The 45,691-nt window shown below is 57.0% G+C and carries 57 protein-coding genes (1 of these 57 running past the window's edge); 34 read left to right on the forward strand and 23 right to left on the reverse strand.

What is annotated here, in order from left to right; translation table 11 throughout:
- Both cbiB and AC2FFF_RS14670 read right to left on the reverse strand, forming a co-directional pair.
- A protein-coding gene (gene cbiB, locus AC2FFF_RS14665) for an adenosylcobinamide-phosphate synthase CbiB (RefSeq protein WP_281973512.1) crosses the window boundary here: on the reverse strand, window positions 1-793 show its 5' portion. The gene continues 128 nt to the left of window position 1, outside the view; 793 of the gene's 921 nt are visible here — the first part of the coding sequence; its start codon is at window positions 791-793; its stop codon lies off the left edge, out of view.
- Window positions 790-1,755 carry a threonine-phosphate decarboxylase gene (locus AC2FFF_RS14670; protein WP_281973511.1) on the reverse strand — a complete coding sequence of 322 codons (966 nt, stop codon included), beginning with the start codon at window positions 1,753-1,755 and terminating at the stop codon, window positions 790-792. Before AC2FFF_RS14670 ends, cbiB begins: the two co-directional genes overlap by 4 nt.
- 183 nt (window positions 1,756-1,938) lie before the next feature.
- On the opposite strand from AC2FFF_RS14670, the gene AC2FFF_RS14675 reads away from it, so the two are divergent.
- The gene (locus AC2FFF_RS14675) at window positions 1,939-2,301 is read left to right on the forward strand and encodes a response regulator transcription factor (protein ID WP_142639202.1); all 363 of its coding nucleotides are present in this window, start codon (window positions 1,939-1,941) and stop codon (window positions 2,299-2,301) included.
- Here the strand turns inward: AC2FFF_RS14675 and AC2FFF_RS14680 are convergent.
- Complete coding sequence (locus tag AC2FFF_RS14680) at window positions 2,283-3,272, reverse strand: glutathione S-transferase family protein (protein ID WP_281973510.1); 990 nt, start codon at window positions 3,270-3,272, stop codon at window positions 2,283-2,285. The genes AC2FFF_RS14675 and AC2FFF_RS14680 overlap by 19 nt on opposite strands.
- Window positions 3,273-3,484: 212 nt before the next feature.
- On the opposite strand from AC2FFF_RS14680, the gene AC2FFF_RS14685 reads away from it, so the two are divergent.
- On the forward strand, window positions 3,485-3,838 hold the full coding sequence (locus AC2FFF_RS14685; RefSeq protein ID WP_142639206.1) for a hypothetical protein: 354 nt from the start codon (window positions 3,485-3,487) through the stop codon (window positions 3,836-3,838).
- Window positions 3,839-3,873: 35 nt separating this feature from the next.
- Here the strand turns inward: AC2FFF_RS14685 and AC2FFF_RS14690 are convergent, their stop codons facing one another.
- A complete protein-coding gene (locus AC2FFF_RS14690) occupies window positions 3,874-5,046 on the reverse strand; it encodes a MalY/PatB family protein (RefSeq protein WP_281973509.1) in 1,173 nt (390 codons plus the stop codon).
- A gap of 94 nt (window positions 5,047-5,140) precedes the next feature.
- On the opposite strand from AC2FFF_RS14690, the gene def (AC2FFF_RS14695) reads away from it, so the two are divergent.
- Genes def (AC2FFF_RS14695) through AC2FFF_RS14715 form a run of 5 tightly spaced genes read left to right on the forward strand, consistent with a single transcriptional unit; the run spans window position 5,141 to window position 7,548 of the window.
- Complete coding sequence (gene def, locus AC2FFF_RS14695) at window positions 5,141-5,659, forward strand: peptide deformylase (protein WP_271951383.1); 519 nt, start codon at window positions 5,141-5,143, stop codon at window positions 5,657-5,659.
- On the forward strand, window positions 5,656-6,150 hold the full coding sequence (gene def, locus AC2FFF_RS14700; RefSeq protein WP_281973508.1) for a peptide deformylase: 495 nt from the start codon (window positions 5,656-5,658) through the stop codon (window positions 6,148-6,150). The genes def (AC2FFF_RS14695) and def (AC2FFF_RS14700) overlap by 4 nt, the downstream gene beginning before the upstream one ends.
- A gap of 2 nt (window positions 6,151-6,152) precedes the next feature.
- Window positions 6,153-7,067, forward strand: a complete 915-nt coding sequence (gene fmt / locus AC2FFF_RS14705; protein ID WP_281973507.1) for a methionyl-tRNA formyltransferase — start codon at window positions 6,153-6,155, stop codon at window positions 7,065-7,067.
- A gap of 6 nt (window positions 7,068-7,073) precedes the next feature.
- Entirely contained in the window at window positions 7,074-7,310 is a 237-nt protein-coding gene (locus AC2FFF_RS14710; RefSeq protein WP_271951377.1) for a hypothetical protein, read from the forward strand.
- Window position 7,311: 1 nt separating this feature from the next.
- The gene (locus AC2FFF_RS14715; RefSeq protein WP_271951375.1) at window positions 7,312-7,548 is read left to right on the forward strand and encodes a GlsB/YeaQ/YmgE family stress response membrane protein; all 237 of its coding nucleotides are present in this window, start codon (window positions 7,312-7,314) and stop codon (window positions 7,546-7,548) included.
- Window positions 7,549-7,555: 7 nt separating this feature from the next.
- Here AC2FFF_RS14715 and AC2FFF_RS14720 read toward each other — a convergent pair whose 3' ends face one another.
- The 6 genes from AC2FFF_RS14720 to AC2FFF_RS14745 form a co-directional block, all read right to left on the reverse strand.
- On the reverse strand, window positions 7,556-8,185 hold the full coding sequence (locus tag AC2FFF_RS14720; RefSeq protein ID WP_281973506.1) for a trimeric intracellular cation channel family protein: 630 nt from the start codon (window positions 8,183-8,185) through the stop codon (window positions 7,556-7,558).
- Window positions 8,182-8,649: a ribonuclease HI gene (gene rnhA, locus AC2FFF_RS14725; RefSeq protein WP_281973505.1), complete on the reverse strand. Its 468-nt coding sequence runs from the start codon at window positions 8,647-8,649 to the stop codon at window positions 8,182-8,184. The genes AC2FFF_RS14720 and rnhA overlap by 4 nt, the downstream gene beginning before the upstream one ends.
- On the reverse strand, window positions 8,642-9,226 hold the full coding sequence (locus AC2FFF_RS14730; RefSeq protein ID WP_281973504.1) for a class I SAM-dependent DNA methyltransferase: 585 nt from the start codon (window positions 9,224-9,226) through the stop codon (window positions 8,642-8,644). Before AC2FFF_RS14730 ends, rnhA begins: the two co-directional genes overlap by 8 nt.
- Window positions 9,223-9,675 (reverse strand): DUF3429 domain-containing protein, encoded by a 453-nt coding sequence (locus tag AC2FFF_RS14735; RefSeq protein ID WP_281973503.1) that lies wholly within the window; start codon window positions 9,673-9,675, stop codon window positions 9,223-9,225. Before AC2FFF_RS14735 ends, AC2FFF_RS14730 begins: the two co-directional genes overlap by 4 nt.
- Window positions 9,672-10,622 carry a 4-hydroxy-3-methylbut-2-enyl diphosphate reductase gene (gene ispH, locus AC2FFF_RS14740; protein ID WP_271951367.1) on the reverse strand — a complete coding sequence of 317 codons (951 nt, stop codon included), beginning with the start codon at window positions 10,620-10,622 and terminating at the stop codon, window positions 9,672-9,674. The genes AC2FFF_RS14735 and ispH overlap by 4 nt, the downstream gene beginning before the upstream one ends.
- Before the next feature lie 190 nt (window positions 10,623-10,812).
- Window positions 10,813-11,382 carry a LabA-like NYN domain-containing protein gene (locus AC2FFF_RS14745; protein WP_496882984.1) on the reverse strand — a complete coding sequence of 190 codons (570 nt, stop codon included), beginning with the start codon at window positions 11,380-11,382 and terminating at the stop codon, window positions 10,813-10,815.
- Window positions 11,383-11,522: 140 nt separating this feature from the next.
- Here AC2FFF_RS14745 and folK point away from each other — a divergent pair, with 140 nt between their 5' ends.
- The 14 genes from folK (at window position 11,523) to recO (ending at window position 22,047) form a co-directional block, all read left to right on the forward strand.
- Window positions 11,523-12,092 (forward strand): 2-amino-4-hydroxy-6-hydroxymethyldihydropteridine diphosphokinase, encoded by a 570-nt coding sequence (gene folK / locus AC2FFF_RS14750; RefSeq protein WP_281973502.1) that lies wholly within the window; start codon window positions 11,523-11,525, stop codon window positions 12,090-12,092.
- A gap of 94 nt (window positions 12,093-12,186) precedes the next feature.
- Window positions 12,187-12,540: a DNA-directed RNA polymerase subunit omega gene (gene rpoZ / locus AC2FFF_RS14755; RefSeq protein WP_142639234.1), complete on the forward strand. Its 354-nt coding sequence runs from the start codon at window positions 12,187-12,189 to the stop codon at window positions 12,538-12,540.
- 26 nt (window positions 12,541-12,566) lie between these two features.
- Complete coding sequence (locus AC2FFF_RS14760; protein ID WP_142639236.1) at window positions 12,567-14,699, forward strand: RelA/SpoT family protein; 2,133 nt, start codon at window positions 12,567-12,569, stop codon at window positions 14,697-14,699.
- A gap of 16 nt (window positions 14,700-14,715) precedes the next feature.
- Entirely contained in the window at window positions 14,716-15,414 is a 699-nt protein-coding gene (locus tag AC2FFF_RS14765) for a DUF2062 domain-containing protein (RefSeq protein WP_142639238.1), read from the forward strand.
- Window positions 15,407-16,153: a pyridoxine 5'-phosphate synthase gene (locus tag AC2FFF_RS14770; RefSeq protein ID WP_142639241.1), complete on the forward strand. Its 747-nt coding sequence runs from the start codon at window positions 15,407-15,409 to the stop codon at window positions 16,151-16,153. The genes AC2FFF_RS14765 and AC2FFF_RS14770 overlap by 8 nt, the downstream gene beginning before the upstream one ends.
- Complete coding sequence (locus tag AC2FFF_RS14775; protein WP_271951355.1) at window positions 16,150-16,773, forward strand: LysE family translocator; 624 nt, start codon at window positions 16,150-16,152, stop codon at window positions 16,771-16,773. Before AC2FFF_RS14770 ends, AC2FFF_RS14775 begins: the two co-directional genes overlap by 4 nt.
- Before the next feature lie 81 nt (window positions 16,774-16,854).
- Window positions 16,855-17,319 (forward strand): ABZJ_00895 family protein, encoded by a 465-nt coding sequence (locus AC2FFF_RS14780; RefSeq protein ID WP_281973501.1) that lies wholly within the window; start codon window positions 16,855-16,857, stop codon window positions 17,317-17,319.
- A gap of 3 nt (window positions 17,320-17,322) precedes the next feature.
- On the forward strand, window positions 17,323-17,742 hold the full coding sequence (acpS, locus tag AC2FFF_RS14785) for a holo-ACP synthase (RefSeq protein WP_271951349.1): 420 nt from the start codon (window positions 17,323-17,325) through the stop codon (window positions 17,740-17,742).
- A gap of 57 nt (window positions 17,743-17,799) precedes the next feature.
- Window positions 17,800-18,639, forward strand: coding sequence for a signal peptidase I (gene lepB, locus AC2FFF_RS14790; protein ID WP_271951346.1), 840 nt, complete (start codon window positions 17,800-17,802; stop codon window positions 18,637-18,639).
- Window positions 18,636-19,316 carry a ribonuclease III gene (gene rnc, locus AC2FFF_RS14795; protein WP_271951343.1) on the forward strand — a complete coding sequence of 227 codons (681 nt, stop codon included), beginning with the start codon at window positions 18,636-18,638 and terminating at the stop codon, window positions 19,314-19,316. Before lepB ends, rnc begins: the two co-directional genes overlap by 4 nt.
- 202 nt (window positions 19,317-19,518) lie before the next feature.
- Window positions 19,519-20,427 (forward strand): GTPase Era, encoded by a 909-nt coding sequence (gene era / locus AC2FFF_RS14800; protein WP_142639251.1) that lies wholly within the window; start codon window positions 19,519-19,521, stop codon window positions 20,425-20,427.
- Window positions 20,424-20,753, forward strand: a complete 330-nt coding sequence (locus AC2FFF_RS14805; RefSeq protein ID WP_142639253.1) for a DUF1491 family protein — start codon at window positions 20,424-20,426, stop codon at window positions 20,751-20,753. Before era ends, AC2FFF_RS14805 begins: the two co-directional genes overlap by 4 nt.
- A gap of 148 nt (window positions 20,754-20,901) precedes the next feature.
- The gene (locus AC2FFF_RS14810) at window positions 20,902-21,225 is read left to right on the forward strand and encodes a SemiSWEET transporter (protein ID WP_281973500.1); all 324 of its coding nucleotides are present in this window, start codon (window positions 20,902-20,904) and stop codon (window positions 21,223-21,225) included.
- A gap of 96 nt (window positions 21,226-21,321) precedes the next feature.
- The gene (recO, locus tag AC2FFF_RS14815) at window positions 21,322-22,047 is read left to right on the forward strand and encodes a DNA repair protein RecO (protein ID WP_281973499.1); all 726 of its coding nucleotides are present in this window, start codon (window positions 21,322-21,324) and stop codon (window positions 22,045-22,047) included.
- Here recO and AC2FFF_RS14820 read toward each other — a convergent pair.
- A complete protein-coding gene (locus AC2FFF_RS14820; protein WP_281973498.1) occupies window positions 22,031-22,423 on the reverse strand; it encodes an META domain-containing protein in 393 nt (130 codons plus the stop codon). The two genes, recO and AC2FFF_RS14820, sit on opposite strands and share 17 nt — an antisense overlap.
- A 326-nt stretch (window positions 22,424-22,749) precedes the next feature.
- On the opposite strand from AC2FFF_RS14820, the gene AC2FFF_RS14825 reads away from it, so the two are divergent.
- Window positions 22,750-23,886 (forward strand): SGNH/GDSL hydrolase family protein, encoded by a 1,137-nt coding sequence (locus AC2FFF_RS14825; RefSeq protein ID WP_281973497.1) that lies wholly within the window; start codon window positions 22,750-22,752, stop codon window positions 23,884-23,886.
- Window positions 23,887-23,888: 2 nt separating this feature from the next.
- On the opposite strand, the gene AC2FFF_RS14830 is transcribed toward AC2FFF_RS14825, so the two are convergent.
- Window positions 23,889-24,446, reverse strand: a complete 558-nt coding sequence (locus AC2FFF_RS14830) for a hypothetical protein (RefSeq protein ID WP_281973496.1) — start codon at window positions 24,444-24,446, stop codon at window positions 23,889-23,891.
- A gap of 216 nt (window positions 24,447-24,662) precedes the next feature.
- A complete protein-coding gene (locus AC2FFF_RS14835) occupies window positions 24,663-26,354 on the reverse strand; it encodes an acyl-CoA dehydrogenase family protein (RefSeq protein ID WP_281995880.1) in 1,692 nt (563 codons plus the stop codon).
- A gap of 144 nt (window positions 26,355-26,498) precedes the next feature.
- Between AC2FFF_RS14835 and AC2FFF_RS14840 the strand changes: the two genes are divergently transcribed.
- Window positions 26,499-27,263: a sulfite exporter TauE/SafE family protein gene (locus tag AC2FFF_RS14840; protein ID WP_281973494.1), complete on the forward strand. Its 765-nt coding sequence runs from the start codon at window positions 26,499-26,501 to the stop codon at window positions 27,261-27,263.
- Here AC2FFF_RS14840 and AC2FFF_RS14845 read toward each other — a convergent pair.
- The 3 genes from AC2FFF_RS14845 to AC2FFF_RS14855 form a co-directional block, all read right to left on the reverse strand.
- The gene (locus AC2FFF_RS14845) at window positions 27,260-27,802 is read right to left on the reverse strand and encodes a hypothetical protein (protein ID WP_496882985.1); all 543 of its coding nucleotides are present in this window, start codon (window positions 27,800-27,802) and stop codon (window positions 27,260-27,262) included. The two genes, AC2FFF_RS14840 and AC2FFF_RS14845, sit on opposite strands and share 4 nt — an antisense overlap.
- Window positions 27,803-27,838: 36 nt before the next feature.
- Window positions 27,839-28,129: a hypothetical protein gene (locus AC2FFF_RS14850; protein ID WP_142639308.1), complete on the reverse strand. Its 291-nt coding sequence runs from the start codon at window positions 28,127-28,129 to the stop codon at window positions 27,839-27,841.
- Between the two features lie 361 nt (window positions 28,130-28,490).
- Window positions 28,491-30,089, reverse strand: coding sequence for a phosphoenolpyruvate carboxykinase (locus AC2FFF_RS14855; protein WP_281973492.1), 1,599 nt, complete (start codon window positions 30,087-30,089; stop codon window positions 28,491-28,493).
- Between the two features lie 347 nt (window positions 30,090-30,436).
- Between AC2FFF_RS14855 and AC2FFF_RS14860 the strand changes: the two genes are divergently transcribed.
- Genes AC2FFF_RS14860 through AC2FFF_RS14890 form a run of 7 tightly spaced genes read left to right on the forward strand, consistent with a single transcriptional unit; the run spans window position 30,437 to window position 35,860 of the window.
- Complete coding sequence (locus AC2FFF_RS14860; RefSeq protein ID WP_281973491.1) at window positions 30,437-31,141, forward strand: response regulator transcription factor; 705 nt, start codon at window positions 30,437-30,439, stop codon at window positions 31,139-31,141.
- Window positions 31,142-31,173: 32 nt separating this feature from the next.
- Entirely contained in the window at window positions 31,174-32,892 is a 1,719-nt protein-coding gene (locus tag AC2FFF_RS14865) for a sensor histidine kinase (protein ID WP_496882986.1), read from the forward strand.
- A 4-nt stretch (window positions 32,893-32,896) separates the two neighbouring features.
- Window positions 32,897-33,367 carry an HPr kinase/phosphorylase gene (locus tag AC2FFF_RS14870; RefSeq protein ID WP_142639273.1) on the forward strand — a complete coding sequence of 157 codons (471 nt, stop codon included), beginning with the start codon at window positions 32,897-32,899 and terminating at the stop codon, window positions 33,365-33,367.
- Window positions 33,364-34,245, forward strand: a complete 882-nt coding sequence (gene rapZ, locus AC2FFF_RS14875; protein WP_142639310.1) for an RNase adapter RapZ — start codon at window positions 33,364-33,366, stop codon at window positions 34,243-34,245. The genes AC2FFF_RS14870 and rapZ overlap by 4 nt, the downstream gene beginning before the upstream one ends.
- The gene (locus tag AC2FFF_RS14880; RefSeq protein ID WP_142639275.1) at window positions 34,242-34,655 is read left to right on the forward strand and encodes a PTS sugar transporter subunit IIA; all 414 of its coding nucleotides are present in this window, start codon (window positions 34,242-34,244) and stop codon (window positions 34,653-34,655) included. Before rapZ ends, AC2FFF_RS14880 begins: the two co-directional genes overlap by 4 nt.
- Entirely contained in the window at window positions 34,652-34,921 is a 270-nt protein-coding gene (locus AC2FFF_RS14885) for an HPr family phosphocarrier protein (RefSeq protein ID WP_142639277.1), read from the forward strand. The genes AC2FFF_RS14880 and AC2FFF_RS14885 overlap by 4 nt, the downstream gene beginning before the upstream one ends.
- A 39-nt stretch (window positions 34,922-34,960) precedes the next feature.
- The gene (locus AC2FFF_RS14890) at window positions 34,961-35,860 is read left to right on the forward strand and encodes a lysophospholipid acyltransferase family protein (RefSeq protein ID WP_281973488.1); all 900 of its coding nucleotides are present in this window, start codon (window positions 34,961-34,963) and stop codon (window positions 35,858-35,860) included.
- Between the two features lie 65 nt (window positions 35,861-35,925).
- Here AC2FFF_RS14890 and AC2FFF_RS14895 read toward each other — a convergent pair whose 3' ends face one another.
- Entirely contained in the window at window positions 35,926-36,801 is an 876-nt protein-coding gene (locus AC2FFF_RS14895) for a 3-hydroxybutyryl-CoA dehydrogenase (RefSeq protein WP_142639281.1), read from the reverse strand.
- Between the two features lie 162 nt (window positions 36,802-36,963).
- On the opposite strand from AC2FFF_RS14895, the gene AC2FFF_RS14900 reads away from it, so the two are divergent.
- The gene (locus AC2FFF_RS14900; RefSeq protein ID WP_281973487.1) at window positions 36,964-37,785 is read left to right on the forward strand and encodes a DUF6473 family protein; all 822 of its coding nucleotides are present in this window, start codon (window positions 36,964-36,966) and stop codon (window positions 37,783-37,785) included.
- A gap of 61 nt (window positions 37,786-37,846) precedes the next feature.
- Here AC2FFF_RS14900 and AC2FFF_RS14905 read toward each other — a convergent pair whose 3' ends face one another.
- The 6 genes from AC2FFF_RS14905 to AC2FFF_RS14930 all read right to left on the reverse strand — a co-directional run bounded on the left by AC2FFF_RS14905 (window position 37,847) and on the right by AC2FFF_RS14930 (window position 42,154).
- Window positions 37,847-38,776, reverse strand: coding sequence for an electron transfer flavoprotein subunit alpha/FixB family protein (locus AC2FFF_RS14905; protein ID WP_142639283.1), 930 nt, complete (start codon window positions 38,774-38,776; stop codon window positions 37,847-37,849).
- Window positions 38,776-39,534 carry an electron transfer flavoprotein subunit beta/FixA family protein gene (locus AC2FFF_RS14910; RefSeq protein WP_142639285.1) on the reverse strand — a complete coding sequence of 253 codons (759 nt, stop codon included), beginning with the start codon at window positions 39,532-39,534 and terminating at the stop codon, window positions 38,776-38,778. Before AC2FFF_RS14910 ends, AC2FFF_RS14905 begins: the two co-directional genes overlap by 1 nt.
- Before the next feature lie 264 nt (window positions 39,535-39,798).
- Complete coding sequence (locus AC2FFF_RS14915; protein ID WP_142639287.1) at window positions 39,799-40,371, reverse strand: cob(I)yrinic acid a,c-diamide adenosyltransferase; 573 nt, start codon at window positions 40,369-40,371, stop codon at window positions 39,799-39,801.
- Window positions 40,372-40,575, reverse strand: a complete 204-nt coding sequence (locus AC2FFF_RS14920; protein WP_142639289.1) for a twin transmembrane helix small protein — start codon at window positions 40,573-40,575, stop codon at window positions 40,372-40,374.
- 80 nt (window positions 40,576-40,655) lie between these two features.
- Window positions 40,656-41,483 carry an SDR family NAD(P)-dependent oxidoreductase gene (locus AC2FFF_RS14925; protein ID WP_142639291.1) on the reverse strand — a complete coding sequence of 276 codons (828 nt, stop codon included), beginning with the start codon at window positions 41,481-41,483 and terminating at the stop codon, window positions 40,656-40,658.
- A 68-nt stretch (window positions 41,484-41,551) separates the two neighbouring features.
- Complete coding sequence (locus AC2FFF_RS14930; protein WP_246097307.1) at window positions 41,552-42,154, reverse strand: SH3 domain-containing protein; 603 nt, start codon at window positions 42,152-42,154, stop codon at window positions 41,552-41,554.
- Between the two features lie 201 nt (window positions 42,155-42,355).
- Here AC2FFF_RS14930 and AC2FFF_RS14935 point away from each other — a divergent pair, with 201 nt between their 5' ends.
- From AC2FFF_RS14935 to AC2FFF_RS14945, 3 genes are all read left to right on the forward strand, one after another.
- Entirely contained in the window at window positions 42,356-44,704 is a 2,349-nt protein-coding gene (locus AC2FFF_RS14935) for a DNA topoisomerase IV subunit A (RefSeq protein WP_142639294.1), read from the forward strand.
- 95 nt (window positions 44,705-44,799) lie between these two features.
- Complete coding sequence (locus AC2FFF_RS14940; protein WP_142639296.1) at window positions 44,800-45,390, forward strand: hypothetical protein; 591 nt, start codon at window positions 44,800-44,802, stop codon at window positions 45,388-45,390.
- A gap of 116 nt (window positions 45,391-45,506) precedes the next feature.
- Window positions 45,507-45,691: GTP-binding protein (locus tag AC2FFF_RS14945; protein WP_353332348.1), on the forward strand; the 185-nt coding region annotated here is incomplete at its 3' end.

A 45,691-nucleotide genomic window follows, 5' to 3' on the forward strand; every position in this document is an offset into this window, starting at 1 on the left:
CCCAGGCCAGATCACGGAGCTTTCCGTCATAACTGCGCGGCCCGGCAAGGGCCACGCTCAGCGCGCGTGCCATTGCCGCCTCGGGCCAGCCAGCGTTGGGAGAGATATGGCGGCGCGCATCGCCCACCATCTGCTCCCATTTCGCCCATTGGTTTGACAAGATGACGATCAACAGAAAGGTCAGTCGTGCCGGGATCAGGTTCAGGACATCGTCCAACCGCGCAGCTGCCCATCCGAAATCACGGTATTTATCCGTGCGATAGCCGACCATGCTGTCGGCGGTATTGATCGCCTTGTAGACCAGAAGCCCTGGCAGGCCACCCACCAGAAACCAGAAGGCCGGCGCGATGACTCCGTCGCTGAGGTTTTCAGCCGCGCTCTCGATCGCGGATCGGGCGACCTGTGCTTCAGTCATGTCCTTGGTGTCACGTGACACGATCATGGCGACCTTCGCGCGCCCATCGACCAGCGAGGTCTGCAAACCCTCGCCAACAGCGCGGACATGTTCCACCAGCGATTTTTGTGCCAACAGCACAGCGCAGATGATGGTGCCGATGATCGGGCCAAGCAAAGACAGAAGCCCCCCAAGCCCAGCGGCACCTGCGACCAGCAGCGCGGCAACAGCTATGCCCTTGAGGCGACGGTACGAGCCATGGTTCAGGCGGTCGTCAAGCCACCCGATGAGTTTACCAATCATAACGGCGGGGTGCCGGACGCGCGACCACAGCCAATCCGGCTCGCCCAGTGCAGCATCCAGACACATGGCGCAGACTAAGATAAAGGCGGTGCTCACAGGGCCGCCTCAAGCCGCGCCCAGCCATCTGCCGGTGGCAGGCCAAGGCGTAGATAGGTTTGCGAATAGGGGAATACACGACTCCAGATATGTGCGCGGGCCAGACGGTCTTGCCAGGCGCTGGCGTCGTCGACCTGATAGAGCCGGAACAGGCTGGTGCCGCCGATCAGCTGCGCGCCTTTCTGCGTTACCATCCGATCCATCCGGGCGGCATCGGCCGCCAAAAGCAGGCGGGTCTCGTCAGCCCAGGCCGTGTCGCGCAACGCTTGCTCTCCGATCCGCAAGGCGGGACCTGAGACCGCCCAAGGCCCGGTCAGATCGTTCAAACGTGCGATCAGATCGGGGCGTGCGATGGCAAATCCCAGTCGTACCCCCGCCAGCCCCCAGAACTTGCCAAAGCTTTTTAGCACGATAACACCGGGCCGGTGGGCAAGATGGATCAGCGAGGCATCGGGCGTGACGTCGCAAAAGCTCTCGTCGATAATCGTCAGGGGGGCATCCACATCGCCCACGCTCCAGATGCGCCCATCTGGGTTGTTGGGGTGCACGATCACGCGCGCCTCAACTGGGCCGGAGTTCTGTAGCGTCCAACCCTGCGCGGCAAAGGCGGCGGCATGTTCGTTATAGGTCGGAGTGGTAATCTGAACCCGGCCGGTTGCAGCCAGCGCAGGAATGCGGGCGATCAGAGCAGATGCGCCGGGTGCAGGCAGGATCTCTGCACCTTCGGGAACAGACCAGAAACTGCGGGCCGCATCGGTCAGCCGTTCAAATGCGCCATGGTCTGGCAGTTCCGTCCAATCCGATGGGGTGAGCCCGGCAACCTCGTAGGGAACCGGGTTGATTCCGGTGGACAGGTCGATCCAATCGTTGCGCTTGCCGCCATAGACAGACATGGCCCCATCCAGCCCACCGCCATGGTCCCGGGCGGCCCGCGGATTCAAATCTCTGTTTTCGCGCGCCATCGGGCCCCTCGCCGGAATCACCAAAATTTGCTTGTTTCAAGCGGATTTCTGCCGGTTTTACAAGCAAATCCGCGTGATCAGAGGTGTGCTCAGGCCTGGTTAACACTTTGTTAATGAATTCGCGTGAACACAAACCTTAGGGGTCGGCACCACTCACCAATATAAGTGCCGAGGTTGTTGATGATGAATGTACTGATTGTTGAGAGTAACCCTGATTTAGGTCGGGTCTGGAAAAGGCATCTTGAGCGACAGGGTGCCGAGGTCACGCTTGTGACCGGGCAAGAGGATGCGATCCTTGCCCTTTATGGTGCCGAATTTGAGATCATCGTGATGGATCTGGTGCTGGAAACCGGTAGCGCCTTGGCCGTGGCTGACTTTGCCAGCTATCGCAGGCCCGAGGCCCGGGTGATCTTCGTGACCAACACCACTTTCTTTTCGGATGGCTCGATCTTTGCCCATAGCCCGAATGCCTGCGCTTATGTGCAAAGCGGCACGCCGCCAGAGGATCTGGCGGCGATGGTTGAGCATTACGCGGCGGGGCGCTGATCGCGCCCATGGGGCTCCAGATAGTTCAGGATCGGGTTCGTCGGGATGATCCGGTGCGGGTTAATGCTCTCATGGCTGTAGTGATAGTGGCGCACGATATGGTTTAAGTTCACGGTCCGCGCGACACCCGGCCACTGGTACAGCTCGCGGGTATAGGCCCACAGGTTGGGATAGTCGATCAGACGCCGCCGGTTGCATTTGAAATGCAGATGGTAGACCGGATCAAACCGGATCAGCGTGGTGAACAACCGCCAGTCGGCCTCGGTGATGCGGTCGCCCATCAGATAGCGGCTGGTGGACAGCCGGTCTTCGAGCCAGTCCAGCGTGTCAAAGAGCGGGCCAACGGCTGCGTCATATGCCGCCTGGCTGGTGGCAAAGCCGGATTTGTAGACCCCGTTATTGATGTCGGAATAGACGCGGGCATTGACCTGTTCGATTTCGTCACGCATCGCCTCGGGCCAGTAATCATCGGTGTTCCCGGTGATCCCGTCAAAGGCCGAGTTGAACATCCGGATGATTTCCGAACTTTCGTTTGAGACGATGGTTTCCTGTTCCTTGTCCCACAGGATCGGAACGGTTACGCGCCCCGAATAGGTCGGGTCAGCCTTGGTATAGATTTGGTGGGCATAGTCCATTCCGTACAGTACGTCGCCCGCCGCCCCGTGTTCGTCGGTTGCAAATGTCCATCCCTTGGTCAGCATGTCTGGGTGTACGACCGAAACCGGGATCAGATCGGACAGCTCTTTCAGTTCGCGGAATATCAGTGTCCTGTGGGCCCAGGGGCAGGCATGGCTGACATAAAGATGGTACCGGTCAGGTTCGGCTTTGAAGCCGCCCGTGCCGGAGGGTCCGGCACTGCCATCAGCGGTCAACCAGTTGCGAAATTGCGCCGCGCTACGCTTGAAGGCGCCGCCTGTGGATTTGGTATCATACCATGTGTCGTGCCATTTGCCGTCGACCAATAGGCCCATGCTTGGATCCTCCGTAATGCGGTTTCCCGGAACATACGCTTTGAAGGGAACCGATCCTATGCGAGCCGCCGCGCATTGTGCCTGCGTTTTCGCACAGGTTGGAATGGGATTTCCGTGCAACAGGTTTGGATTCGACCGCGTTGAGTGATCGGCTTCACTGGATTTTTACAGTCTACGTTCCAAAATAGAGTCCGCTGCGGGGGAGTTTTGATATGAGTACCTATGTTTCCAAAGAAATCAGCGCCGAATTGGATGCTGCGCGAATCGCGAGTCTGAAGAAAACCAGCCGACTTCGTGTCGAATTGGGTGACAATACCTACAAAATTCTCCGATTGTGGAAGGATGGCTTCACCGTAGAGGCCGCGACCACGCCTCGATTGCGCGGTTTGGTCGATATCTACGATGGCGCGCGTCACTTATATCAATGCCTGATCATTGCCGATGAATGTGAGGCAGGCGAAATGCGCTATGAATTCAAGCGCAGCACGGCTGCCTCCGACAAGGCCCCATTGGATTTCTATCGATCTCCGGACGCGCCCATCGCGCTGCTTGGAAACAAGGACTAGGCATTTGCCCATCGGGTCTGCCGATGGGCATCCCGCTATTGCAGATCGGAAAACGCGTGTTTCAGCCGTTTGCTGGCCTCTTCAACACGCCCGCGTTGCGTCGCAAGATTGAACCGCTCGAATGTCTCTCCGCCCGCACCAAAGCCGGGGCCGGGCGAGGTGGCGATTTTTGCATCCTCGCGCAGACGCCGGGTAAATTCTGCGTGGTCCATTCCGGTGCCCGAGAAATCAATCCAAGCCAGATAGGTTGCCTGTAAGGGCATTGACCACAGGCCAGGGATTTCTGCGATTGCAGCGTCAAAGATTTTTCGGTTGCTATCAAGATGGGCGATCTGTTCATCCACCCAAGCGGCCCCTTCAGGCGAATAAGCAGCGGTGATCATTGCGACTCCCAATGCGCTGGGGTCATAGTCCAGTGTCTGGATTCGGTGACGCATCGCAGCGCGCAGGTCCGGGTCGGGGATGATCATATTCCCCGTCCGTTGACCGGCGATGTTGAAAGTCTTGGACGCTGCCGTCAGTGTCACGGTCCAGGGCCGCGCATCCGGCGCGGCGACATCCATCGGAACAAAGGTCGTGCCGGGATAGACCAGATCGTGGTGAATCTCGTCCGAAACCAGAATAAGGTCGTTCCGTTCCGCAAATGCCGCGACTGCGCGCAATTCCTCTGGCGTCCAGACCCGGCCCGAGGGGTTCTGAGGCGAGCACCACAAAAGCATCTTCTCGGTTCCGTCCAGCCGCGACTGCGCGTCTTCCAGATCAAGGCCATAGCCGTCGCCGTCGCGCATCAGGGGGCATTCCACCACGCGCCGACCTGACTTGTTCACCTTATGTGCAAACTCATGGTAGACGGGTGTAAAGATGACCACTCCGTCGCCCGGACTGGTCCAGACATCGAGGCAGAGCGCAATCGCATTTCCCAGACCCTGCGACGTCAGAATCCAATCAGAATCGATCTCCCACCCGTGGCGGTTCTTCATCCACCATTGGACGGAATTCAGGTAGTCCGGGTGCATCCAGGAATATCCGAAAACACCGTGATCCGCCGCGTTACGCACAGCGTCGATCACACAAGGCGCCGTAGAATAGTCGGAATCGGCCGTCCACATTGCCAGACCGTCATCCGGCGAAAGGCCATACAGCTTTTCAAGCTTGTCCCATTTCGAACTGTTGGTGCCGCGGCGGTCGATCAGGTCGTTGAATGTCATATCTGCTCCATCTGTCCGGATGAAAGCTAGCCGCATATTCGGCAGGTGCAAGGGGGGCGTTGCGGCTTAGGGCGTGATGGCCTAAATCAACCTCATGAAACGCAATATACTGATCCATCCCGACCCCCGCCTGAAAAAGATCTGCTCTCCCGTAGTGGATCTGACGGACGAATTGCGCCAGCTGGCTGATGACATGCTTGAGACGATGTATGATGCGCCTGGTATCGGGCTGGCAGCGCCTCAGATTGGGATGCTGGACCGGCTGATCGTTATGGACTGTGTCAAGGAAGAGGGCGAGGCTCCACGCCCGCTGATTATGTTCAATCCCGAAGTGGTCGCGTCGTCTGACGAGACGAATGTCTATGAAGAAGGTTGTCTTTCGATCCCTGAACAATTCGCCGAAGTCACGCGCCCAAAGGTCGTGGACGTGGCTTGGATCGATCGTGATGGTAACGCGCAGCGGGAAACATTCGATGGCCTTTGGGCAACCTGTGTCCAGCATGAGATTGACCACCTGAACGGGAAGCTGTTCATCGACTACCTCAAGCCTATGAAACGCCAGATGATCACCCGAAAAATGCAAAAGCTGAAACGCGAGCAGGCGCGCGAATGACCGTTCGTACCTGCCTGCCATGGCCTGATAGGCGTCTGCGGACCAAAGCCGAAGATATCACCGAAATTACTGACGAGGTTCGTGCCATCTGGGATGACATGATCGACACGATGGAGGCGATGCCCGGCGTCGGTCTTGCAGCACCGCAGATCGGCGTGATGCTGCGGCTGGCGGTGGTCGATGGCTCGACCGAGCGGGGGCGGGCTGTGCTGCTGGCAAACCCTGAGATCCTGCACAGATCGGTCGAATTGCGCGAGCATGAAGAAGCCAGCCCAAACTTGCTTGGCGTGTCGGCTAAGGTGAAACGTCCCCGGGCTGTGACGGTAAAGTTTCTCAACGAAAAAGGCATCATCGACCGCCGTGACTTTGTCGGGATCGAAGCCACCAGCGTGCAGCACCAGATCGACCATCTTAACGGGCGGATGTATTTCGACAGGCTCAGCAAGGTCAAACGCGACATTCTGCTGCGCAAAGCTAAAAAGCTGGGGTAGGCATGCGGCTGATCTTTATGGGGACACCCGATTTCTCGGTTCCGGTGCTGGACGCGCTGATTGATGCGGGGCATGAGGTTGCCGCCGTCTACTGCCAGCCTCCGCGCCCAGCGGGCAGAGGCAAAAAGGATCGTCCAACCCCCGTTCATGCTCGGGCCGAGGCATTGGGACTGACCGTTCGGCATCCGGTCTCATTGAAATTGGCGGAAGAACAGGACGCCTTTGCCGCGTTGAATGCGGATGTGGCTGTCGTCGTGGCCTATGGCCTGTTGTTGCCACAACCGATTCTGGATGCGCCATCGCAGGGATGCCTGAATATTCACGCGAGCCTGCTGCCGCGCTGGCGCGGGGCCGCGCCGATCCATCGGGCGATCATGGCGGGTGATGCGCAGACTGGTATTTGCATCATGCAGATGGAGGCTGGTCTGGATACCGGGCCAGTCCTGTTGCGGCGGGCCGCCGACATTGGTGCGCAGGAGACCACAGGGCAGTTGCATGACCGGCTGTCCGAAATGGGCGCTTCTCTGATCGTCGAGGCACTGTCCAAACTGCCGAACCTGACGCCCGAGCCTCAAACCGACGACGGCGTGACCTATGCCGCCAAGATCGACAAGGCTGAGGCGCGTGTTGATTGGGCCAGACCCGCGGTCGAAATTGACCGTCAGATCCGTGGCCTGTCCCCCTTTCCCGGCGCCTGGACCGAGATGAATGGCGAGCGGATCAAGCTGCTTGGTTCCAAATTAGCTGAGGGGCAGGGTGTTGCAGGAGAGGTTCTTGACGACCAACTGAAGGTTGCCTGTGACGATGACGCGATCGAGCTGCTGCGCTTGCAACGGGCGGGTAAAGGGGCGCAGGATAGGGAAACTTTTCTGCGGGGGTGGCCGATTGCCGTTGGTACCCGCCTGTCATCGGAGTAGGCCGCCATGTTCATGATCCTGATGGGGACTGTCGTTATTGCTGGGATTGTCGGCTATCTGTCCGAGAAATCCGGCTTTACCCATAATGGCATTCTGCAGTCGATCATCATCTGCGTAGGTGGTGCATTCCTGTTCTATTTCGTGCGCATCATGTTCGGGGTCAGCTTTGGCCCGCCCGGTCTGGATGCAGTGCTGTCCTCTGTCGGGGCGCTGATCATCGTTCCGACCCATTGGAGGAAGTGACATGCCCCTCATCGCCCTGATCGTCATCGGTGCCGCTGCGGGTTTTCTGGCCACCCGCCTGATGCGGATTGAGGCAGATATTCCCACCACCATGCTGATCGGTATCATTGGTGCCTTGGTAGGTGGGTTTCTCCTGCGGGCATTGGTCACGATGATGGGCTGGCTGTCCGGGTTCATCGGCGCTGTGCTGGGCGCGCTTCTGGTGATCTGGATCTGGCAGACCTATATGCGCCGCTAAGCCTTGATCAAGGGCGACTGCGTGGCGGGCGGCTTTTGTAGACGGGCAGTTTCCAGCCGAACAGCAGCGATCCTGCCCGCAATGCCCAGCAGATCAGGGCGCAGGCGGCAAGCACGGTCAGCTCCTCGAACCCCATCCGGTTGGCAATAACGGCCGCTACCGAGCCTGCAAGGGCGCAGGACACATAAAGCTCACCCTGTTTCAGCACCAGCGGAACCTCGTTGCAGACCACGTCCCGCATCAGGCCGCCAAAGCATCCGGTGGTGACACCCATCAACACCACGATCGTGCCGGATTGGTCCAAGGATAATGCGACGCCCGTGCCGGCAGCGACCGCGATGGACAGGGCGAAACTGTCCAACCAAACCAGCCAGTTATATCGGCTTTCGACCAGATGGGCTGTAAAGAACACAAGCACCGCCGCACTGCAGGCCATCAGGACATAGCTGGGCTGGCCAACCCAGAACACCGGATTCCGATCCAACAGCAGGTCACGCACCGTGCCGCCGCCAACGGCGGTCAGGCAGGCGATAAAGGCAAACCCTACAAGATCGAGCTGCGCGCGACTGGCGACCAATGCGCCGGTCAGCGCAAAAACCAGAACCGAGGCATAATCGAGCAGGTCCAAACCGCTCATGTCTGTGCCTTCGTTGGTTTGAACGGGGCCATGCCTGCACGGGCCAGTTCGTCGGCTTTTTCGTTTTCCGGGTGACCCGCGTGGCCCTTGACCCATTCCCAGGTCACATCATGACGCACCTGCGCCTCATCCAGCCGTTGCCACAGGTCGACATTCTTGACCGGTTTTTTGTTCGAGGTTTTCCAGCCGTTCTTTTTCCAACCGAATATCCAGCCGGTGACGCCGTTTTTCACATAGGCGCTGTCAGTGATTACGGTGATTTTAGAGGCACGTTCAAGCGTTTCAAGCGCGCTGATCGCGGCCAGAAGTTCCATTCGGTTGTTGGTGGTTTCAGCTTCGCCGCCGCTCAGTTCACGCTGTTTCAGGACGGTGTCGCCGTCCATTGCACGCAGCAACACACCCCAGCCACCCGGGCCTGGATTACCGGAACAAGCACCGTCAGTATAGGCAAACAGCTCAGGCATGGGCCAGCACCAGAATGAAGCCATCGTAAGAACCCGCCAGACCTTTGCCGATCCCGGTCCTAATCCCGTCGATGGTAAAGCCGGCATCTGCCAGGGCCTCCTCGATCTCGTTCTGCGAGAAGTAGCTATAATAGCGATCCAGATGATCGCGATGTTCGCCCGTGCCCAGTTTGAGGCCCAGGAAAAAAACGCCCTGCGGTTTCAGCGCCCGGTGGATGGCCGCCAAATGGCGTGGGAAATCCTTGCGAGGCGCGTGCAGCAGCGAGAAGCTGGCGTAGATGCCGTCATATGCGGCCACTTCGGTCACGTCGTCGAAAGTACCCAGGTGCGCGTCCACGCCATTGGCGCGCGCATAGTCAACAAAAGCGGGCGTCGCATCCAGCGCATGCACGCTCAGGCCCTGGCGTAGAAAGAACGCGCTGTCTGACCCGGGGCCCGAGCCCAGATCCAACACATGCCCCTTACCGACGGCATCGACAAATTCCTGACGCGATGTCAGCTGCTCCGGTGGTAGAGGAACCTTGAGGTATTCGGCCACGTTGTTGGTATAGGCGTTGATGGTTTTGGGATCGCTCACAGATAGACTCCGACGGTAAGGCAGGCCAATACGACTGCGGTCAGCAAAATGCGCAACCGCATCCACCAGACCGGTGTTAGCCGCCAATACGAAAAGATGGCATCTAACACCAGTAGCCCGCCAAACCCCCACATCAGATTTGTGCCAGTGCTGACAGGCCCGCTGCCGGTTTTCAGAAAGGCCCACAGGGCGGGTAATGTGGACAGCGCATAACAGGTCGCGGCCTTGCTGCCAGAGGTTTTACTGGAAAACCCCCACAGCACGCCGGACATAAAGCTGAGGATGATCGCCCCATAATACAACTGGATATACGGACCGACAAAACGTGCGCCCAGTGCCTGTCGGCCCCAGTCGTTCAGATCGTCGTTCAGATAGGTCAGAGCGCCCCAGATGAAGGGGATCAGCCCGGCCAACCCCAGAAACAGCGGAGCCCTTGGTATGCCGCTCATGCGGGTTGGCGCAGGACGCGCGGGACTTTGAATTCGACATTCTCGGTCGCTGTTTCGACCATCTCGACCGTCACATCATAATGCTGGCGGAACGCATCGATAACTTCGTTGATCAGAACCTCGGGGGCAGAAGCGCCTGCTGTCAGAGCGATCGAAGAGATACCTTCGAGGGCGCGCCAATCGATATCGGTCGCGCGCTGCACCAGTTGGGCATAGCTGCATCCTGCGCGTGCCGCGACCTCGACCAAACGGCGCGAGTTAGATGAATTCGGCGCCCCCACAACCAGCAGGGCATCTGACTTCCGGGCCACAACCTTGACTGCTTCTTGCCGGTTGGTTGTGGCGTAACAGATATCTTCTTTGTGAGGGCCGACGATAGATGGAAATCGGGTCTGAAGCGCTGCAATGATATCCTTTGTATCGTCAACCGACAGGGTCGTCTGAGTGACAAAGGCCAGTTTGTCAGGGTCGCGGACCTGGACGTCTGCAACGTCTGCAACCGTTTCGACCAGCAAAACCTCTCCTTCCGGTAGCTGTCCCATCGTTCCGATAGTTTCGGGATGGCCCTTATGTCCGATCATGATCATCTGCAGCCCGGCTTCGGCGTGGCGCTGTGCTTCGACATGGACTTTGGAGACCAGCGGGCAGGTGGCGTCGACATAGACCATCTGGCGCTGCGCCGCCGTCGCGGGTACCGATTTGGGAACCCCGTGCGCCGAGAATATCACTGGGCGATCGTCGGGGCAGTCTTCCAGTTCATCGACAAAGATCGCACCTTTGGCACGCAGTCCATCGACCACGAATTTGTTATGGACAATCTCGTGCCGAACATAGACCGGGGCACCCCATTTCTGCAGCGCCATCTCGACAATCTTTATGGCCCTGTCGACACCAGCACAGAACCCGCGCGGGGCGGCGAGATAGAGGGTCAGGGGGGGCTTGGTCATGTCGCGTTCTCCTTACCGACACAGGTAAGTCTTTTCACGGCCATGGTCCAGTCAGGACAATGTCATTGATCCGACATGGTTCAATGCTAGCCAATGGGTGTTTTCAGCACCTGATCTTTGTTTAAAAAGCGCGGCCAGGGTTTCCCCTGACCGCGCTAATTTTCAACCGAGTTTGCTTTGGGGCCAGTTACTACCCGCCTGCGGCAACGGTGCGCGGTTCCATCGGCATTTCGCGCGGCGGGCGACCGATCACGTCGCGGAGATCTTCCAGCTCGATGAAGTTGTCGGCCTGGCGGCGCAATTCGTCCGAGATCATGGGTGGCTGGCTGCGGATGGTCGACACTACAGAAACGCGTACCCCCTGACGTTGCAGGCTTGCGATCAGCGGGCGGAAATCTCCGTCGCCGGAAAACAGCACGATATGGTCTACACGTGGTGCAAGCTCCATGGCATCGACGGTCAGTTCGATATCCATGTTACCTTTGACTTTCCGACGCCCCATGCTGTCGGTGTATTCTTTTGCCGGTTTCGTAACCATGGTGAAGCCATTGTATTGCAGCCAATCAACCAGTGGACGGATGGGCGAATACTCGTCATTTTCAAGTAGCGCTGTGTAATAGAAAGCTCTGAGCATCTTACCGCGGCGCATGAATTCCTGGCGCAGCAGTTTATAGTCAATGTCAAACCCCAGTGCTTTTGCGGCTGCATAAAGATTCGAGCCGTCGATGAACAGCGCTAGCCGTTCGTCTTTATAAAACATAAATAGGTCCTTCCGGTACAAATCAGCGCGCTGCGTGTTACGTGAGTGAGTCTTGGGAAAATACAGCGCATTGATATCTCCATAATTAGGGGTTTTATGGTGTATCGCAAGTATGCAATTCGCCGAATATAGGGAGTAGGATGCGCAAAACCACCTCAAAAGCAGTGCTTGCCCTCGGTGCAAATCTCAAAGTGAGAGGTTTTGAGCCCCATCTGACGCTACGGCATGCCATTGACGCAATTTTGCGCCAGGGGCTGTTGATTCGGGCTGAAAGCCGCTTTTATGCGACCCCTTGTTTTCCTGCGGGCGCGGGCCCGGACTATGTGAATGCGGCCGTGTTGATCGAGACTGAAAGGTCACCCTTTGAGTTGCTGCAGATATTGCATGGAATTGAACATGATTACGGGCGTGAGAGGATTCAGCGCTGGGGAATGCGGACGTTGGATCTGGACCTGGTCTGTTACGATGATCTGGTTCTGCCCGACCGCGAGGTTTTTCAAAGCTGGTTATCTCTGCCACCCGAAGATCAGAAACAGCAGGCGCCGGATCAGTTGATCCTGCCGCACCCAAGGGTACAGGATCGTGCGTTTGTGCTTGTTCCCATGGCGGATGTTGCCCCGAACTGGCGGCATCCGATACTGGACCAGACCGTCATGGAAATGCTTGCGGGGCTTCCTTCAGACGATATTGCGGCAGTTACCCCGTTATGATTGGTGCATTTGCAGCATTTCCTGCTTGTCAAGGCAGGGATTCGCCCTTAGATAAACCTCTTCCTGACATGGATTCAGTAACGGAGAGCGCCCCATGGCCCGCGTGACGGTTGAAGATTGCGTAGACAAGGTTCCGAACCGGTTTGAACTGGTGATGCTTGCCGCCCATCGTGCGCGCGAGATTTCCGCCGGTGGTCCGATCACCGTTGACCGTGACAACGACAAAAACCCGGTTGTTTCTCTGCGTGAGATCGCTGACGAGACTCAAAGCGCTGATGAGCTGCGCGAGCGGCTGATTGAGGCCAACCAGACCCAAATCGAGGTCGACGAGCCTGAAGAAGACCAAATGGCGCTGCTGATGGGTGCGGAAACAGACAAGCCTGCGGATGACGACATGTCCGAAGAAAAGCTGCTGCGCGCTCTGATGGAGGCTCAAGGCCAGGGGTAATCCCCACAAATGAAGGTGCGGACCGGATGATTTCTGCTGAAGACCTGATTGCGCTGGTCCGCAACTACAATCCCAAGACGAATGCAGACCGCATTGCCAAAGCTTATGAGTTCGGCAAGCAGATGCATGATGGGCAATTCCGCCATTCTGGCGAGCCCTATTTCACCCACCCTGTTGCCGTTGCCGCCATCCTGACCGAACAGCGTCTGGATGATGCGACTATTATCACGGCGCTGCTGCACGATACGATCGAAGACACCAAGGCCAATTACGGCAAAGTGTCTGAGCTGTTTGGCGAAGAAGTCGCCAAGCTGGTTGATGGGGTCACCAAACTGACAAACCTTCAGCTGTCCAGCCGCGAAACCAAACAGGCCGAGAACTTCCGCAAGCTGTTCATGGCGATGTCCAAGGATTTGCGGGTCATTCTGGTCAAGCTGGCAGACCGTCTGCACAATATGCGCACGATCAAGGCGATGCGGCCCGAAAAGCAGATCGTCAAAGCGCGCGAGACGATGGATATCTACGCGCCGCTTGCAGGCCGTATGGGTATGCAATGGATGCGGGAAGAGCTGGAAGACCTCGCCTTCCGCGTTCTCAACTCTGAAGGCCGCCAGTCCATCATCCGCCGCTTCATCACGCTGCAGCGCGAAACGGGTGACGTGATCCACCGGATCACCGGCGACATGCGGCACGAACTTGAAAAGGCCGGGATTGAAGCCGAGGTTTTTGGCCGTGCCAAGAAACCCTATTCGATTTGGCGTAAGATGCAGGAAAAGGACCAGGGGTTCTCGCGTCTGTCCGACATCTACGGGTTCCGCATCATTACGCAAAGCGAAGAAGACTGCTATCGAACCCTTGGCGCGATCCACCAGCGTTGGCGCGCCGTGCCGGGGCGGTTTAAGGATTATATCAGTCAGCCGAAATCGAACGGTTACCGGTCGATCCACACCACCGTTTCAGGCCGTGACGGCAAGCGGGTCGAGGTTCAGATCCGCACCCGTCAGATGCATGATGTCGCCGAAACTGGCGTGGCCGCGCACTGGTCCTATCGGGATGGCGTGCGTTCGGAAAACCCCTTTGCAGTCGACCCGGCTAAGTGGATCGCCAACCTGACCGAACAATTCGACAGCGAAGAGGATCACGAGGATTTCCTCGAGGCGGTCAAGCTCGAGATGTATTCGGATCAGGTCTTTTGTTTCACGCCTAAGGGGGACGTGGTGAAACTGCCGCGTGGTGCGACGCCGATCGACTTTGCCTATGCCATCCACACGCGCATCGGGCACGCCTGTGTGGGGGCCAAGGTTGATGGTATTCGCGTGCCACTTTGGACCCGGATCAAGAACGGGCAGTCGGTGGATATCATAACAGCTGACGGTCAGACTCCCCAAGTCACGTGGTTGGAAATTGCCGTCACCGGCAAAGCCCGTACAGCCATTCGTCGCGCCCTGCGCGAGGTTGACCGAGAGCGGTTCATCAAGCTGGGCAAAGAACTCGCGCGATCGGGATTTGAACATGTCGGGCGCAAAGCGACCGACAAGGCGCTGGACACTGCTGCCAAGCATCTGCGCCTGAAAGACCGGCATGAGCTGCTGGCGCGCCTGGGCAGTGCAGAACTAACTGCCCATGATGTGGTAAGCGCCGTCTACCCAGAACTGACGCAGGATGATGGTGATGCCATTCCGATGCGCCGGGCCGTGATCGGTCTTGAGCCGGGGCAGAAGTTTGACCGCGCCCCTTGCTGCCAGCCATTGCCGGGTGAACGGATCGTCGGGATCACTTATCGCGGCAAAGGTGTTGTCGTGCATGCAATCGACTGTGATCGCCTGAGCGAATACGAGAGTGAGCCCAAACGCTGGGTCGATCTGCACTGGCACTCGGGAACTCACCCGGCTGTTTACGGGGCAACGATTGATGTTACGATTGGCAATGACGCAGGTGTGCTGGGTCGCATTTGTACATTGATCGGCGAGAAAAAGGCCAATATCTCGAACCTAGAATTTGTGGATCGCAAACCGGATTTTTACCGCCTGCTGGTCAACGTAGAACTGCGCGACCTTGAGCAGTTGCATTCGTTGATGTTGATGCTTGAGGCCGAAAGCGATGTTGCAGCGGTTGAACGTTTCAGAGACAGAGCTAAATCCGCAGTTGCGGCTGGCTGAGAAGGGGTGATCAGGAGTGGTATTCAAGCGCCGAGATCGACGCTCGCCTGTCCAGATCGCATCGGAATTCGTCTATCCTCGTGGTGGCTGGACCCGGGCCTTCCACTATGTGAAACACCGCGTCCGGCGATTGCCGGATTCACCTGAACGCATCGCCCGCGGGGTAGGGTTTGGAGTGTTTGCGGCCTTTACACCTTTTTACGGGCTGCATTTTGGCATTGCCGCCCTGGCTGCGCGATTGTTCAACGGCAATATGCTGGCTGCACTCAGCGGTACGTTTTTCGGAAACCCTTTGACCTATGTGCCCATCGGGGTGGTTTGCCTTCAGACCGGGCATTTCCTGTTGGGCACCGAGTTTGAAGAGGGCGACACCCATGGGCTTATGGGGAAGTTTGCCAATGCGATCGGTGATCTCAAAGACAACCTGATTGCAGTATTCACTGACCGGGTAGCTGACTGGCACGGGCTGGGAATTTTCTACGACGAGGTTTTCTTTCCGTACCTGATTGGCGGCATTCTTCCCGGATTGCTGGCTGGGGTGGTTTGCTACTATCTCAGCCTGCCGCTGGTCCACACCTATCAGCAACGGCGTCGCGACAGGATCAAAAAGAAGTTTGAAGAAATCAAACGTCTGGCTGAATCCGAGGCTGCCGTTCCAGAGTCAAACCAACTAGGCTCGAGCCAGGATTTGGGAAAGGAATCAAAGGATGTCTGAGAACCGTTTGCGTCTCGGTGTGAATATCGACCATGTGGCCACAGTGCGGAATGCACGTGGTGGGGTCTATCCCGACCCTTTGCGCGCGGCCACGCTGGCCGAGCAGGCCGGTGCAGATGGCATTACTGCCCATCTGCGCGAAGATCGCAGGCATATTTCGGACGCAGATATTGACGGGTTGATGGAGGTTCTTTCGGTACCTCTGAATTTTGAAATGGCAGCCACGCCCGAGATGCAACAAATCGCTTTGCGCCATAAGCCGCACGCGGTCTGCATCGTCCCCGAAAAGCGCGAGGAACGGACTACCGAAGGCGGGCTGGAAGTCGCGCGCGAGGAAAACAAACTGGCCCATTTCATTGCACCTTTGCGTGATGCGGGCTGTCGCGTGTCGATCTTTATCGCCGCTGACCGTCGCCAGATCGAGGCCGCGCATCGCATCGGCGCCGAAGTGATCGAACTGCACACAGGCGCCTATTGTGACGCCCATGCCGAAGGCAAACTGGATGAGGCAGCGCAAGAGCTGGAAGGCCTACGCGATATGTCCGCCTTTGCCCATTCGCTTGGCCTCGAAGTGCATGCCGGACATGGTCTGACATACGACACGGTCAAACCTGTCGCCGCTTTTCCCGAGGTGCGCGAGTTGAACATTGGTCACTTTCTGATTGGCGAATCGATCTTTTTGGGCATGACCCCCGCCATTCAGGAAATGCGTCGCCTGATGGATGAGGCGCGGGGATGATAACCTCGGGTTTCATAGCAATCTGGATCGCCTGGTTGATGGCCGGAGGCTCACCCGGTCCGGCAACCATGGGCATCGCCGGAACTGCAATGAACGAAGGCCGCCGCGCCGGTCTGGTCTTTGCACTGGGCATCTGTGCGGGGTCCGCTGCCTGGGGCATCGCCGCCGCGCTGGGCCTGTCGGCGATCATGCTGGCCAATGTCTGGGTGTTCGAAGTAATCCGCTATGTCGGTGTAGCCTATCTGGGCTGGCTGGCGCTCAAGGCCCTGAAACGGGCGCTGTCGTCGGATGAGATGGCGTTGGGCAACCCGGTCACCGGCTCGCTACGCACCATCTTTGCCAAAGGTGCGGCGATCCACCTGACCAACCCCAAGGCGATCCTCAGCTGGGGCTCGATCTATGCCATCGTTGCCCCGAATGACGCCAGCTTGTCGATGCTGCTTGGCTATTTCGGCCTACTTTACGCGGGCTCGCTGCTCATTTTCATCAGCTATGCATTCCTTTTCTCTTCCGAACGCACAGTCCGCGCCTACCGTCGCGCCCGCCGCTGGTTCGATTTTGCCTTTGCCGGGTTCTTTGGGGTGGCAAGTTACAAGATTTTGACGGTGCGGTTGTCGTAAACGTTAGCTCTTAGTTCACAAGCCGACGCTTCGGGCGTTGAATATGTATCTGGAACACAAAATCAGGATATCAGAGTTACCATGAAGAAGACCAATCTGGCGCTCTACACAGTATTGCTTTTCGGAATTCGAATGGCTTTCCCGGCTTTAGCGATCCTTATCGCGATGTTTCTAAATTACGAAATCGGATCATCCGGAATCTCGATAATCGCTCCAATGATTGCGGCAATGATTGTAGGCCAGCAATACGGAAACAGGTATGGTGAGTTGATACCGCAATCAGAAGTGACCAGATTTGCACGCAGGGCGATCTTTGTTGCAATTGCAGCAGAAGCTATCACGTCACTAGTGTGGGGATACTTGTTGATGGGTGCTGAGTTTATTCAGTTTCTTTCATCGGTTGCACAAGCTGACGGCAAAATCTTGATGGTCGCGGTAATTCTCTTTCTTTTTGTTCTCACTTATTTCGTGAATCGGTGGTGTGTGCAGATGGGCGCGAAGGGGGCGTTAAAGTCCAGATTAAGAAAAACACAACTCGGGAAATAACCTTTGATCCTAGGCATCGGCACAGACCTCGCAAACATAGACCGCATTCAAGGCACGCTCGACCGGTTTGGTGACCGGTTTCGCAACCGTGTTTTTACCGACATCGAACAGCGCAAGGCCGAACGCCGCCACGACACCGCGGGCACCTATGCCAAGCGCTGGGCCGCGAAAGAGGCGTGCTCCAAGGCGCTGGGCACCGGGCTTCGTATGGGGATTTCCTGGAAGGACATGGCTGTCACCAACCTTAAAACCGGCCAGCCAGTGATGCATGTGACCGGTTGGGCGGCGGAACGGCTCAACGATATGACCCCCGAGGGTCACGCGGCGATCATCCACGTCACCCTAACCGATGACCACCCCTGGGCGCAGGCCTTCGTGGTGATCGAGGCGCGCCCAATTCGCGAACGCAGCGCTCTGTCTTGACTAACCCCGCCGCGCCGCGCATGTAGCACCCCAACAAACCAAGGACCGGAGAGCAGTATGGCCGAGGACGTCAAAACCGGAAATCCCGTGTGGGAGACGATCAAAACCATCGTCTATGCGCTGTTGATCGCGGGCGTTTTCCGTACCCTGTTCTTTCAGCCGTTCTGGATTCCGTCAGGTTCGATGAAACAGACCTTATTGATCGGGGATTTCCTGTTCGTCAACAAAATGGCCTATGGATATTCCTATGCCTCTTGCCCCAGTCTGATTATTCCAAGCGTCGGCCTCAATATCGACGCCGAGGATGTTTGTGGCTGGATGCAAAGTGATGACAACACCCGTATCTGGGCCGGCGATCCCGAGCGCGGGGATGTGATCGTATTCCGTCATCCGGTAACGGGCCGCGATTATATCAAACGCCTGATTGGCCTGCCCGGCGATCGTATCCAGATCATTGAGGGCCAGATCATCCTGAACGGTACTCCGGTTCCGCAGCAACCCGATGGCGTCTTCACCGAGGTCGCGGCGCCGCAAGGTCCGCAAGGGTTGCGCCCGCGCTGTGAAAACGGCCCAGTTGGCCGTGGTGGCGTGTGTGAGAAATCCCGCATGATCGAAACCCTGCCCAACGGGGTGTCCTATGATGTGCTGAATATCGGTAATCAGGGGTCGGACAATACCGGCGTCTATACAGTGCCCGAAGGCGAATACTTCTTTATGGGCGATAACCGCGACAATTCCAGCGACAGCCGCCTGCCGCAATCGGCTGGGGGTGTCGGATATGTACCCTATGAAAACCTGATTGGTCGTGCAGATCGTATCATGTTCTCATCCGCTGGCCGGTCGATGCTGTTCTTCTGGACCTGGCGCGGAGACCGCTTCTTTAAGGCTGTGAATTGAAGCTTTCCGCCGAAATAAAGGCGTTTCAAAAACGTCTGGGGCATGAATTTGCCAACCCCGAGCTGCTGGTGCGTTCGCTGACCCATGGATCGGTTTCGTCCGCCACGCGCCCGGACAACCAGCGGCTCGAATTTCTGGGTGATCGGGTGCTGGGTCTGGTGATGGCGACGGCCTTGCTGGAGGCGGACAAAAAAGCGAGCGAAGGTCAGCTTGCACCCCGGTTCAATGCGCTTGTGCGCAAAGAGGCCTGTGCAGATGTGGCGCTGCAGATTGATTTGGGTGCTGTACTGAAACTGGGCCGATCTGAAATGCTGTCCGGAGGGCGGCGCAAACAAGCTTTGCTTGGCGACGCGATGGAGGCAGTCATTGCTGCGGTTTATCGCGACGCCGGGTTCGAGGTCGCCAGCGCCGTTATCCTAAAGCTCTGGGGTGATCGCATCCACGATGTCGAGGCCGACGCCCGTGACGCCAAAACGGCGCTTCAGGAATGGGCGCAGGCACGGGGCCAGAAACCGCCCAGCTATGTCGAAGTCAGACGCTCTGGCCCGGACCATGCGCCGGTCTTCACCATCGCTGCGCGTCTTCAGGACGGGGCAGAAGAGCAGGCAACAGCAGGGTCAAAGCGTCAGGCCGAACAGGCGGCCGCCAAGTCGTTGCTGGACCGTTTGCAGAATTAGTCTACCGGGTAAAAACAGTCTGTCTCCTGAGGGCTGGCCGGAAATGCCTATCGGTCGAACCCGGGTCATTTCCGGTGACGGGTCGCCCACCATACCCCACCCAATGCCATCCTGAACGCATGTGCCAAAGCTGCAAATCGCTCTGGTCCGCTGCCTCTTTCTGCGATAGGGAGGCCCATCTGCAAACAGGATCAAACCCCAGATGACGACACGCGCCGGATTTATCGCCCTGATCGGAGAGCCCAACGCAGGCAAATCCACCCTTCTGAATCGCATGGTCGGGGCCAAGGTCTCGATCGTGACACATAAGGTTCAGACGACCCGCGCCCGCATCCGGGGCGTGGCGATGGAAGGTGATGCACAGCTGGTCTTTGTGGACACGCCGGGCCTTTTCAAACCGCGTCGCCGTCTGGATCGGGCAATGGTGGCCGCCGCATGGGGCGGGGCCGCGGATGCCGATGTGGTTGTCCTGATGGTCGAAGCGCATCGTGGCATCACCGAGGGCGTAGAGCGCATCCTTGAAGGTCTGAACGAGATCGGTCCGGGCCGCACCGTCGCGCTGGCCATCAACAAGATCGACAGGGTGCAGTCCGAAGTTCTGCTGGCCCTGACCAGCGACCTCAATTCGCGCTACGCGTTTGCCGAGACCTTCATGATCTCGGCCGAGAAAGGCCATGGGGTTGACGATCTGCGTAAATGGCTGGCAGGCGAATTGCCCGAGAGCCCGTGGCTGTATCCCGAAGACCAGATCGCTGATCTGCCGTTGCGTATGATCGCGGCTGAAATGACACGCGAAAAGCTGACCCTGAGGCTGCATCAGGAACTGCCCTATCAGCTGACCGTCGAGACCGAGAATTGGGAAGAGCGCAAGGACGGGTCGGCAAAGATCGACCAGATCATCTATGTCATGCGCGACGGCCATAAAGGTATCGTTCTGGGCAAAAAGGGCGAGACCATCAAGGCCGTCAGCCAGGCGGCCCGTGCCGAGCTGGAAGAGTTCCTTGATCGCAAGATCCACCTGTTCCTGCAGGTCAAAGTCCGGCCAAACTGGCTGGAGGAATCTGAGCGCTATTCGGAAATGGGTCTGGAATTCAAAGACGGAAACGCATGACGCGACTGACGGCAGACTTCTGGGTTCACGCCTATCTGGCACGGTTGCGATTTCAGGAAATACCGGCCTTTGTTGTGGCCCATGGTGACGACACAGCCGGCGCGGTTTTGATCAAGCTCAACACGTTGGACGGTCAGGCCACAGCCTTTCAGCGCAGCTTTGATCTGATGAGCGGTGAGCGCAAGTGGGTTGAACTCTCCTCTGGTCCCGAGGTCGATGTGGACGAGGCGATCCAACGCCAGCGCAGCTTTGACCCTGACCTCTGGGTGATAGAGGTCGAAGACCGGCAGGGGCGCCATTTGCTGGGTGAGGACGGTCTGGATTAGCGGTACTAGCACAGACGCGGTGCAGGCCTCTGCCAAAGTTATGGCATAGGTCTTGGTAAGACGGTCCATTTTCGCTATTTGTACGCGTATTTAACGGATGGTGCGGAAACGGGTCGTTGCAGCCTATGACAAGGATAGAGGTCTTACGTTGGCTGAAACAATTGGTCAGAAGTTCATAAAGTCAAACCTTGGTCTTGTGATGAAGCACTTCGAGGGCTTCATGGTATTTGTCGGCATTATAGGCCCATTTGCCACGCTTCCACAGCTTGTGAAGCTCTTCTTGACCCACTCTCAACATGCGTCGGGCCAATCTCTGTTAACGTGGTCGCTCTATGCGGCGTTGTCTTTGCTTTGGTTCATCTACGGTCTGATCGTCAAGAAGTTGCCCATCTATGTTGGCAACGGCATTTCTATGGTGCTGAACCTTCTTATGGTCCTGGGTATCCTGATCCACGCGGGGGTCACGTTCTGACCCAATAGGTCGTCGATTTCCCTGTCTCTCTTGCAGTGGTCCCGGCTTTGCGTTCTTTTGCTCGGGCAGGACTGACCCCACAAGATTGGACACGCTTTGGACTGGCGCGACCACGGCATACTTCTGACCTCACGCCGCCATGGCGAAACGGCGGCAATTATCGAGGTCTTTACCGAAGGCCACGGTCGTCATGCCGGCGTCGTACGTGGTGGAACCAGCCGCAAGATTGCGCCGATCCTGCAGCCCGGGGCGCAATTAGATGTGCTTTGGCGCGCACGGCTCGAAGAGCATATCGGCACTTTTCAGGTCGAGCCCCTGCGGTCGCGGGCGGCGGCGGCGTTTTCGGGTAGGCTTGCGCTGGCTGGATTGAATACGGTGGTGGCCCTGCTCTCGTTCTGTTTGCCTGAGCGCGAAGCGCATCCGCGCATCTATAAACAAACCGAACAGTTGATGGATCTGCTGGGTCAGGACGAAATTTGGGTGCTTGCCTATCTGCGGTGGGAATTGTCGCTGCTGGAAGAGCTGGGGTTTGGCCTTGACCTGACACGCTGTGCCGTGACGGGTGTAACAGAAGGTTTGGAATATGTTTCTCCGAAAACAGGTCGTGCGGTAAGCGTTGATGGGGCAGGGGACTGGGTGGATAGGTTGCTTCCCTTGCCACCTTGCCTGCGTGGCGTGGGCGACGCGCCGGATACCGAATTGGTGCAAGGATTGTTGACCACCGGACATTTTCTAGAGAACCATGTTGCTCCGTCGTTGGGGAACAACCCTCTGCCCGGCGCACGGGCGCGGTTTATTGATCAGATCAATCGGCAGCTTTGAACACCATTTCCTGCCCGTCCTCATTGCGCAAAATCAGCAGGTTCCCTGATACTTCGGATTGGGTCATGACAAGCAAGGCGGCGAAATAGATCCCTTCTGCCTCAAGCCCGGCACAGGCGGCACGGGTCGCTGTCAGGCTGGTCAGCTCAAACCATGGATAGGGCGCGTTAAGCCTGCCCGTGTAGCTGTTGCAGGGGGCGTTGCCCGCTACTTTGCCTTCTTCCGGAAATCGCAATAAGGCACTGGCATTGTAGGGCTGACCGTTGATCTCTTGCAGGGCCCATTCCCGTTCGGCAGCACCATAGGCCGCAACGGTTTCATCCTTCTGACAATGGAGTAATCCGGAAAGGGAAAGCAGCATTATGTAACGCAACATGGCAGAATTCCTGAAATCAGCGAAGAACAGTTTCCTGGGCTTGGACACATTGTTTTGAACCGACTAGGTAAAGGGTCGGATACAATGCTGACCGTTGACTTGTAAAACATCTTAGACATATTGAATGCGAATAATGGGCCTTTCTTTGGATTTGAATAGCTCCTGTGAGTTTTAGTGCCGGTAATTGTATCCGGTTGTGTTTTGTTCTGATTTGGTAAGGTTGGAGCTTCGTTTTGACCAGAAATGACGATGTTGGCAACGGGCGGACACGAACAGCTGTTAAGGTTTTTGTGGCTCTATTCTATGTGCTCTTTCTCTTCCTGTTGGTGGAGCTTCTTTCATACTATGCTGTGGTTCATGTGTTCGATAACTCGCTGGGAAATACGGCAGAGCGGCATCTATACTCTTCGATCCGTGGTCACAAACTGAACCCAGAGTATCAGCGCGGATTTGATACTGGCGGACAGCGTATCCATTCCGATCAGGGGTTCCGCCACGATACGCTGATTGAACAGCCAAAACCCGACGACACGTTCCGCATCTTTCTGATGGGTGGCTCAACTGCTTATGCCATCGGATCGCAGGGCAGTATTTATCCTGACCATCCTACGCTCACCAATCAGGAAACGGTTGCATATTTCCTGCAGCAGGACCTGCGCGAGCGGTTGGGCGATCAGATGCCCGGTGTGACGATTGAGGTGATCAACGCCGGAGTTGTTGCGTATCACAGTTTTCAACATGTGTTGTACCTGTACGAGACGCTATATCAATACAGCCCGGACATGATTGTGTTTCTGGATGGTCACAACGATTTTTACAATGTCGGAGTTGATAACCCGGTTCAAAGCTATGGCTATTCATCGGCAAGGATGGTTGACGCTTTGAACGATCGTAAGCCGTTCTTTTCCTTGTACGCATTTCTGAGATACCCGGCGCAATATTTCTATACCTTCAAAATGGCGTCAAAGCTCACACAAGGTCTTTACGACCGCTATGAGGCGCCCAAATATAATACCTCTGGGGATGTCACCTCCTTGCAAAGAGACTTTTCAGCTGAGCTTGAACAGACTGCAAAGGTTGGCTTCTTGCGCAATTACAAGCTGATCGAGTCTTTCGGTGACTACCATGGGTTTTGCTATCACGTCTTTTTGCAGCCTGAGGTCGTCTATGAGGACACCAATGTCCTAAGCGAGACCGACCGCGAAATCGCCCAGCTCACGCGGGATTGGTACAAGCCGGGACGTGAAGATCTGATGCATCGCGCGCGAGTCGATTTCCCTGCTTTGTTTGAAGAGGCCAATGTGCCTTTCACCGATATTGCAGAGATCGGCGGTCCACTCCACAAAGACAAGGTGCTGTATGTCGATTACACGCATCTGACGCCCGAAGGGTCAAAGCTGGTGGCTGCGCGGATGCTGCCCGTGGTGGCGGAACGGATCAGCCAGTGTAAGACCCCGTCCTGACCTCAGTAGGGTTGCTCTCCGTTTAGCAAAGCGGTGCGCACCTCCATGCGGGTACGCCAGTTGTATCGCGTATCTTCGCGCGTTGGCGCCCATGTCAGCGCGCCACTGTTGCGCCATGGGTCAAGGATGATGCCTTCGAACATCGTGTCGCCCTTTGCGCTGATCACTGCGGAATGGTGGATGATCCTCAGCGGCGTTGGCGGTGATGTAGCCCAGTGCATTTCCAGGGTGCGGAAGTTTTCTGCCCTTAAACGGCTGGTCATCGCTTCGGCCCAGTCGTTGCACAGGCCGCGCTCACGAAATCCGTTAATGACCTTGGCGTTGTGGATGATGGCCGGGTCGGTAACCTGCCATTCTCGGGCCAGACGTTGCGAATAGGTATAGGCAATGGTGGCCGCCTTCTGTGCCTCGGCTGGATCAACCGCGGGACCCATGGAACGGATGGCGAGCGCCAGCTCGTCTATGTCGTTCTGCGTTGCTGTCGGCTGAGAGGTGGTGGCACAGCCAGCAAGGGCCAAGGCCGCAAGCGTGGCCAGAAGGGCAAGAATGGATCGGGTCATGTGGTTCGCCGCTGGTTCGTGATCGCACGCTGATCTACCGGGAATATCGGCGCTGCGATAGGGGGAAGTTTCTGCCGTGGCTGGTCATGGCTGAACGTAGACAGCAGGGAAGGTAAGGGCAGGATTTCGAGGAACTGAGGGCTGCAGTAGTTTGGGCAAAAAAAGACCCGGCGCGCGCGCCGGGTCAAGTCGGGGAAACAGGGTTGCCGTTACAGGTTAGCTCAGCAAACGCCGCGCGATCACCTGTGCCTGAATTTCGGCAGCCCCTTCAAAAATATTGAGAATACGTGCGTCACACAGCACGCGACTGATCTTGTATTCCAGTGCAAAGCCGTTGCCGCCGTGGATCTGCAGGCCGTTATCGGCAGCAGCCCAGGCCACGCGGGCGCCCAGCAGCTTGGCCATCCCGGCCTCAAGATCGCAGCGATGACCGTTGTCTTTTTCCCAAGCCGAGAAATAGGTCAGCTGTCGTGCGATCATGATCTCGACCGCCATCATCGCCAGCTTGCCGGACACGCGGGGGAAGTTGATCAGCGACTTGCCGAACTGTTTGCGGTCCTGCGCATATTGCATGGCGATGTCCAGCGCGCTTTGGGCCACACCGATGGCGCGGGCTGCGGTCTGAATGCGGGCGGATTCGAAGGTTTCCATGAGCTGCTTAAAGCCTTTGCCTTCTTCGCCGCCCAGTAGGTTCTCACCCTTGACCTTGAACCCATCGAAGCCCAACTCGTATTCTTTCATCCCGCGATAACCCAGAACTTCGATCTCGCCACCGGTCATGCCTGGGGTGGGGAAGGGGTTGTCGTCCGTGCCGGGCGTCTTTTCCGCCAGGAACATCGACAGGCCGCGATGATCGGAAGTGTCAGAGTTGGTGCGCGCCAGCAAAGTCATCACATGGGTCCGGGCCGCATGGGTGATCCAGGTCTTGTTGCCGGTGATCTCGTAATCACCTTCGGCATTCTTGACTGCTCGGGCGCGCAAGCTGCCCAGATCAGAGCCTGTGTTGGGTTCAGTGAAAACTGCTGTCGGCAGTATCTCGGCGCTGGCGATCTTGGGCAGCCACTGCGCTTTTTGCTCATCCGTTCCACCGGCAATGATCAGCTCGGCCGCGATCTCGGACCGGGTGCCCAGCGATCCGACGCCGATATAGCCGCGCGACAATTCTTCGGACACCACGCACATCGAGGCCTTGGAAAGGCCAAACCCTCCGAACTCTTCGGGGATGGTCAGGCCAAATACACCCATCTCGGCAAGTTCCTCGATGATTTCCATCGGGATCAGCTCATCCTTGAGGTGCCAATCATGGGCGTTTGGTTCGACTTTTTCCTGGGCATAGCGGCGGAACTGGTCACGGATCATTTCCAGTTCTTCGTCCAGGCCCGACGTTCCGAACATCGCGGCACCGGCCTGTTCTTCCATCAGTTCAACCAAGCGACTGCGTGCAGCCTGTGAATTGGCCTGTGCCATCAGTGTCTGAACTTCAGCGCATTGGAAACCGGACAGCGCGTCCCAGCCCAGACCCATGTCCTGAAGACGCAAAATCTCACCCTGGTTCATTGGGATGCCGCCCGCGACCTGATGCAGGTATTCACCAAAGGCGATTTGGTGCAGCAGCTGCTCGATCTCGCCGAATTTGCCTTCTGCCTCCAAAGCATCGGCCCAGCGTTGCATTTGCTGCAGCGACTGGTTGTATGTCGCCAGCCATGCCAACCCATGAGCGGCGGTCTGATTGGCCTCGATCAGAGCGCCGGACACGCGACCATCTTCTGTCACCATCGCGCGGACCGACTCGCGGGCGCGTTCGAATACGGTGTCCACAGCCGGCAGAGCCGCACGTGTCAGCGTCAGAAGCTCGGGCAAAATCGCGGATGCAATCATCTGGGTCATATCCTGTCCGTCATGGGCCATGAATCAGCTCTCTCCTAAAGTCGTCTGGTCATATCATGCTGCACGTGCAGCGCAACAAAAATACGAATTATGCGACTAAAAAGTTCTAAAGTTGCTTGATCATTTTTGCAGTGCAGCACCTGTCAGGAGTGATATCAGGGGGACATGACGTTGTTTTCTATGCTCTCTGCCCAAGAACTGCTGCTGGCCTGTGGGGTTGCCTTCATTGCCGGTTGGGTCAAAGGCATGGTCGGGTTCGCCATGCCAATGGTTCTGATCTCGGGGCTGAGCATGTTCCTTTCGCCGGATCTGGCGATCGCGGGGCTTATCCTGCCAACCCTGGTGACAAATGGGGTGCAGGCATTGCGCGGGGGTGTTCCGGCCGCCGTGTCCTCGATCCGTCAGTTCCGTGTATTTCTGGTTGTCGGGTTGGTGTTTCTGCTGATTGGTGCTCAGTTGGTCAGCGCAGTGCCAGCATCAACTTTTTTGTTGATGATTGGCATCCCGGTGACAGTCTTTGCATTGATCCAGGTATTGGGGCTGCGTCTGAAATTGGCCAGCCCATCTGCCCGAATAGAGGGCATGATCGCTGCGGTTGCAGGCTTTGTCGGGGGGATGTCTGGAATTTGGGGACCACCAACCGTGGCTTATCTGACCGCCTTAAACACCCCGAAAGCGGTGCAGATGCGTGTGCAGGGGGTCATCTATGGTTTGGGGGCGCTGGCGTTGCTGTTCGCGCATATGGGCTCCGGGATTTTCCGCGCCGAAACCGCGCCGTTCTCGGCTGCTCTGGTGCTACCGGGGCTGGCTGGCATGTGGGTAGGGTTGCAACTGCAGTCGCGCATAGATCAGGCGCTGTTTCGCAAGATCACCCTGTTCGTGCTGCTTATCGCAGGGCTGAACCTGTTGCGACGCGGGCTGATGGGCTAGGCACGCCGATCTATCGCGCGCAGCGTGAAATAAAGCCCCAGCATCAGAAAGAACAGGCCCGAGATATCGCCGATCAGGAAGGCGATATATTCCAGCCCACCGCTGCCAAAAGCCAGATTGGTCAGTACGGACACCAATATTGACGTGACGATCCCGACCCCCATGACGCAGGACCAGCATGGTTTGCGGTCCGGGTGGGGGAACAGATCGAAGCCGATCCATTTGCATAGGTAAAATACAGCAGGAACGGTTGTGACGGCGATTGCTATGGCGGCCAGACGGTTGGGCAGGAAGACGTCGCTTCCGCCGAGAAAGGCAAAGACAAGAAAGACACCGGGCAAGAGCGCAAAAATCGCCCGCCACCCCAACAACCAAGCAGAGAGCACACGCACACCATGCGGGAGAAACAGCAAGCTGGCCTTGCTGGGATATTCGGGGAAGAATACGTTCTGCATTGGCATCAGAACCTCGAACGTAAGGAACGAGGCAATCACGTAGGCCAGTGAGGCAAAGAACGTTTCAGAGGCCCATCTGCGCACGGCGGTCAGCCAGCAATGCGCAGATCAAACGCTCTATTACTTAGGCGCATGCACAACATACCGTCCACGGTTCGCGCTACCGCTTTGTGACAAATACCCCTTCTGCACCAGCGACTTCAGCGCACGAAAAAAGGTCGGGCGCGAGACGCTTTGCACAAGCGTGTGTTCAATCAAGCCAAATGTCCGAACTTCCTGGTCAGCTTTGGACAGTTCTTCGGCGGCGTAATAGATATCGCGCTCTACCGGTGAGAGTTGTTCCAGCCCCAGCGTGCGCTCCATGCTTTGCATCAGTTTGCGCAGTTCGGTCAGTTTCAAGATTTCAGTCATTTCGTTACCTGTCGTTTCCCATGTCACGCGCTGCGACAAAGCAGCGGTATGAGACGAACTGAAATCTGAATGTTCAGAAGGTCTCATATTGACACTCATCCCCATTGGCATACACTTGCTATCTGATTAGGTTTCTCAATTCGCGAATGTGAGTGCGCGGCTGAGTTACCCAAGGTATTTTTTAAACAACGCCCGGCGCGATTGCGTCGGGCGAATTTGTCTTAATGACATCATTGGATAGCTTAAACCGGCAAATCGGGCAACGAATTTGTAAGGACACCTTACGTTAGACGAATAAGGACGATTGCCTGCAGATGTGCTGTCCGAAAAAAGGGGAGAGGTTTGCCCCCCCTTTGCAACATTAGCCGATTGCTACGGCTTTGATGTCTTCGTCGATGAAAGGCAGATACTGCTCAAAGTTTTCGGCAAACATCTGAACCAGCTTCTCAGCCTGTTTATCGAAAGCGGCCTGGTCGTCCCAGGTGCGACGCGGATCCAGCAGAACTTCGGCGACACCGGGGACGGAAACCGGCACATCAAAGCCAAAATTTGCATCCTTGCGGAATTCCGCATCCCGAAGCGATCCATCCAGGGCGGCAGTCAGCAAACCGCGGGTCGCACGGATCGGCATCCGGCTGCCAACGCCATAGGCGCCGCCAGTCCAGCCGGTATTCACCAGCCAGCAGGTCGCGCCGTGCTGGGCGATCTTGTCGCGCAGCAGGTTGCCATAGACTTCTGGGCGACGCGGCATGAACGGCGCGCCAAAGCATGTCGAGAATGTGGGTTGGGGCTCGGTCACGCCGCGCTCTGTGCCAGCAACCTTCGAGGTGAAGCCCGACAGGAAGTGGTACATCGCCTGAGCGGGGGTCAGCCGCGCTATCGGGGGCAGAACACCAAATGCGTCACAAGTCAGCATGATGATGTTCTTCGGATGCCCGCCCAACGCGCTTTTCGAGGCATTGGAGATATACTCGAGCGGATAGGCGCAACGCATGTTTGCGGTCAGCGAGTCATCTTCGAAATCCAGCTTCTTGGTCTCGGGATCGAAAACCATATTCTCGATCACGGTGCCGAATTTGCTGGTGGTTGCATAGATCTCGGGTTCGGCCTCGGCGTTCAGGTTGATCGTCTTGGCATAGCACCCGCCCTCGAAGTTGAAAGTGCCACGGTCTGACCATCCATGTTCGTCATCGCCAATCAAGGTGCGGGCCGGATCAGCGGACAGGGTGGTCTTGCCAGTTCCCGAGAGGCCAAAGAAGACTGCGGTATCAACGGGATTGCCGACCGCGTGGTTCGCCGAGCAATGCATCGGCATCACGCCTTTTTCGGGCAGCATGTAATTCAGCAGGGTGAAGACGGACTTCTTGTTTTCACCGGCATATTCTGTGCCGCCGATCAGAATCAATTTGCGGTCGAAGTTCAGTGCGATCACTGTCTCGCTACGGCAGTTGTGCTTGGCCGGATCAGCCTGGAAGCTGGGACAGTTGATGATTGTGAAATCCGCGAAGAACTCATCCAGGTCTTCACGATCCGGGCGGCGCAGCAAGTGACGGATGAACAGATTATGCCATGCCAGTTCGGTGACCATGCGCACGTTGATCGAATAAGCGGGGTCGGCGCCACCGACCAGATCCTGCACAAAATAGTCACGACCCTTCATGTGCTCGATCATATCGGCATAAAGCGTTTCGAAACCCTCGGGACTCATCTCGGCGTTGTTTTCCCACCAGATCGAATCGGCGACACTGTCGGTGCGGACAACATGTTTGTCCTTGGGAGAACGGCCAGTGAACTTGCCGGTACTGACAAGAAAAGCTCCGCCATTGCCAAGTGTACCTTCACCCCGCTTGAGGGCTTCTTCAATCAGTGCCGGTTCCATGAAGTTGTAATAGACATTGCCCAGACCCTCGATGCCCTGATCTTCGAGGCGGAATTGCGGGTTCACCCGTCCAGATGTCATGTGTGTCTTCTCCTGTGGCGGCGCGGCGGCAGATTGGCCAAGGTGCGCTCTTGGGGCAGTGTACCGGGAAAACCGGCGATTGGGCGGGTCTTATCATGGTCGTTTAGGGCGTGAACAGGACGGTTTGGCGCAGTTAGCGCAACCAAGTTCAGGTTTAGCGCCACCATGTTTTTTCTGCCGGAAATACAGACACTTTTCGAAGACCATTAACGGCTTTTTTGCCGCATGTGTGTGACAACAATCGCACGATTCGTAGATGGCGATTGATTCGCGGCCATAAAAACGACAAAAATGCCCTACAAATAAGCGAATTGTTTCGTATGAGAGCAGGAATAGGGGTTAACCCGATGTCAAAGATTGCACTGGTGGATGACGACAGGAACATTCTGACGTCCGTATCCATGACGCTCGAAGCCGAGGGTTTCGAGGTAGAAACGTATAACGACGGGCAGGCTGCTCTGGATGCGTTTAACAAGAAGCTGCCCGATATGGCAGTGCTGGATATCAAGATGCCGCGTATGGATGGCATGGATTTGCTGCAGCGACTGCGGCAGAAGACTCAGATGCCGGTGATCTTTCTGACTTCGAAAGATGACGAGATCGACGAAGTTCTGGGTTTGCGTATGGGTGCTGATGATTATGTCAAAAAGCCCTTTTCGCAACGGTTGCTGGTAGAACGGATACGGGCCTTGCTGCGCCGTCAGGAAGCGACCTCGGGTGATCCCGTAGCCGCCAGCACCGGCGATGCCAAGGTGATGGAACGGGGCGAATTGCGGATGGACCCCTTGCGCCACGCGGTGAGCTGGAAGGGATCGGATGTCTCTTTGACAGTGACCGAGTTCCTGCTGCTGCAGGCCTTGGCGCAGCGTCCGGGATTTGTCAAAAGCCGCGATCAGCTGATGGATGTTGCCTATGACGATCAGGTCTATGTAGATGACCGCACGATCGACAGCCACATCAAGCGTCTGCGCAAAAAGATGCGCGCTGCTGATCCGGAGTTTTCGGCCATCGAAACGTTGTATGGTATTGGGTATCGGTACAACGAAGAATAAGCGTGGCCTAAGTTAAGGGGTTACTGGGTCTCGTGCGCGATACTGAGCAAGAAAACGAGTTACGCGACGGTGACGTCGTTCTGGGGGATGACTGGGTCATCCCCCAGAGCGACGATTCCGCCGAACTCAGGGCCACACGCGGCCGCCGCAATCTGTTTTCCCTGCGGGGCTCGCCTCTGGCGCGCAAGATCATCACATTCAACATGATTGCATTGGTGATTCTGGTCACCGGATTGCTATATCTGGATAATTCGCGAGAAGAACAGGTGCAGCAGACCGCCCGGAACCTAGTTGGGGATGCGCAGTTGGTCAGTAACGTATTTGAAACCCAACTGCGACAGAATGTGACTGGCATTACCCGCGACGCGGCCATCCTGGATGTCAAAGATACGTTGGCTGGTCTCAGCCTGCCGGTCGGCGGTGAAGTCTTTGTTTACGATGCTCGTGGGACGCTGATTGGTTGGACGCGCGGCGCGCCTGCGGTCTCAGAGATGCCGGTCATGCTGCGCTCAGAAGCTGATGCGCAGACTGGAAGCACACTGATCAGTGATGCCTTGAACGCGGTTTGGACCGGGCTGTCCAAAGTGTTCAAGCAAGATGAAACCAGCGAAGCGCCAACCTTGGCCCAACGCGTTCAGGCCATCATTCCACAGGCGCTGACCGGGCATATTCAGGTTCAGGCGGTTCAGGATGACGCAGGCGAAACGGTTATCGTTGCTGCGGCCCCGATCCAACTGGATGGAAAGCCCGTTGGCGCAGTTGCCATGGCCGGTCCCGCCGGAGAAATCGACGCATTGGCCCGCCGTGATCAAGAGCGGATCCTGCGCATGTTCGTCGTGGCGCTTTTGGTTTCCGTTGGCTTGAGCCTTGTCCTTGCATCGACCATCGCCAACCCGCTGGCCGATCTGGCATCCGCCGCCGAGATGGGCAAAGACCGCGGTGCGGGGGTCAACCCGGGCCGCATCCGCATCCCCGATCTGAGCGCGCGACCGGACGAAATCGGACGACTCAGCCGAGCTTTGCGCGGCATGGTTACAGCGCTGTACAACCGGATTGATGCAAACGAACAATTCGCGGCAGATGTGGCGCATGAGATCAAAAACCCCCTAGCCAGCCTTCAATCTGCTGTGGGCACGTTGCGCATGGTTAAAAGAGACGACCAGCGCGACAAGCTGTTGGGGGTGATCGAACATGATGTCCGTCGGCTGGATCGTCTGGTCAGCGACATTTCGAACGCCTCGCGCCTGGACGCCGAACTGGTCAAGGAGGAAGAACAGCCATTTGATTTGTTGAACCTGATCGGAAACCTCGGTCAGTATCTGGGCGAGGATGCGCGCGCCAAGGGAATCGATTACATCACTGATCTGCCGCCCGAATCAATCACCGTGACCGGGCTTGAGGCGCGATTGGCGCAGGTGTTCGTAAACCTGATCACCAATGCGATTTCCTTCTGCGAAGAAAGCGATGCCATACGTGTGTGGGTACGCCGGCGCGAGGATCGGGTTCTGGTTGTTGTTGAAGACACCGGCCCAGGCATCCCCGAGCAGGCCCTGACCAAAGTGTTCAAACGGTTCTATTCCCAACGTCCCGTTGAGCATTTCGGCAATAACTCGGGGTTGGGTCTGGCGATCTCGAAACAGATTGTCGAGGCGCATGGCGGGGTGATTTGGGCCGAGAATATCCGCCCGACCGAAGCGGACATAACTTCAGACCCTCAGGGCGCGCGATTCGTCGTGGGCCTGCCGGTTTGACGCGGTGAGCACGTCCGCACTCTCCTCTGTTGAACACAAAGATACTGCCATCGTTCACGCCTCTTGCGTCGCGATAGCAGACCGTGCTGTTTTGATCGTGGGGCCTTCGGGCACCGGGAAGTCAGCGCTGTCTTTGCAGATGATGGCGTTGGGGGCCGATCTGGTCGCGGACGATCGGGTTCGGTTGTATATGGATGGCAATCTCGCCCTGGCAGAGGCGGCTCCAAATATCGGTGGACTGATCGAGGCAAGAGGTCTTGGCCTGTTGCGGGCAGTCTCGGTTGGGCCGGTGCCGGTTGGCTTTGTGGTGGACATGGCGCAAGAAGAACCCGAGCGCCTGCCAGAACCCCGTTCAATTCTTATCCTGAGGCAAACTGTTCCCTTGCTTCGGGGCGCTGGCGTCTCCAATTTACCAGCAGCGCTCTTGCTACTGATGAAAAACGGGTGCGCAGACCCGGAATGGCCCAATCAATGACGACCCAAAGACGCATCGTACTTGTCACCGGCCCATCCGGCGCAGGCCGGTCCACCGCAATCCGTGTGTTAGAGGATCTGGGGTTCGAGGCCATCGACAACCTTCCCATGGGTCTTTTGCTGCGTCTATTAGACGGGCCAAAAACCGACCGTCCCATGGCGCTTGGTATTGATGCGCGCAACCGCGATTTTTCCACGATTGGCGTCATCGAATTGCTGGCTAAGCTTCGGTGGATGGAACAGGTTGACCTGACCACGCTTTATCTCGATTGCAGCGATGAAGTCCTGCTGCGCCGGTATTCGGAAACCCGCAGACGTCACCCGGTGTCTGCGGATGCCAGCCCTGAAACCGGCGTGCGCCAGGAAAAAGAGTCGCTGGCCCCAATTCGTGAACTTGCAGATACGTTGATCGACACCACGCCACTGAATGTTCACCAACTGCGCGAAGAGGTAGAGCGTTGGTTTGCACCTCAGGGTGGGCGGCATCTGGCGGTAACCATCGAATCATTTTCCTATAAGCGTGGTTTGCCTCGCGGATTGGATATGGTCTTTGACTGCCGTTTTCTCACCAACCCGTACTGGCGTCCCGAGCTTCGGGCCGAAGATGGTCGCAATTCGGATGTGGCGAGCTATATTCAAACCGACGCGAACTATGCGCCTTTCTTCGAAAGGGTGGTTGACCTGCTGACTTTGTTGTTGCCCGCTTACCGGGCCGAGGGCAAAGCCTACCTGTCCGTGGCCTTTGGCTGTACCGGAGGGCAACACAGATCGGTTGCAATGGCCGAAGCGGTTGCAAGGGCCCTTGCAGAGGGGGGGCAGCAAGTGGCAATTAGGCATCGCGAAATGGAAAGACGATCGTTGAATGTGAGGCCGGATTGATCGGGATCGTACTCGTAGCACATGGTGGGCTGGCCAAAGAATATTTGGCCGCGATGCAGCATGTGGTCGGCAATCAGCCCGGCCTGGCCGCGATCTCGATCGAGGCCGATCATGATCGCGAAGCGAAGCAATCGGAAATCTGTGCGGCCGCCGACAGTGTTGATGTTGGTGACGGTGTTGTCGTCGTGACTGATCTGTTTGGCGGAAGCCCGTCGAATCTCAGCCTGCGTGCCTGCGCGCCGCAGGATCGCCGTATCCTTTACGGCGCAAATCTTCCCATGTTGATAAAACTGGCCAAATCCCGCCACCTGCCGATTGGCGAAGCCGTGCGGCAGGCAATGGAAGCTGGACGTAAGTATATCAATGCGCAAAATGTGACGTTTGACGAGAACCGGACAGATAAAGAATGACCACCCGAAGCTTGAAAATTATCAATGAAAAGGGCCTGCATGCCCGCGCCTCGGCCAAGCTGGTTGAGTTGGTAGAAGGGTTCGACGCTCAGGCCGAGGTGTCGAAAGACGGGCTTTCCGCATCCGGCGACAGCATTATGGGTCTTTTGATGTTGGCAGCGTCTCGTGGAACGACTATTGACGTCGAGACGTCCGGACCGGATGCTGAGGCGTTGGCTGATGCGTTGGAGACTCTGGTGAACGACAAGTTCGGAGAAGGTTTCTGACCGCACCCGCCGTGATACGAAGAACGGGATAACCAGGAATTGGCGGAAACAACGCACGAGACCAAGACAGGCCCGGTGGTGGATGGGACCAAGGACCAGGGCGAGATCTATGATCGTAAGACCCTGACCTACGCAAACTCGTTCGACGACCCTTGGACTGCAACAGCGATCCGCACCATTGAATGGTGTACGGGTAAGTTGACCATTTTGGGTATGGTTAACAAGTTCGAGAAGCAGAATGAACAATTCCGCGGCCAACGGTTCTGGGCAGGTGCGCTTAATATAATGGGCATCGACCTAACCACACCAGAGGAACAGATCGCGCGTATTCCAAAAACGGGGCCCGTGGTCGTCGTAGCCAACCATCCCCATGGCATGGTCGACGGCATGATTTTGGCAGAGCTGATCGGCAGGGTCCGCAGCGACTATCGGATCTTGACCCGTTCGGTTCTGACAGGTTTGGACGAGGCGGCGACGTCGTTCATGATTCCGGTGCCCTTCCCGCACGATCCCGAGGCACAGGCCAAGATGCTTGAGATGCGCGGCAATGCGATGGAGCATCTGAAAAACGGGGGCGTTGTGGCCTTGTTCCCTTCAGGCGTCGTGATGTCTTCGGATGACTGGTTCGGGCCGGTGATCGAGCGTGAGTGGAACGTGTTCACGGCCAAAATGATCCGTCGATCCGGCGCGCAGGTCCTGCCGATCTTTTTCCCTGGCAGGAATTCGCGTGCCTACCAGATCGCCAACAAATTTTCTGCGATTCTGCGCCAGGGTTTGTTGCTGCACGAGATCGTTCGATCCTGCAACAAACCGCAATCCCCGGTGATCGGAGAACCGATCTCGGATGAGGATATGCAGCTGCTGGAGCGAGATCCGCGCGGCTTTATGGCTTGGCTCAGAAAGCACACGCTGGGTCTGGGGCAGGCAACCAAGCTCTGACCTGCAATTTCACCTGATCAGGACAATCTCGTGGCTGCGCCCGGATGAATTCCGGGCGGTGGCCTTTACCGGGTCGGCACTGGCGCCTCGCCCCGATAGTCATAAAAACCACGCTGCGTTTTACGTCCCAGCCAGCCCGCTTCGACATATTTCGTCAACAGCGGACAAGGGCGATATTTGGTATCGGCCAATCCATCATGCAGCACGTTCATAATGGCCAAACAGGTGTCCAGACCGATAAAGTCAGCCAGTTCTAGTGGTCCCATCGGGTGGTTTGCGCCCAATTTCATCGATTGGTCAATCGACTGAACATTCCCCACGCCTTCATACAGGGTGTATACGGCCTCGTTGATCATCGGCATCAGGATGCGGTTGACAATGAAAGCCGGGAAATCTTCGGCGCTGGCGGCGGTTTTGCCAAGGCGGTCTACAACGGCCTTACAGGCAGCAAATGTTGGTTGATCCGTAGCAATGCCCCGGATCAGTTCAACCAGTTGCATCACCGGAACTGGGTTCATGAAGTGAAAACCCATAAAGCGTTCGGGCCGGTCTGTTCGGCTCGCCAAACGTGTGATCGAAATAGATGACGTATTTGACGTCAGGATTGTATGCGGTTGCAGATGTGGCAGCAAACTTTCGAAAATGGCTTGTTTGACGGTCTCACGCTCGGTTGCGGCCTCGATCACCAGGTCAGTCTGGCCCAGCTGTGGCAGCTCCATTGTGGTCGTGATGCGTTTCAGCGCGGATTGCATCTCCTCATCCGAAATTTTTCCGCGCGATGCCTGGCGCGCCATATTTCCTTCAATCGTCGCCATGGCGCTGTTCAGCGCGTCCTGGCTAACGTCGTTCAGCAGAACGTCATATTCCGCCAAAGCCAGTACGTGGGCGATACCATTGCCCATTTGGCCTGCGCCAATCACTCCGACTGATTTTACATCCATTTTTTGATGCCTCTGTGCCACGGGGTAGGATGACACTATCGGCAGATCGGGGCGGGCGGCAAGGGGATCAGACCGTTCGACTTTGCTTCAAATGCGCACATTAGGAGATTCTCAAGGCTTGCGGCTGCAAGATGGCATCCGGGTGAAAATTGGGTGAGTGATATGAGCTATCATCAAGCTGGCTCGGGAAGACTCGAGCATGACGTGTGCCAATACGGTGAGTCACGATTGTGGTTTCGTGGGCCAATGCGTTCGCTGGAGAAGTCATTTGTGGCCTGCGCAGGAGGGACCGAAACATTCGGGCGATTCGTCGAGCAGCCATTCGCGGCAGTTCTCGAAGAGAGGTTGGACAGACGGTGCCTGAATTTCGGAAGCCTTTTTTGCGGCGTAGATGCGCTGTGCGATGACACGGAGTTGAGGGGTTTACTGAACCAAGCAGAGCTCTGCGTGGTGCAGCTTAGCGACATATTGGGGCAGTCCAATCGATTCTACCGGGTTCATCCCCGACGCAACGACCGTTTTCTGGCTCCGACAGAGGATCTGAAATCTCTCTATCCCGAGATCGACTTTGCCGATGTCCATTTCGTACATCACCTGATGATTTTGTTGCAGGGCCGCAATGATGCGCGGTTCGAGGTAATCGCAGAAGAGCTGCGACGGAATTGGATCGACCGCATTGGGGGGCTTGTTGAGGCGCTTGAAGCGCCTGTTGTCTTGTTGAATTTGCAGGTCCTGCGTGAGGCAGAAAGTAATCAGCCCAAGCACGGTGCTGATATTCGGATCACGCCACAGATGATCGAGGCCCTGCGCCCTCTCAGCGCCGAGATCGTTGAGGTGACGGTCAGCGTGTCGGGGCAGTCCGATGAGCTTGAAGATATGCTGTTTGGAACACTGCAACAGCCCATGGCGGAATATATGATAGGTCCTGCAGCACACAGGTCGATTGCTGACGCCTTGGTCGGTCCGATCAGAAACCTGCAATGAAAAGGGCCCGCCGATGGCGGGCCCAATGCAAGATTCTTCGTGGAAAAGTCTAGCCCGTTGATCAGCCGAGTTTCTCGGTCAGTTCCGGAACGGCCTGGAACAGGTCGGCGACCAGACCGTAATCGGCAACCTGGAAGATCGGCGCTTCTTCGTCTTTGTTGATCGCCACGATGATTTTCGAGTCTTTCATACCGGCCAGATGCTGAATCGCACCCGAGATGCCGACAGCGACATACAGATCCGGGGCAACAACCTTGCCGGTCTGACCCACCTGCCAATCGTTCGGAGCATAGCCCGAGTCGACTGCGGCGCGCGATGCGCCAACTGCGGCCCCCAGCTTGTCAGCGAGACCTTCGATCAGCTTGAAGTCCTCTTCAGAACCGACACCACGGCCACCCGACACAACAACGCCAGCCGAAGTCAGCTCGGGGCGGTCGCTTGTAGCTACCTTGTCTTCGACCCAGGACGATAGACCGGGGTTCTCGCCGACCGAGATGGTCTCAACGGCTGCCGAGCCATCTTCGCCCGCAGCATCAAAACTTGCGGTTCGAAAAGTGACGACTTTTTTGGCGTCCACAGATTTGACGGTCTGGATCGCGTTGCCCGCATAGATTGGGCGTTCGAAGGTCGAGCCGTCGACGACACCGGACGCGTCCGAGATGACCATGACGTCCAGCAGCGCGGCAACGCGCGGCATAACGTTCTTGGCATCGGTGGTGGCGGGGGCAACGATGTGTTCATAACCATCAGCCAGACCTACGATCAGCGCAGCAGTGGATTCTGCCAGGCGATGGCCCAGCGATTCGTCCTCGGCGACCAGAACCTTTGAGACGCCGGTGATCTTGGCGGCAGCTTCACCGGCAGCAGCAGCGGAACCGCCTGCGGCCAGAACGGTTACATCACCCAGTGCCTTTGCTGCGTTTACAGCTTTGGCGGTTGCGTCTAGCGCCAGTTCACCATTGTTGACTTCGGCGAGAAGAAGAACAGCCATTACACAGCCCCCGCTTCTTTGAGTTTCGCGACAAGCTCGTCTACCGAGCCGACGATGATGCCAGCGGCACGTGCCTGTGGTTCTTCGGTTTTGACGACTTCCAGGCGCGGCGAGACGTCGACGCCGTAATCAGCGGCGGTTTTCTCGTCCAGCGGCTTTTTCTTCGCCTTCATGATATTGGGCAGCGACGCGTAACGGGGCTCGTTCAGGCGCAGGTCCACGGTCACGATTGTCGGCATTTTGACGCTGATGGTTTGCATGCCGCCATCGACTTCGCGGGTGATCTTTGCGCTGTCGCCGTCGATGTCGATGTCGGACGCAAAGGTGCCTTGTGACCAGCCCAAAAGAGCTGACAACATCTGACCAGTTGCATTCATGTCGTTGTCGATAGACTGCTTGCCGCACAGAACGATACCGGGCTGCTCTTCCTCGACCACTTTGGCCAGGATCTTGGCAACGGCCAGAGGTTCTATGTCCTGATGGACATCATCTGCAGCAACGACCAGGATGGCACGGTCCGCGCCCATGGCCAGCGCAGTGCGCAGTGTTTCCTGGGCTTGTTTTACGCCGATAGAAACAACGACGACTTCGTCTGCCTTGCCTGCTTCTTTCAGGCGGATTGCCTCTTCGACAGAAATTTCGTCGAACGGGTTCATCGACATTTTGACATTGGCGAGATCGACACCGCTGCCATCCGCTTTGACGCGAACTTTAACGTTATAGTCAATCACGCGTTTGACAGGCACGAGTACCTTCATTTTGCGCTAGCTCCTCACAAAAAACGGCAAGCCGCGTCGCGACTCCACCAATGTTCATGAGGGCTTGAATAGCGATTCAATTCAGGCGGCAACAGGGCAAAATCGTCACGTCATCTGCAACGGACGTCGCGTTTTGCTATTTTTGACGTGACCAAGCACCAGACATCCACCCAAAAGGCAGAAAGCTATCGGTTTGCGCCCGCCCGTCGGGCCGGGGCTTCGCCCTTCCGGTCGCCGCCGCGTCCACTGGACGCGACGCCGCTTTCAGCGGTTCGCGCCCGGAACCCACAGAACATCTTGGGTTCCGTTTTCATTGGCACAACGGGCTGCGACGAAGAACCAGTCGCTCAGACGGTTCAGGTACTTGACTGCGGTTTCGTTGACCGGCTCCATGTTGGTCAGCTCAACCGCAAGCCGTTCGGCCCGGCGCGATACGGTTCGACATACATGCAGATGCGCCGCAAGACGCGAGCCACCGGGCAGGATGAAACTGCGCAGCGGTTCCAAGGCTTCGTTCATCGCGTCGATTTCAACCTCCAGCCGGTCAATCTGCGAGGGCACGATGCGCAGAGGCGGATAGTCTGCTTCGGCATCCTTTTCCATGTCGGGACGACAGAAATCTGCGCCCAGATCAAACAGGTCATTCTGAATGCGGGCGAGTGCAGCTTCGACATCCCCATCTGCCTCGGTCCGGGCGACGCCGACAAAGGCGTTCAACTCGTCCACGGTGCCATAAGCGGTCACGCGGCCCGAGTATTTGGCGACGCGTTCGCCATTGCCGAGTGCGGTTTTGCCATCATCACCGGTGCGGGTGTAAATCTTGTTCAATACGACCATTTACTGACCTCCCTGACCGCGCAGCCAGACGTAAAGCACGATCAGAATCACGGCGATGAACTGAAACAGGATACGCAGGCGCATATACTTGTTGCTTTTCAGTGCCGCGTCCCTGCCGCTTTTGCCAAAATTCGAGATGCCAAGCGCCAATACGACGACAACCGCCGCCATGGCCAAAAGCAAAATGACCATCATTAGGTCCATGAGTACACCGTCCGTGTTTCTGTTTGCCTAGGGCTATCATCTAGCCCCGTGCGTGCCAAAAGCGAACGGGTTATTTCGCCTCAGACCCCTGCAAGGATGCGGTCAATCGCACGTGTCGATAGAATGCGGCGCAAACAACCGGCGATAAATGTAGGTGTTGTCACATAGTATCGGGGGCGCGGGCGCTTGGATTCTACGGCGTGGGCCAGCTTGGTCGTAACCGCTGATGCGGGCAGTTCAAACCGATCCGGCCCCGACGATTCGTACAGTCTTTTCAACAAAGAGGACTCATACCGCTCGCGCAGGGCCGAGTTTTGCCAGTTGATGAACCGCTCGAAGAATGGGATTGAGTTTTCGCGGATTTTAGATGTGATCGGGCCAGGTTCGATCAAAATGACCTTGATCCCCGTATCAGCCAGTTCCAGGCGCAGTGTATCCGTCAGCCCTTCGATTGCATATTTCGTGGCCACATAGGCGCCGCGCCACGGATAGGCCACCAGACCCAGCACCGAAGAGTTCTGAACGATTCGCCCGTGTCCTTGACTGCGCATAATCGGGATGACCTGCCTGGTCAGTTCGTGCCAGCCAAAGAAGTTCGCCTCGAAAATCTGACGCAGGCCTTCGGTCGGCAGGTCCTCGACCGCGCCGGGCAGGCCATGTGCGCCATTGTTGAACAGCGCGTCCAGGGTGCCTCCGGTGGCCTCCAACACTTCGTTCAAACCCGACGATATGCTGGCCGTGTCGGTATAATCAATGCACGGGCTTTCAAACCCCTGCGCCCGCAACCGGTCGCAATCGCGCTGTTGTTTGCACGAGGCAAACACGCGCCAGCCCCGCGCGCGCATCCCATGCGCCGCATCCAGTCCGATGCCCGATGAGCAGCCAGTAATTAGAATGGTTTTCTGCATGATTTTCCCGATTCTGAACCAGCCCCAAGCTAGGGTGCACAGAGTATGGGGACAATCATTGCTCCACGTCAGTCTGGTGTTTTTCTGACCAAAGAGGTCGAAATCCACCCCACCTGTTGCTGCGGCAACACGCGCAGTCGCAACCATCCGGTGCCCGAGTCACTTAGCACCTCGACCTTCTGGCCGATGCGCGCTTTGCCAACAATCGGGTAGATCGTTCCAGGGCCGTCACGCATGTTCACGCGGGTCCCGGAGATTTCCCGGATATCTTTCCTGGGTTCAGGCTGGGCGGCGGGTTCAGGCTGCACGTCCTTGGTGATTTGCTTCAGGCCAGTTACACCGTCTTCCAGGGACGCAAGCGTGATGCTGGCAGTCTGATCGTCAAACACCGAAAGCGCGTTGAAAGTGTCCAGACTGGCGGGTTCTGCGACAATCGCTGCGACTGCTGGCTGGGGATCAATCGGGCGCTCGCGCACGACCGGCGAGCGCATAGCGACATTTGTCACAAGCTCTTTTGCCGGAGACGGTGCTACGGTTTTGGGGGCCGCTTTCGAGGCGACTCGCACAGGCTGTTCTGACCGCACACCGCGCGGCTCGAAATTAGGCCCGCCACTCATGACGTAAAAGCACCAGCCAAGTGCAGCGAAACTCATTACAATCAGGCGCGTCATGGCGCATCCCCCGGTCGATCAATCAAAACAAAAAAAGGCAGCAGACTAATGTCAGACATCCTAGCATAATTCGCGACCCAAGTCGAAAAACGGGGGAAATCGGGGGGTTGCCTCCCCCTGTTGCAAAAAGCGCCACTTGTCCCCAGTAAAATATGTCTTGCTTGCTTTACCCGCGCGCCCTTGCGTCGTATCACATCATCTATGAATGATACGATCGACGACCCCAATATGGTGGCCCCCGAGAACGGGGGCGAAGTAGCCGAACCGCTGCGCCGCGCGATTGGTGAACGTTATCTGACCTATGCGCTGTCCACCATCATGCACCGGGCCTTGCCCGATGCACGGGATGGTCTGAAGCCGGTGCATCGGCGAATCCTCTATGCGATGCGCGAACTGCGACTCAGTGCAACGGGCGGGTTCCGTAAGTCGGCGAAAATCTCGGGCGATGTGATGGGTAACTATCACCCGCACGGCGATGCCGCGATTTATGACGCGATGGCGCGTTTGGCGCAGGATTTTAATGTGCGCTATCCGCTGGTCGACGGGCAGGGGAATTTCGGCAATATCGACGGCGATAACCCGGCGGCCTCTCGTTATACCGAAGCTCGGATGACCATCGTGGCCGAGGCTCTGCTTGAGGGTCTGAACGAGGATGCTGTCGATTTCCGTGACAACTATGACGGCACGCTGACCGAACCGGTGGTTCTGCCCGCGCTATTTCCGAATCTGCTGGCCAATGGCTCCAGCGGTATTGCGGTGGGCATGGCGACGAATATCCCGCCACATAACATCTCGGAACTGTGTGACGCCTGTTTGCATCTGATCAAGACGCCGGATGCGCGCGACGATACGCTTCTGAACTACGTGCCCGGACCGGATTTCCCAACCGGCGGCGTAATCGTTGAACCGCCTGCGAATATCGCGCAGGCCTATCGCACCGGGCGCGGGTCATTCCGCCTGCGCTGTAAGTTCGAGGTCGAGGATCTGGGCCGCGGTCAGTGGCAGATCGTCGTCACCGAGATTCCCTATCAGGTTCAGAAATCGAAGCTGATCGAAAAGATCGCCGAGCTGATTCAGACCAAGAAAATCCCGATCCTTGGCGACGTTCGTGACGAATCCGCAGATGACATCCGCCTGATCCTTGAGCCGCGTTCCAAGAATGTGGACCCCGAGGTTCTGATGGGCATGCTCTATCGCAACTCGGACCTTGAGGTGCGGTTCAGCCTGAACATGAACGTGCTGATCGACGGGGTGACACCCAAAGTCTGCTCGATGAAAGAAGTGCTTCGCGCCTTCCTTGATCACCGGCAAGAGGTTCTGCTGCGCCGGTCGCGCCACCGGATGGCCAAGATCGACCATCGGCTGGAGGTGTTGGAGGGCTTTATCGTTGCCTTCCTGAATCTTGACCGCGTGATCGACATTATCCGCTATGACGATGACCCCAAGGCTGCGCTGATGCGCGAAGACTGGGGCATCGACCATGTCCGCGCCACCAATGAGGCCGACTATGTCTCGCCCAAACCGGGCGAGGGCGAGCTGTCCGAGGTCCAGGTCGACGCAATTCTCAACATGCGTCTGCGCAGCTTGCGCCGTCTGGAAGAGATGGAGCTGGTTCGCGAACGCGATGAGCTGATGTTGGAACGTGCCAATCTCGAAGATCTGCTAGCCGACGAAAGCCTGCAATGGGCCAGCATCGCCGAGCAGTTGAAAGAGACCAAGAAAACCTTCGGCAAGGACTATGAGGGCGGAGCGCGGCGCACCCAGTTTGCCGAAGCCGGTCAGGTCGAAGAGGTCCCGCTTGAGGCGATGATCGACCGCGAACCGATCACGGTTGTCTGCTCTCAGATGGGCTGGATTCGCGCCATGACCGGCCATATCGACCTGAACCGCGAGTTGAAGTTCAAGGATGGCGATGGGCCACGGTTCATCTTCCATGCGGAAACCACCGATCGGCTGCTGGTCTTTGCCTCGAACGGTCGATTCTATACGATCAGTGCCGCGAATCTGCCCGGCGGTCGGGGTATGGGCGAACCGCTGCGCCTGATGGTCGACCTGCCGAATGAGGCGCAGATAATCGACATCCTGATCCACAAGCCGGGGCGCAAGCTGCTGGTGGCCTCGGATGCGGGTAACGGCTTCACCGTGCCCGAGGATGATGTGCTGGCGCAGACCCGAAACGGCAAACAGGTGCTGAACGTCAAAGGCGACGAAACAGCGATTATCTGTAAACCGATCGAAGGTGACCACGTTGCAGTGGTTTCTCAGAACGGCAAGTTTCTGGTCTTCCCGACCGAGGAACTGCCTGAAATGACCCGCGGCAAGGGCGTTCGCCTGCAAAAATACAATATGGCGCGCGGGCGGCAGGGGACGCTGGAATTGGACGGCGGGCTGTCAGATATCACCACCTTCAACTGGGAAGAGGGCCTGAAATGGTCCATGGGTGGCGACAAAACCCGGCACGAGGCAGATCTTTCGCAATGGCTGGCCAAGCGCGCCAGCGTCGGGAAAAAGCCGCCATACGGCTTCCCGCGTGATTTTAAATTCTCCTGATCAGGCCCGGTCACAGAGGATTTATGCCGATACCGCTTGGCACAAGCCGTATCGGTGCGTTAGATCAAAGAAAAACAGGCCTATCGAGACGAGATATGTTGCGCATTTTGACACTGATCACCGGATTGGCCCTGATGGGCGCCTGCACCCAAACGCAGGTTTACGAAGAGCCTGAGTCGCTGGGCGAATTCAAGTTGCGGGTAAACTATGCCTTTGCCGATAAGGCGGTGCAGGGACCGGTAAGCCGGGATGCGACGCCCGACGAATGGACTGCTGCCATTCAAAACGCGTTGGACATCCGCCTTGGGCGCTATACGGGCGCTCAGGAATACGACATCGGCATCAGCCTCGAGGGCTACATGCTGGCCCCTCCCGGCATTCCGGTGATCTATAACCCCAAGAGCACTGCGATTGTTCTGGTCAACGTTTATGACGTGAACAAGAAAGAGTTTCTTGCCAAAGGTAAGCAATTCCAGGTGCTGGAAGACACAACCGGCGGCAGTGCCCTGAAAGGGTCGGGCCATGAACGGACAAAGCAAGAGCAAATGAGCGGGCTGGCTCTGAAAGTTGCGGACCGAGTCGAAGAATGGTTGGCCGAGGAACATTTGGAAAACGGTTGGTTCGACCGGCGTCCCGAACTGATCCAGCCACTCGATTCAGGTGTAGCAACGCAAAATCCGGCTTAAAGAACGGCATTTCCCGCAGGATGTGCTTGATTTTCTCCTTTGAACCCAATATCTCGCGCGCGCAGATGTAACCACGGGACCAAGGGTCCCCCAAAGCACAAAAGGGCGCCTGAGGAATGGCAAAGGAAAAGTTTGAGCGTAATAAGCCGCACGTCAACATTGGCACGATTGGGCACGTTGACCACGGCAAGACGACGCTGACCGCAGCGATCACCAAGTATTTTGGTGACTTCAAAGCGTATGACCAGATTGACGGCGCGCCGGAAGAGAAGGCCCGCGGCATCACCATCTCGACGGCCCA

Source organism: Ruegeria sp. YTSA226, from assembly GCF_059609905.1.

Bases quoted from the DNA above. Each gene is read 5' to 3' on its own strand.
- rnhA (WP_281973505.1), bottom strand. From the start codon at position 8,649: ATGCCTGAGCTGTTTGCCTATACTGACGGTGCTTGTTCCGGTAATCCA.
- AC2FFF_RS14670 (WP_281973511.1), bottom strand. From the start codon at position 1,755: ATGGCGCGCGAAAACAGAGATTTGAATCCGCGGGCCGCCCGGGACCAT.
- rapZ (WP_142639310.1), top strand. From the start codon at position 33,364: ATGACGACCCAAAGACGCATCGTACTTGTCACCGGCCCATCCGGCGCA.
- AC2FFF_RS14940 (WP_142639296.1), top strand. From the start codon at position 44,800: ATGTTGCGCATTTTGACACTGATCACCGGATTGGCCCTGATGGGCGCC.
- AC2FFF_RS14855 (WP_281973492.1), bottom strand. From the start codon at position 30,089: ATGACATCTGGACGGGTGAACCCGCAATTCCGCCTCGAAGATCAGGGC.
- AC2FFF_RS14745 (WP_496882984.1), bottom strand. From the start codon at position 11,382: ATGTTTTATAAAGACGAACGGCTAGCGCTGTTCATCGACGGCTCGAAT.
- AC2FFF_RS14780 (WP_281973501.1), top strand. From the start codon at position 16,855: ATGAAGAAGACCAATCTGGCGCTCTACACAGTATTGCTTTTCGGAATT.
- AC2FFF_RS14680 (WP_281973510.1), bottom strand. From the start codon at position 3,272: ATGGGCCTATTGGTCGACGGCAAATGGCACGACACATGGTATGATACC.
- AC2FFF_RS14935 (WP_142639294.1), top strand. From the start codon at position 42,356: ATGAATGATACGATCGACGACCCCAATATGGTGGCCCCCGAGAACGGG.
- AC2FFF_RS14715 (WP_271951375.1), top strand. From the start codon at position 7,312: ATGCCCCTCATCGCCCTGATCGTCATCGGTGCCGCTGCGGGTTTTCTG.
- AC2FFF_RS14910 (WP_142639285.1), bottom strand. From the start codon at position 39,534: ATGAAGGTACTCGTGCCTGTCAAACGCGTGATTGACTATAACGTTAAA.
- lepB (WP_271951346.1), top strand. From the start codon at position 17,800: ATGGCCGAGGACGTCAAAACCGGAAATCCCGTGTGGGAGACGATCAAA.
- era (WP_142639251.1), top strand. From the start codon at position 19,519: ATGACGACACGCGCCGGATTTATCGCCCTGATCGGAGAGCCCAACGCA.
- folK (WP_281973502.1), top strand. From the start codon at position 11,523: ATGCGCAAAACCACCTCAAAAGCAGTGCTTGCCCTCGGTGCAAATCTC.
- AC2FFF_RS14930 (WP_246097307.1), bottom strand. From the start codon at position 42,154: ATGACGCGCCTGATTGTAATGAGTTTCGCTGCACTTGGCTGGTGCTTT.
- def (WP_271951383.1), top strand. From the start codon at position 5,141: ATGAAACGCAATATACTGATCCATCCCGACCCCCGCCTGAAAAAGATC.
- AC2FFF_RS14900 (WP_281973487.1), top strand. From the start codon at position 36,964: ATGAGCTATCATCAAGCTGGCTCGGGAAGACTCGAGCATGACGTGTGC.
- ispH (WP_271951367.1), bottom strand. From the start codon at position 10,622: ATGACCAAGCCCCCCCTGACCCTCTATCTCGCCGCCCCGCGCGGGTTC.
- AC2FFF_RS14760 (WP_142639236.1), top strand. From the start codon at position 12,567: ATGATTTCTGCTGAAGACCTGATTGCGCTGGTCCGCAACTACAATCCC.
- fmt (WP_281973507.1), top strand. From the start codon at position 6,153: ATGCGGCTGATCTTTATGGGGACACCCGATTTCTCGGTTCCGGTGCTG.
- AC2FFF_RS14895 (WP_142639281.1), bottom strand. From the start codon at position 36,801: ATGGATGTAAAATCAGTCGGAGTGATTGGCGCAGGCCAAATGGGCAAT.
- AC2FFF_RS14805 (WP_142639253.1), top strand. From the start codon at position 20,424: ATGACGCGACTGACGGCAGACTTCTGGGTTCACGCCTATCTGGCACGG.
- AC2FFF_RS14710 (WP_271951377.1), top strand. From the start codon at position 7,074: ATGTTCATGATCCTGATGGGGACTGTCGTTATTGCTGGGATTGTCGGC.
- AC2FFF_RS14835 (WP_281995880.1), bottom strand. From the start codon at position 26,354: ATGGCCCATGACGGACAGGATATGACCCAGATGATTGCATCCGCGATT.
- AC2FFF_RS14820 (WP_281973498.1), bottom strand. From the start codon at position 22,423: ATGTTGCGTTACATAATGCTGCTTTCCCTTTCCGGATTACTCCATTGT.
- AC2FFF_RS14905 (WP_142639283.1), bottom strand. From the start codon at position 38,776: ATGGCTGTTCTTCTTCTCGCCGAAGTCAACAATGGTGAACTGGCGCTA.
- AC2FFF_RS14885 (WP_142639277.1), top strand. From the start codon at position 34,652: ATGACCACCCGAAGCTTGAAAATTATCAATGAAAAGGGCCTGCATGCC.
- AC2FFF_RS14735 (WP_281973503.1), bottom strand. From the start codon at position 9,675: ATGAGCGGCATACCAAGGGCTCCGCTGTTTCTGGGGTTGGCCGGGCTG.
- AC2FFF_RS14915 (WP_142639287.1), bottom strand. From the start codon at position 40,371: ATGGTCGTATTGAACAAGATTTACACCCGCACCGGTGATGATGGCAAA.
- AC2FFF_RS14830 (WP_281973496.1), bottom strand. From the start codon at position 24,446: ATGACCCGATCCATTCTTGCCCTTCTGGCCACGCTTGCGGCCTTGGCC.
- AC2FFF_RS14850 (WP_142639308.1), bottom strand. From the start codon at position 28,129: ATGACTGAAATCTTGAAACTGACCGAACTGCGCAAACTGATGCAAAGC.
- AC2FFF_RS14685 (WP_142639206.1), top strand. From the start codon at position 3,485: ATGAGTACCTATGTTTCCAAAGAAATCAGCGCCGAATTGGATGCTGCG.
- rpoZ (WP_142639234.1), top strand. From the start codon at position 12,187: ATGGCCCGCGTGACGGTTGAAGATTGCGTAGACAAGGTTCCGAACCGG.
- AC2FFF_RS14920 (WP_142639289.1), bottom strand. From the start codon at position 40,575: ATGGACCTAATGATGGTCATTTTGCTTTTGGCCATGGCGGCGGTTGTC.
- AC2FFF_RS14860 (WP_281973491.1), top strand. From the start codon at position 30,437: ATGTCAAAGATTGCACTGGTGGATGACGACAGGAACATTCTGACGTCC.
- AC2FFF_RS14770 (WP_142639241.1), top strand. From the start codon at position 15,407: ATGTCTGAGAACCGTTTGCGTCTCGGTGTGAATATCGACCATGTGGCC.
- AC2FFF_RS14720 (WP_281973506.1), bottom strand. From the start codon at position 8,185: ATGAGCGGTTTGGACCTGCTCGATTATGCCTCGGTTCTGGTTTTTGCG.
- AC2FFF_RS14840 (WP_281973494.1), top strand. From the start codon at position 26,499: ATGACGTTGTTTTCTATGCTCTCTGCCCAAGAACTGCTGCTGGCCTGT.
- AC2FFF_RS14925 (WP_142639291.1), bottom strand. From the start codon at position 41,483: ATGCAGAAAACCATTCTAATTACTGGCTGCTCATCGGGCATCGGACTG.
- AC2FFF_RS14675 (WP_142639202.1), top strand. From the start codon at position 1,939: ATGAATGTACTGATTGTTGAGAGTAACCCTGATTTAGGTCGGGTCTGG.
- AC2FFF_RS14690 (WP_281973509.1), bottom strand. From the start codon at position 5,046: ATGACATTCAACGACCTGATCGACCGCCGCGGCACCAACAGTTCGAAA.
- def (WP_281973508.1), top strand. From the start codon at position 5,656: ATGACCGTTCGTACCTGCCTGCCATGGCCTGATAGGCGTCTGCGGACC.
- AC2FFF_RS14775 (WP_271951355.1), top strand. From the start codon at position 16,150: ATGATAACCTCGGGTTTCATAGCAATCTGGATCGCCTGGTTGATGGCC.